Origin of the sequence: Arthrobacter sp. TWP1-1 (assembly GCF_049897845.1) — a bacterium.
Classification (GTDB): Bacteria; Actinomycetota; Actinomycetes; order Actinomycetales; family Micrococcaceae; genus Specibacter.
Genome location: NZ_JAFCXC010000007.1, coordinates 113,644 through 171,314, shown reverse-complemented (window position 1 = coordinate 171,314; position 57,671 = coordinate 113,644). Strand labels below are relative to the sequence as shown.

General features: G+C 57.8%; 48 protein-coding genes and 2 tRNA genes (2 of these 50 only partly in view). 23 read left to right on the top strand and 27 right to left on the bottom strand.

Translation table 11 applies throughout. The annotated features are described in order from the left end of the window. Together ACP7B9_RS13470 and ACP7B9_RS13465 are read right to left on the bottom strand one after the other, a co-directional pair. A protein-coding gene (locus ACP7B9_RS13470; protein ID WP_425864151.1) for a hypothetical protein crosses the window boundary here: on the bottom strand, positions 1-237 show its 5' portion. 84 nt of this gene lie to the left of the window's left edge; only the first 237 of its 321 coding nucleotides appear in the window; it begins with the start codon at positions 235-237; the stop codon falls past the left edge of the window. A gap of 184 nt (positions 238-421) precedes the next feature. Further along, on the bottom strand, positions 422-3,079 hold the full coding sequence (locus tag ACP7B9_RS13465) for a LuxR C-terminal-related transcriptional regulator (RefSeq protein ID WP_425864150.1): 2,658 nt from the start codon (positions 3,077-3,079) through the stop codon (positions 422-424). Between the two features lie 742 nt (positions 3,080-3,821). On the opposite strand from ACP7B9_RS13465, the gene ACP7B9_RS13460 reads away from it, so the two are divergent. Then, entirely contained in the window at positions 3,822-4,373 is a 552-nt protein-coding gene (locus ACP7B9_RS13460) for a flavin reductase family protein (protein ID WP_425864148.1), read from the top strand. 8 nt (positions 4,374-4,381) lie between these two features. Here the strand turns inward: ACP7B9_RS13460 and ACP7B9_RS13455 are convergent, their stop codons facing one another. Both ACP7B9_RS13455 and ACP7B9_RS13450 read right to left on the bottom strand, forming a co-directional pair. Beyond that, a complete protein-coding gene (locus tag ACP7B9_RS13455) occupies positions 4,382-5,101 on the bottom strand; it encodes a rhomboid family intramembrane serine protease (protein WP_425864147.1) in 720 nt (239 codons plus the stop codon). A gap of 258 nt (positions 5,102-5,359) precedes the next feature. Further along, the gene (locus tag ACP7B9_RS13450; RefSeq protein WP_425864146.1) at positions 5,360-5,902 is read right to left on the bottom strand and encodes a peptidylprolyl isomerase; all 543 of its coding nucleotides are present in this window, start codon (positions 5,900-5,902) and stop codon (positions 5,360-5,362) included. A 110-nt stretch (positions 5,903-6,012) separates the two neighbouring features. Here ACP7B9_RS13450 and ACP7B9_RS13445 point away from each other — a divergent pair, with 110 nt between their 5' ends. Next, positions 6,013-7,020, top strand: coding sequence for a hypothetical protein (locus ACP7B9_RS13445; RefSeq protein ID WP_425864144.1), 1,008 nt, complete (start codon positions 6,013-6,015; stop codon positions 7,018-7,020). A 76-nt stretch (positions 7,021-7,096) separates the two neighbouring features. Here the strand turns inward: ACP7B9_RS13445 and ACP7B9_RS13440 are convergent, their stop codons facing one another. The 12 genes from ACP7B9_RS13440 to dnaA form a co-directional block, all read right to left on the bottom strand. Continuing rightward, the gene (locus tag ACP7B9_RS13440) at positions 7,097-7,981 is read right to left on the bottom strand and encodes a DMT family transporter (RefSeq protein WP_425864141.1); all 885 of its coding nucleotides are present in this window, start codon (positions 7,979-7,981) and stop codon (positions 7,097-7,099) included. A gap of 97 nt (positions 7,982-8,078) precedes the next feature. Continuing rightward, positions 8,079-8,154: transfer RNA gene (locus ACP7B9_RS13435), tRNA-Ala, on the bottom strand. Positions 8,155-8,193: 39 nt separating this feature from the next. After that, positions 8,194-8,313 (bottom strand): DLW-39 family protein, encoded by a 120-nt coding sequence (locus ACP7B9_RS13430; protein WP_425864139.1) that lies wholly within the window; start codon positions 8,311-8,313, stop codon positions 8,194-8,196. A 36-nt stretch (positions 8,314-8,349) separates the two neighbouring features. Continuing rightward, positions 8,350-8,423: transfer RNA gene (locus ACP7B9_RS13425), tRNA-Ile, on the bottom strand. Positions 8,424-8,578: 155 nt separating this feature from the next. Beyond that, positions 8,579-9,127 (bottom strand): DUF3566 domain-containing protein, encoded by a 549-nt coding sequence (locus ACP7B9_RS13420; protein WP_425864137.1) that lies wholly within the window; start codon positions 9,125-9,127, stop codon positions 8,579-8,581. After that, positions 9,124-11,769 carry a DNA gyrase subunit A gene (gene gyrA, locus ACP7B9_RS13415; RefSeq protein ID WP_425864136.1) on the bottom strand — a complete coding sequence of 882 codons (2,646 nt, stop codon included), beginning with the start codon at positions 11,767-11,769 and terminating at the stop codon, positions 9,124-9,126. The genes ACP7B9_RS13420 and gyrA overlap by 4 nt, the downstream gene beginning before the upstream one ends. A 70-nt stretch (positions 11,770-11,839) precedes the next feature. Then, a complete protein-coding gene (gyrB, locus tag ACP7B9_RS13410) occupies positions 11,840-13,936 on the bottom strand; it encodes a DNA topoisomerase (ATP-hydrolyzing) subunit B (protein ID WP_425864135.1) in 2,097 nt (698 codons plus the stop codon). A 329-nt stretch (positions 13,937-14,265) separates the two neighbouring features. Further along, positions 14,266-14,856 (bottom strand): DUF721 domain-containing protein, encoded by a 591-nt coding sequence (locus ACP7B9_RS13405; RefSeq protein WP_425864134.1) that lies wholly within the window; start codon positions 14,854-14,856, stop codon positions 14,266-14,268. Then, positions 14,849-16,096: a DNA replication/repair protein RecF gene (gene recF, locus ACP7B9_RS13400; protein ID WP_425864132.1), complete on the bottom strand. Its 1,248-nt coding sequence runs from the start codon at positions 16,094-16,096 to the stop codon at positions 14,849-14,851. The genes ACP7B9_RS13405 and recF overlap by 8 nt, the downstream gene beginning before the upstream one ends. A 21-nt stretch (positions 16,097-16,117) precedes the next feature. Then, positions 16,118-17,005, bottom strand: coding sequence for a phosphogluconate dehydrogenase (NAD(+)-dependent, decarboxylating) (gnd, locus tag ACP7B9_RS13395; RefSeq protein ID WP_425864130.1), 888 nt, complete (start codon positions 17,003-17,005; stop codon positions 16,118-16,120). A gap of 68 nt (positions 17,006-17,073) precedes the next feature. After that, the gene (dnaN, locus tag ACP7B9_RS13390; RefSeq protein WP_425864128.1) at positions 17,074-18,198 is read right to left on the bottom strand and encodes a DNA polymerase III subunit beta; all 1,125 of its coding nucleotides are present in this window, start codon (positions 18,196-18,198) and stop codon (positions 17,074-17,076) included. 460 nt (positions 18,199-18,658) lie between these two features. After that, complete coding sequence (gene dnaA, locus ACP7B9_RS13385) at positions 18,659-20,113, bottom strand: chromosomal replication initiator protein DnaA (RefSeq protein ID WP_425864127.1); 1,455 nt, start codon at positions 20,111-20,113, stop codon at positions 18,659-18,661. A gap of 562 nt (positions 20,114-20,675) precedes the next feature. Between dnaA and rpmH the strand changes: the two genes are divergently transcribed. The 10 genes from rpmH to ACP7B9_RS13335 all read left to right on the top strand — a co-directional run bounded on the left by rpmH (position 20,676) and on the right by ACP7B9_RS13335 (position 31,522). Further along, a complete protein-coding gene (rpmH, locus tag ACP7B9_RS13380; protein ID WP_283456901.1) occupies positions 20,676-20,813 on the top strand; it encodes a 50S ribosomal protein L34 in 138 nt (45 codons plus the stop codon). 55 nt (positions 20,814-20,868) lie between these two features. Then, complete coding sequence (rnpA, locus tag ACP7B9_RS13375) at positions 20,869-21,261, top strand: ribonuclease P protein component (RefSeq protein WP_425864125.1); 393 nt, start codon at positions 20,869-20,871, stop codon at positions 21,259-21,261. 30 nt (positions 21,262-21,291) lie between these two features. Beyond that, entirely contained in the window at positions 21,292-21,687 is a 396-nt protein-coding gene (gene yidD, locus ACP7B9_RS13370; protein WP_425864123.1) for a membrane protein insertion efficiency factor YidD, read from the top strand. An 18-nt stretch (positions 21,688-21,705) separates the two neighbouring features. After that, positions 21,706-22,668: a membrane protein insertase YidC gene (yidC, locus tag ACP7B9_RS13365; RefSeq protein ID WP_425864122.1), complete on the top strand. Its 963-nt coding sequence runs from the start codon at positions 21,706-21,708 to the stop codon at positions 22,666-22,668. Next, positions 22,668-23,195: a protein jag gene (locus tag ACP7B9_RS13360; RefSeq protein WP_425864120.1), complete on the top strand. Its 528-nt coding sequence runs from the start codon at positions 22,668-22,670 to the stop codon at positions 23,193-23,195. Before yidC ends, ACP7B9_RS13360 begins: the two co-directional genes overlap by 1 nt. A gap of 84 nt (positions 23,196-23,279) precedes the next feature. Then, on the top strand, positions 23,280-23,918 hold the full coding sequence (gene rsmG / locus ACP7B9_RS13355; RefSeq protein WP_425864119.1) for a 16S rRNA (guanine(527)-N(7))-methyltransferase RsmG: 639 nt from the start codon (positions 23,280-23,282) through the stop codon (positions 23,916-23,918). Between the two features lie 233 nt (positions 23,919-24,151). After that, a complete protein-coding gene (locus tag ACP7B9_RS13350; RefSeq protein ID WP_425864117.1) occupies positions 24,152-25,048 on the top strand; it encodes a ParA family protein in 897 nt (298 codons plus the stop codon). An 85-nt stretch (positions 25,049-25,133) separates the two neighbouring features. Beyond that, the gene (locus ACP7B9_RS13345) at positions 25,134-26,147 is read left to right on the top strand and encodes a ParB/RepB/Spo0J family partition protein (protein ID WP_425864115.1); all 1,014 of its coding nucleotides are present in this window, start codon (positions 25,134-25,136) and stop codon (positions 26,145-26,147) included. 4,312 nt (positions 26,148-30,459) lie between these two features. Continuing rightward, positions 30,460-31,014: an IS3 family transposase gene (locus tag ACP7B9_RS13340; RefSeq protein WP_425864114.1), complete on the top strand. Its 555-nt coding sequence runs from the start codon at positions 30,460-30,462 to the stop codon at positions 31,012-31,014. A 292-nt stretch (positions 31,015-31,306) separates the two neighbouring features. After that, positions 31,307-31,522 (top strand): IS3 family transposase, encoded by a 216-nt coding sequence (locus tag ACP7B9_RS13335; RefSeq protein ID WP_425864112.1) that lies wholly within the window; start codon positions 31,307-31,309, stop codon positions 31,520-31,522. Between the two features lie 1,938 nt (positions 31,523-33,460). On the opposite strand, the gene trxA is transcribed toward ACP7B9_RS13335, so the two are convergent. From trxA to ACP7B9_RS13310, 5 genes are all read right to left on the bottom strand, one after another. Further along, positions 33,461-33,787, bottom strand: coding sequence for a thioredoxin (gene trxA / locus ACP7B9_RS13330; protein ID WP_425864110.1), 327 nt, complete (start codon positions 33,785-33,787; stop codon positions 33,461-33,463). A gap of 16 nt (positions 33,788-33,803) precedes the next feature. Beyond that, positions 33,804-34,760, bottom strand: a complete 957-nt coding sequence (trxB, locus tag ACP7B9_RS13325) for a thioredoxin-disulfide reductase (protein WP_425864109.1) — start codon at positions 34,758-34,760, stop codon at positions 33,804-33,806. Positions 34,761-34,884: 124 nt separating this feature from the next. Further along, positions 34,885-36,324 (bottom strand): hypothetical protein, encoded by a 1,440-nt coding sequence (locus ACP7B9_RS13320; RefSeq protein WP_425864107.1) that lies wholly within the window; start codon positions 36,322-36,324, stop codon positions 34,885-34,887. A 134-nt stretch (positions 36,325-36,458) separates the two neighbouring features. Beyond that, positions 36,459-38,378, bottom strand: coding sequence for a murein biosynthesis integral membrane protein MurJ (gene murJ, locus ACP7B9_RS13315; protein ID WP_425864105.1), 1,920 nt, complete (start codon positions 38,376-38,378; stop codon positions 36,459-36,461). A 106-nt stretch (positions 38,379-38,484) separates the two neighbouring features. After that, the gene (locus ACP7B9_RS13310) at positions 38,485-39,024 is read right to left on the bottom strand and encodes an NUDIX hydrolase (protein WP_425864104.1); all 540 of its coding nucleotides are present in this window, start codon (positions 39,022-39,024) and stop codon (positions 38,485-38,487) included. Between the two features lie 128 nt (positions 39,025-39,152). Between ACP7B9_RS13310 and ACP7B9_RS13305 the strand changes: the two genes are divergently transcribed. The 4 genes from ACP7B9_RS13305 to ACP7B9_RS13290 all read left to right on the top strand — a co-directional run bounded on the left by ACP7B9_RS13305 (position 39,153) and on the right by ACP7B9_RS13290 (position 44,379). Further along, positions 39,153-40,655, top strand: a complete 1,503-nt coding sequence (locus ACP7B9_RS13305) for a CCA tRNA nucleotidyltransferase (RefSeq protein WP_425864102.1) — start codon at positions 39,153-39,155, stop codon at positions 40,653-40,655. A gap of 63 nt (positions 40,656-40,718) precedes the next feature. Continuing rightward, complete coding sequence (locus ACP7B9_RS13300; RefSeq protein WP_425864101.1) at positions 40,719-41,348, top strand: histidine phosphatase family protein; 630 nt, start codon at positions 40,719-40,721, stop codon at positions 41,346-41,348. Positions 41,349-41,504: 156 nt separating this feature from the next. After that, on the top strand, positions 41,505-42,929 hold the full coding sequence (locus ACP7B9_RS13295) for a glycosyltransferase family 87 protein (RefSeq protein ID WP_425864099.1): 1,425 nt from the start codon (positions 41,505-41,507) through the stop codon (positions 42,927-42,929). Position 42,930: 1 nt separating this feature from the next. Further along, complete coding sequence (locus tag ACP7B9_RS13290) at positions 42,931-44,379, top strand: phytoene desaturase family protein (protein ID WP_425864097.1); 1,449 nt, start codon at positions 42,931-42,933, stop codon at positions 44,377-44,379. Between the two features lie 86 nt (positions 44,380-44,465). On the opposite strand, the gene ACP7B9_RS13285 is transcribed toward ACP7B9_RS13290, so the two are convergent. The 3 genes from ACP7B9_RS13285 to ACP7B9_RS13275 form a co-directional block, all read right to left on the bottom strand. Further along, positions 44,466-44,855 (bottom strand): META domain-containing protein, encoded by a 390-nt coding sequence (locus ACP7B9_RS13285; RefSeq protein ID WP_425864096.1) that lies wholly within the window; start codon positions 44,853-44,855, stop codon positions 44,466-44,468. 91 nt (positions 44,856-44,946) lie between these two features. After that, entirely contained in the window at positions 44,947-45,651 is a 705-nt protein-coding gene (locus tag ACP7B9_RS13280) for an ABC transporter ATP-binding protein (protein WP_425864094.1), read from the bottom strand. 26 nt (positions 45,652-45,677) lie between these two features. After that, positions 45,678-46,823 carry an ABC transporter permease gene (locus tag ACP7B9_RS13275; RefSeq protein ID WP_425864092.1) on the bottom strand — a complete coding sequence of 382 codons (1,146 nt, stop codon included), beginning with the start codon at positions 46,821-46,823 and terminating at the stop codon, positions 45,678-45,680. Between the two features lie 196 nt (positions 46,824-47,019). On the opposite strand from ACP7B9_RS13275, the gene ACP7B9_RS13270 reads away from it, so the two are divergent. The 3 genes from ACP7B9_RS13270 (at position 47,020) to ACP7B9_RS13260 (ending at position 50,441) form a co-directional block, all read left to right on the top strand. Beyond that, on the top strand, positions 47,020-48,312 hold the full coding sequence (locus ACP7B9_RS13270) for a sensor histidine kinase (protein ID WP_425864091.1): 1,293 nt from the start codon (positions 47,020-47,022) through the stop codon (positions 48,310-48,312). Beyond that, the gene (locus ACP7B9_RS13265) at positions 48,305-48,955 is read left to right on the top strand and encodes a response regulator (RefSeq protein WP_425864089.1); all 651 of its coding nucleotides are present in this window, start codon (positions 48,305-48,307) and stop codon (positions 48,953-48,955) included. The genes ACP7B9_RS13270 and ACP7B9_RS13265 overlap by 8 nt, the downstream gene beginning before the upstream one ends. 238 nt (positions 48,956-49,193) lie before the next feature. Further along, positions 49,194-50,441 (top strand): NlpC/P60 family protein, encoded by a 1,248-nt coding sequence (locus ACP7B9_RS13260; protein WP_425864088.1) that lies wholly within the window; start codon positions 49,194-49,196, stop codon positions 50,439-50,441. 56 nt (positions 50,442-50,497) lie between these two features. On the opposite strand, the gene ACP7B9_RS13255 is transcribed toward ACP7B9_RS13260, so the two are convergent. Together ACP7B9_RS13255 and ACP7B9_RS13250 are read right to left on the bottom strand one after the other, a co-directional pair. Further along, positions 50,498-51,154 (bottom strand): response regulator, encoded by a 657-nt coding sequence (locus ACP7B9_RS13255; protein ID WP_425864087.1) that lies wholly within the window; start codon positions 51,152-51,154, stop codon positions 50,498-50,500. A gap of 50 nt (positions 51,155-51,204) precedes the next feature. After that, the gene (locus tag ACP7B9_RS13250) at positions 51,205-52,515 is read right to left on the bottom strand and encodes a sensor histidine kinase (RefSeq protein ID WP_425864085.1); all 1,311 of its coding nucleotides are present in this window, start codon (positions 52,513-52,515) and stop codon (positions 51,205-51,207) included. A gap of 133 nt (positions 52,516-52,648) precedes the next feature. On the opposite strand from ACP7B9_RS13250, the gene ACP7B9_RS13245 reads away from it, so the two are divergent. Next, a complete protein-coding gene (locus tag ACP7B9_RS13245; protein WP_425864083.1) occupies positions 52,649-54,331 on the top strand; it encodes an ABC-F family ATP-binding cassette domain-containing protein in 1,683 nt (560 codons plus the stop codon). 134 nt (positions 54,332-54,465) lie between these two features. Further along, on the top strand, positions 54,466-55,662 hold the full coding sequence (locus ACP7B9_RS13240) for an MFS transporter (RefSeq protein WP_425864081.1): 1,197 nt from the start codon (positions 54,466-54,468) through the stop codon (positions 55,660-55,662). On the opposite strand, the gene ACP7B9_RS13235 is transcribed toward ACP7B9_RS13240, so the two are convergent. Then, complete coding sequence (locus ACP7B9_RS13235; protein ID WP_425864080.1) at positions 55,659-56,333, bottom strand: phosphatase PAP2 family protein; 675 nt, start codon at positions 56,331-56,333, stop codon at positions 55,659-55,661. The two genes, ACP7B9_RS13240 and ACP7B9_RS13235, sit on opposite strands and share 4 nt — an antisense overlap. 184 nt (positions 56,334-56,517) lie before the next feature. Here ACP7B9_RS13235 and ACP7B9_RS13230 point away from each other — a divergent pair, with 184 nt between their 5' ends. Both ACP7B9_RS13230 and ACP7B9_RS13225 read left to right on the top strand, forming a co-directional pair. After that, the gene (locus ACP7B9_RS13230; RefSeq protein WP_425864078.1) at positions 56,518-57,465 is read left to right on the top strand and encodes an ABC transporter ATP-binding protein; all 948 of its coding nucleotides are present in this window, start codon (positions 56,518-56,520) and stop codon (positions 57,463-57,465) included. A 2-nt stretch (positions 57,466-57,467) separates the two neighbouring features. Then, positions 57,468-57,671, top strand: the 5' end (the start) of a protein-coding gene (locus tag ACP7B9_RS13225; RefSeq protein ID WP_425864077.1) for an ABC transporter permease. 687 nt of this gene lie beyond the right edge of the window; 204 of the gene's 891 nt are visible here — the first part of the coding sequence; its start codon is at positions 57,468-57,470; its stop codon lies beyond the right edge, outside the window.

Genomic DNA, 57,671 nt, shown 5'->3' with positions numbered 1-57,671 from the left:
CGGCACTTCACCGGCCGTGCCGTAGTCGGCTTCAACAAAAGTGCCGCTCTCGGCTTCCGTGAGGGGATCCTCCGTGCCAGCCAAACCATAGTCACCTTCGATGTAGCGGCCCACCGGATCGCTGGGCTTACGTCCGTCTTGTGTTCCGGCGATCCCGTACTTTCCCTGCACATAACGACCCCGGGCAGCATCATTCTGCCTAGCATCTTCTGGGCTGGATTCATCCTTGCTGGACATTGTGCCGCCCTGCTCTCCATATCACCAATACCCGCCTGCCACTTTGGCCGACGAAGCCCCCGTGTTTTCAGTTTAGCCACCCAACGGTATTGCGGACAGGGGTCGTCGTGCCATTCGACAGGGTAGGCAGCTTGGGGACTGACTGCTTCCTTCCTCTAGCTCCAACTATCCGGCAGTCCACCGCTTATGAGTGCCTAACCCTGACGTCTTCTTTTTCGGCTTCGTAGTTCAAGAGTCCGGAGAGCTGCTCACGTGACTGAATGTCCAACTTGATAAAGGTCCTGTAGAGGTGGCCTTCAATCGTTCGCAGTGAGACATTGAGCCTTGCCGCAATGGCATTATTTGACTCGCCTTGGGCAACCAGCAGGGCTATTTGGTGTTCCCGCCGGGTCATCTTTGGCTGGTCCATGGTTTGGAAGACCGGGGATACCAACCCGGGCATCTGTTCACGCATGGCTACTACCTTGCTGGCAGTCTTACGGCTCTTGTGAACTTTTCCGCTGTCATGGAATTTCTTTAGTGCCTGAGTTGCCAGTTCTACGGCAATCAGTTCAAAGCCGAATTCCATTGCTGTGGCGCTGGCCCGGTCAAGGCTTGCGGGATCCTGGGACCGCATGGCCATCGACCAATTGACAAAAAATTCTTTACTGCCAGATTCCAGCTTTTTCGCCACCTCAACCAGTCGGACAATCGCAGCTGTATCCCCAACCCGCACCATGAGAGAAAGGACTGTCAGTTCGATTCCAAGATATCCATGGGTCTGGCAGTCACGCTGCAAGCTCCGCAGCCGGGACATACCCAGATCAGTCTGGCCGGTCATGAACTGTGAAGCAGCGGCGTAGGCTGCACTCTCCAAGGCATAGAATTTTCCGCTGCGACGACCAAGAGTCGCCAATTGCGCCAGGCACTCTTGGGAGCCATTCAAGTCCCCTCGCATCACCCGGCAGTAGGCCATCAATCCCAGCCCCGTGGACAGTACGGACCAGGGATCGTAATCGTTGAGAGATCCCACTGCCGTTTCTAGGGAGACCAGAGCCTCTTCGATATGTCCGCGACGGCATTGCATCATGGCCAAGGCCAGATCGCGCATGCCACCTGCATAGAGCATCATGTCTGGATTGATGAAAGTCACCGGGTCGAGAGCTACACGCACGTGTTCCCATGCGCCGTCGTAAACAAACGCTGCGACTGCGCGGGTATAAGCCAGAATGGCAATGTCCGGGCGGGGAAACCCATCTGGGCTCTCCAGCTCACCAATGACCTCGATGGCCAAAGACACAGCTGAGCTCATTTGACCAACAGAGCTAAGAACCTCACAGTGAAGAGATTTCAGCAGCACCCTGTCACAGACATTGTCAGTCACTGGGTGCCGCAATAGTGCTTCGATTCGCTCAACGGCATGACCGATATCGCCCAAGGAGACTTCCTTGATGACTCGGAGAATAAGCACGTCAACTTCGGCACGTGTGGAAGCAGGATTTAGGACCACTTTTCCAAAGCGTCCTTCATAACTGGCGTACGCGTCGCTGAACCAGACCGCGTAGTCCTGTTCGGAGATGTGGCTCAGGTTGACGGCGCGCAGGGCATTAGCCGCCACCTGTGGTGACGTAGCCAGTTCAAGGGCCTGCAGTGCAAGCATTCGTGCTTCATCCGGAAATTTCTGATTCAGGTGTGCGATGGCCCGTTCGGCCAGGAGTGCCGCCGCATTTCCTTCGCCAACTCGCGTACTGCTAAATTGCAAGGCCTCCGTAGGGCGCATGAGCTGATTGGCCCAGACTGTGGCTTTCAGAATGCGATCTTCATCGACGGGCAGCCCACAATCGAGGGACCACCGCGTGAAATTGATCAGCACCTCAGGGGTTGAATTATCATCCACCGGCATGAGTTTGGAAACGTCACCAAAATACCCCCGGCTGCGGCCAACGGGGATCATTCCCCTAATGGCCGACGCCGTGACTTGGCGGGCTAGGCGCATGGTTAGCAGTGCACCTGGAACTATTTCCACGAGTTCCCGTTGCTGAATGTCATCAATAGTTTCGGGCCCGGTCAGTTGAAGCAAAACATCCAACGGCAACGGACCCGCCAGCGCCAGAATCTCAAGAACGCGCCGTGTCTCAGGGGGAAGGCGATCGAGATCCATCTGCAGGAACTCTGACGATTCAGCACCCAACCGGTCTTTTGGATGGTCCAGGATCCACACATTGTTAACTTTCCGCAGGGACCCCTCCTCCTGAGCTCCGGCGACCAAGCCATGAAGCACGAGGGGGTTCCCCGAAGAGCGGCTGGTCAGATAGTCAGCTGTAGCTCCTGCCACTTTTCCGCCGAGGAGACCTTCAAGGAAGATTTGCACGTCTCCGGGCTGTAAAGGGGCCAGCTCAAAACGCGTCAGATGTCCATCGCGCCAGAGTTCGCGAAGATAACTGTGCTGGCTGCCCGGTTGGTCCACCAAGATCAGTTTTGCCTCCGAGGACATAACTACCTGAAGTATGATGGCGGCGCTTTGACTGTCCAAATGCTCGGCATTGTCCACCATCAGTACAACACGGTGAGAGTTCTGGACTGCCGTAGTTATCTGATCCAGGAGGCCGTTGAGAACCTCGTAATAGTCACTGCTACGGACCACCTTTGAGCCAACCCTGGCATTAACGGCACCAAAGGGGATGGCGGCTAGAGCCTTACTCGCAGAGAGCCTGATGGTTACGGTGTCAGATCCCAACTCAGCCATAACCTGACCAAGCATCCACGTTTTTCCTGCACCCCGGGAGCCCACAATGAGCACGCCTCGAGTTGCGCTGGATGTCAGCTGGTTAACGATGTCCCCAACATCGGCACGACGAGCCACACATCCTCATTTCACGTCATGAAAACCCAAACTGTCGGGCCATCAATATCAACGGCCCCACCCTGTTGTGGACGGCGCACGTGCATGGATTCATTAAAGCTATCTTCAGTGTAGGGACACTGCACCACTTCTGCCCGCGAATAGATCACAATCCGGAAACTATCGTCCCGAAATCGTCCAGAATCTGATCTTTATTTACCACACTGATTGAAATCTCTTGTCCCAATTTCCTGCAGACTCGGGGAACACTCACGGCCTACCGTGGTTTTGGCCGAGGCGCCGTACGAGGGCACGGTGTCCGGGGACAATGCGGCGGCTGGTGACCCGAAGAACCGGATCTTACAAGTACCCGTTGAAGAGGCAAGATTAATCACTATCCCCAAGTTGTCCACAGTGTGGATAACTTTTTCCCACAAGCCACAGTCTTATCCACTGCGGTTGACAACTTGTTCGAACTATCCACAACCCGTCTTCGAAGCTGTGGTTATCCCTAGTTGTTCACAAAGTTATCCACAGAAGTGGATAACTTTGTCTCGTCATAGCCCCGAACTCGGCAAAACTAGCGCTAGAAAGTAATCCACAGCTGTGGAATTACATGTGTGTAAGTTATACCCAGTGTGTATAACCATGGGGATAAGTATGCGTACGACGAATCTAGAACTACTAGAACTACAGGCTTGTAAGTTATGCCCACATGTGGATAGTGCTGTGGATAAGTGTGGAAACGTGCAAATATGTACTCATGGAACTTGTCGGCGCCTTAGATATCCACAGAGTTTTCCCACAGCAGATCACTCAGGACCAAATTGACGAATACCGCCGACTGAGTGCGGAGCAAGCGAGCGGCGTTGCCATTGTGAGCACTCGTCTACGTGAACGCGACTATGCAGCCACGGTGAGCTCGTATTTGTCAGTGTCCTATGACCCACCGACATTGTTGGTCAGTCTTTATGCAGAGTCTCGGATAGCCCAAGCCGTGGCGGAGTCGGGTTCTTGGGCGTTGTCACTTCTGACGGCACAGCAAAAAGGCCAGGCTAATTGGTTGGCCAGTCCGGGGAATCCCATCGAGGGACTGCTCAACCAGATCGATTTTCGGCGCGGCCCAGCCACAGGCAACGCAATAATTGCTGGTGCCCTGGCCTATTTTGAAGTGGAGACCACGGCCGTGCATGAGGCCGCAACGCACTTATTGGTGGTTGGCAACGTGGTGTCCATGGGGGAAGATGCGCCTTGGGAGAAGGATCAATCTCCGTTGGTTCACTACGCCGCTGACTACCGGCGCCTGAAGCCCTAACGAAGACGTTAGAGGAGCACGAAGTTAGGGAAGGTTGAAACCTTATAGATAGCCAAGATAGCCAGTATCACTACGACGGCGGCCATTGCGCCCCACTGAATCACATTGCGGTTCTTAGCCGGTGCATAAGCGATCGCCGCCGTGCAAAGAGCCCCGGCGATCAGGCCACCAAGATGGGCCTGCCAGGCAATGTTGGGGATGATGAATCCAATGGCAACGTTGATGGCCAGTAGAACCAGGATCTGCCGCAGGTCTCCACCCCGCTTCTTCTGCACAACAAAGAGGGCGCCGAACAGGCCAAACACCGCACCCGAGGCTCCAACAACGGGAGTATCAATGGAGTCCATGGTGGAGAGTAGCAGGACGCCGACAGACCCGGCGAGGGCACTGACGAGATAAACAGCAAGGAAGCGAGCACGCCCAAATGCTGGTTCCAGCGCGTTGCCCAGGATCCAGAGAGCGTACATATTGAAGGCAATGTGCATAAAACTGGATGAATGCAGGAACGCCGAGGTGAGCATGCGCCATGGCTCTGATTCAGTGAGGAATGGGGCGTAAGCAAAGTTCTGAAAGATAAACCCGTTGGGGATGGCCATGTCCAACGCGTACGCGGCAACACAGATGGCCATCATGATGATGGTGACCAGTGGCCGGCCGGCGCGGGCCACACCACCGAAGACGGTCCGCCTTCCGGGGACGGATTTACTTGCTTGTTGGATGCAATCCACACACTGAATTCCCACAGCTGCGCTGCGTTGGCACTCCGGGCACGTTGGCCGGCCACACCGCTGGCAACTCACGTAGGAGACGCGGTCAGGGTGACGAGGGCAAACCGGGGCGCTAGTTGATGGCCCCTGAACCGGATATGCAGAACTCATGAAGTGGGTCCTCAGTAGGAAAAGATCGCTAGGAGAAAACAAGGATGGCTTCAGCCGCCGGATCTACGAGAATCCGGCGGCCAAAGCCATGAACACTAAGAACAGGTATTAGAGCTGTTCGACGGTGACGGAGTTGATGACAACGTCTTCACGCGGCTTGTCGCCGGCGCCTGTTGCGACACCTTCAATGGCGTCAACAACTGCACGGGAAGCTTCGTCAGTGACATCGCCGAAGATGGTGTGCTTGCCCTGGAGCCAGCTCGTGTTCACCGTGGTGATGAAGAACTGTGAACCGTTGGTTCCACGGCCGCCCTGGATGCCAGCGTTAGCCATTGCAAACTTGTAGGGGTCATTGAAGTTCAAGTCGGGGTTGATCTCATCGTCGAACTGGTAGCCGGGGCCACCGATTCCACGGCCCAAGGGATCTCCCGCCTGGATCATGAAGTCCTTGATGATGCGGTGGAAAATGGTTCCGTTATACAACGGGGCGGTGGTCTTTTCACCGGTTGCCGGGTGAGTCCACTCGGTGGTTCCTGTTGCCAGGCCGACAAAGTTGGCCACGGTCTTGGGTGCGTGGTTTCCAAAGAGGTTCACCACGATGTCGCCAAGGCTGGTGTTGATAGTTGCTTTTGCGGTTGGGATAGCAGTCATGGCGATATTCTGCCATGCCTAGATGGAAAATTCCTGTCATAGAACCCCATTCCGCGCCCGGCGAACTGACAAAGGATGGAAACAGTGCGGTTGGGGACGTAGGCTGAAACATGAAACTGCCGACATCTGGAGGAAATGTGAAGAAGGTTGACCGCTTTACCCAAGGTTTGGAAGACTCGCTCAATTCAGGCATGCAAAGTGCCACTGAGTGGGCAACTCCCCATGTGGAAAATGCCAAGGACTGGACCACACCCCGAGTAGAAGCCGCCCTGGGCTGGGCTGTGCCCCGCATTGAAAAGGGCATTGAGCATGCTTCCCCAATGGTTCAAGACGGCCTTCGTAGGGCTGCCCAATACACGGCCGACGGCGTAGCTGCCGTAACGCCGAAACTTCAGGAAGGCCTTGAAAAACTGGCACCGCGAATCTCCGACGCTGTCGATGAGGTCACGCCGCACATTCAGGGAGCATTGGACAAGGCGAGCCCTGCCCTCAGCTCAGCAAGGGACCGGGTGGTTCACGACTTTATCCCGCTGGTTTCGGACAGGCTCGGCGGCGCCGCGCACGCCGTCGAAGGCGCTTTGGAGAAAACCAGGAATTCACACCAAGTGGAGATAGCTGCAGCGAAGCTGGCGGGCAACAAGAAGGCTCTGGCTCGGGCCGAGAAGTCAGCTGCAGAGGCTGCCAAGAAAGTTTCGGCAGAACTCAAGAAGGCCGCAAAACAGGACAAGAAGTCCGGCAAGGGCTGGATCGTGGTTGGCATCCTGGTTGCCGCGACGGCCGCAGGTGTAGCCGCGTGGAAGGCTTCCAAGCCGGTTGCCGACCCATGGAAGACACCAGCCCCTGTTGCTCCCGCAGCTGCTCCCACAGTCGTACCTGCTCCGGTACCTGCGGACGACGGCGCGCACACGAACCTCTCCAACGTTGCGGATACCGCAGAGACCAAGGTTCAAGAGGCCGCCGAGTCCGTCAGTGAGAAGGTCGCGGACGGAGTCGATGACATCGAGGAAGACGCTACCGCGGTGGCCTCAGACGCCAAGGACGCTGCTAAGCACGCCAAGGACGCGGTGGTTGATGCTTCAAATGACACGACGCCAAAACCGACGGCACCCAAGAGGTAGCAATAACAGCACAACTAAATAAATGCAGGATGGCCGGGATCGCTTCGATCCCGGCCATCCTGCATTTAAAGACGTCCTATTTTGTTCTGGAACGCTTAAGCCCGCTGCGTCCCTGATGAAGAATGACAATTGCCAGACCAGCAAGAATGAGGGCCAACCCGGTATAGGTGCCGGCCGGAAGATCCTGCTTCAAGAAGATCCCTGCCAGTAAGGCAGCGCCCGGAATTTCCAGAAGGATCATCATCGAAACCACCAGGGGTGACATGGTGGCTAGTAGATGGTTGAAGATCGTGTGCCCAAAAATTTGAGCGGCCACGGTGACTCCTACGATTCCCCACCAAGCCTCCGGTGGGATGCTGACGAAGGGCTGCCGAAAGGCCAGACACAGGACCAACAGGATCACCGAGCAGATTCCGTAGCACAAGCTCGCGTAGACGCTCGTAGACATGGTCTTGCGGGCTTTGGACCCGGCCAAGGTATAGACAGCAGCTAGGACACCTCCAACAACGGCCAGGAGGTCACCAAGGAGCGCTTCCCTAGAAACTCCCATATCGAAGCCCGTGATGACCACAACGCCTATCAGGGCCGCGCCTAGGCCAAGCAGCATGGGCTTGGCGGGCTTGGAACCGCGGAACCATTGGAACAATGCGATCCAGGCCGCCTGCAGGCAGACAAGGGCCGTCGCCGCAGCCACGCTGGTCATCTTCACCGACGTGACGAAGCAGGCGAAATGGAGCGCAAGGGCTGTTGCCGCAATAGCGGTGTATTTCAGCTCAAGCCGGCTCAAGGAGCTGAAGCGCCCTGGTTCCTTGATAAGGGTTGGCGTCGCCAAAACTAGCGCCCCAAATACATTTACATTGCGCCAGAGCGCAATGGTTAGGGCCGGTGCTGCGGTAGCCGCCATGATCGGACCGGAGGCTGAGACACCCAAAATACCCACGAGGGCCAAGAAAAATATCACTGTACAACCCGTAGACTATTTGCCCGCCCAGCGGCTGCTGGAACTTTTGATGGAAACAAAAAAATAACCCTGATCCGCAGACCAGGGTTATTCCTTATGGTGGAGGCACGGGGACTCGAACCCCGAACCCCCTGCTTGCAAAGCAGGTGCGCTACCAATTGCGCCATGCCCCCATAAAGCTCATTCAGTATATATGAAACTAATCAAAAGATTCAAATTACAGAATCTGTTGCTTTGCTCCATGTTGTCTTCACAACTTTGGATTCTCGCCATTTCTTATTTAGGAAAAATGCAGCACCTAAAGTCACGATCAAGATCAATAACTTCTTCACTACACATCATCCTTCCACAAGAACTGGTAGGTTCCGTGGGCGTACCTGGACTTGAACCAGGGACCTCTTCGTTATCAGCGAAGCGCTCTAACCGCCTGAGCTATACGCCCTCAGTGACCCTCACCGGGCCGAGACAAAACTTTACCTCACAGAATCCCAAAGTCCAAAATCGGCGGGTCCCAGGGGCTCCCGGGCCCGCCAATTCAAGGATGTTCTGCTGCTGCTTTGGTGCAAATACTGCTGCGAATACGGTTTTTTGGGACTTTTAGTCGTCGGTCAGTGTCACACCAATACCGCCCACAAGGGTGGCAGAGATGTTGTACAGCCAAGCCGAAAGGACCGAAAGTGTTGTCAACAACACAACATTGACAACGGCAACGATGGTTGAGAAGGACGCAACCTGACCTAGGGAGGCGATGCTCAACAGATCAAAGGGCGTGCCGCCCTCCTTGCCTTGAATGTCATTGATGAAGGAGTTGACCGTATCGAACAGGCCGATCGTGTCCAAGACAGTCCACAGGACAATGGCCGCAACAACTGTGACAATGCCCAGTGCCACAGAGAGCAGGAACGCCATCTTCAGCACCGACCAGGGATCCACCTTGCTCACCAGAAGGCGGGCGCGGCGCGCCTTTGCCTTGGGGGCAGGCTTGACCAGCGTAGGCGGCGTTTTAGGCGCCGGCTTCCTAACTACGGGCTTGCCAGCCGGCGCTTGCGCTGTGGCCGGACGCTGCGTTGGACGCTGCGCGGGGCGGGCCGGAGTACCTACCCTCGGTGCGGAACCAGGCCGCGGGATTGGGTTGTTGGTGCTCAATCGGTACCTCCAGTTATTCCGTCATTACCATTCAACGGTACTTCATCAACCTGTTGTTTTCCTTCGAGTGCACCGACTTCGGGTGTCTCAGGAGTTTCGGCTTCCGCTGAATCTTCGTCTTCTTCAAGGCCCCGCTCGGTATTCCGGGCAATGCCGATGATGCGATCGTTCTTGTCTGGTTTGGCGAAGATGACGCCCATGGTGTCGCGGCCCTTAGCTGGAACCTCAGACACGTCAGAGCGTACAACCTTGCCTCCGCTCATGACCACAAGAACCTCATCATCCTCCTGGACGATCAAGGCACCTATCAGGTCACCGCGGTCTTCGACGAGCTTGGCTACCTTGATACCCAAGCCGCCGCGTCCCTGCAAACGGTACTCCTGAACGGCGGTCCGCTTGGCATAGCCACCCTCTGTGACGATAAACACGAAGGAATCGTCCGTGACAACTGCGGCCGAGAGCAACTCGTCGAAATCGCGGAACTTCATGCCGGTAACGCCAGAGGTTGCCCGGCCCATGGGGCGGAGCGCGTCATTGGTGGCCGTGAACCTGATGGACTGCCCCTTGCGGGAAACCAGCAGCAAATCATCTGTGTCGGAGACCAACTGAGCCGAGACGAGTTCGTCGCCGTCGCGCAGGTTGATGGCAATAACACCTGCCGAGCGGTTGGTGTCGTAGTCCTCCAGCGAGGTCTTCTTCACCAGGCCGTTCTTGGTGGCAAGGACCAGATACGGGGATTGCTGGTAGTCCTTGAGTTCCATAACCTGGGCGATTTTCTCGTCCGGTTGGAAGGCCAGCAGGTTGGCCACGTGCTGACCCTTGGCGTCACGGCCCGCCTCTGCAAGCTCGTAGGCCTTGGCCCGGTAGACCCTACCCAAGTTTGTAAAGAACAGCAGCCAATGGTGGGTGGTGGTCACGAAGAAGTGCTCGACGACGTCGTCCCCGCGAAGCTGGGCGCCCTTGACGCCCTTGCCACCGCGGTGTTGCGTACGGTAGTTGTCGCTGCGGGTTCGCTTGACGTAGCCGCCACGGGTGATGGTGACAACCATTTCCTCTTCGGGAATCAGGTCTTCCATGCTCATGTTGGGGTCATAACCCATCATGATCTCCGTGCGGCGGTCATCACCGTAACGAGCGGTGATGTCTGCCAGTTCATCGCTGACAATGCCGCGCTGGATTTCCGGGTCCGCAAGAATTCGGTTGAACTCGGTGATCATAGTTTCCAGCACGTTGTGCCGGTCTGTGATCTTTTGGTGTTCCAGAGCCGCAAGCCGGCGAAGCTGCATATCCAAGATTGCTTTGGCCTGGATCTCATCGATATCCAGCAACTGGATCAAGCCGTCGCGGGCTTCTTCTGTCGTCGAGGAGCGTCGGATCAAAGCAATGACCTCGTCGAGGGCATCCAGGGCCTTCAACAGTCCACGCAAGATGTGAGCCTCTTCTTCGGCCTTGCGCAGGCGGAAGCGGGTGCGTCGAACAATGACATCCATCTGGTGCGTGACCCAGTGCCGGATGAAAGCGTCCAACGGCAGGGTGCGGGGCACGCCGTCGACGATGGCCAACATGTTGGCGCTGAAGTTTTCCTGCAGCTGGGTGTGCTTGAACAGATTGTTCAACACAACCTTTGCCACCGCGTCACGCTTGAGGACAACCACCAAACGCTGGCCGGTACGTCCAGAGGTCTCGTCCCGGAGGTCGGCGATGCCGGTGATCTTGCCGTCCTTGACCAGATCGGCAATCTTGATGGCCAGGTTGTCAGGATTGGCCTGGAACGGCAGCTCGGTCACTACCAGGCAGGTGCGACCCTGAATTTCCTCAACATTGACAACAGCACGCATGGTGATGGATCCACGCCCAGTGCGGTAAGCATCTTCAATGCCCTTACGGCCCAAGATCTGCGCACCAGTGGGGAAATCAGGCCCCTTGATTCGCTCGATCAGTGCCTCAAGCAGTTCCTCGCGACCCACGGTGGGGTTGGCCAGGTACCACTGCACACCATCGGCAACTTCACGCAAATTGTGTGGCGGAATATTGGTGGCCATACCCACGGCAATGCCTGATGATCCGTTGACCAAAAGGTTCGGAAACCTTGCAGGCAGAATTTTGGGCTCTTGGTTCTTGCCGTCATAGTTGTCCTGGAAATCGACGGTTTCTTCGTCGATGTCACGGACCATTTCCATGGCGAGTGGGGCCATTTTGGTTTCGGTATAACGAGGCGCAGCTGCACCGTCATTTCCTGGTGAACCAAAGTTGCCCTGTCCCAGAGCCAAGGGGTAACGCATGGTCCAGTCCTGGATCAAACGCACTAAAGCGTCGTAAATTGAGCTATCGCCGTGGGGGTGGTACTGACCCATGACCTCGCCAACAACGCGCGCACACTTGTTAAACGAACGCTCCGGGCGGTAACCGCCGTCGAACATGGCGTAAAGCACGCGGCGGTGCACAGGCTTCAAGCCATCCCGAACATCGGGAAGCGCACGGCCCACGATGACGGCCATGGCGTAGTCAAGGTATGAGCGCTTCATCTCCTCCTGGAGATCAATTTGCTCAACCTTGTCATGCATTACATTTCCTTCAAGAACGTCGTTTCCCGTGGCGTCCACGGTAGCTTCTGAAGGATCCTGAGGTGTTTCGTCGCTCATAATCTTGTATATTCCATTCGCAATATATGTCTGAATTACTCTATAACTAGTGGGCTATATCTAGCCCTGTCTAGATGTCGAGGAACCTGACATCCTTGGCGTTTTGCTGAATAAAGTTGCGTCGTGATTCAACGTCTTCGCCCATGAGGGTGGAGAATACTTGGTCCACCTCGGCTGCATCGTCCATCGTGACCTGAAGCAAGGTGCGGTGTTCAGGGTCCATGGTTGTGTCCCACAGCTCGGTGTAGTCCATCTCGCCGAGGCCCTTGTAACGCTGAATACCGTTGTCCTTGGGGATACGCCGTCCAGCTGCGGCTCCCGAGGCCAATGCGGCGTCTCGTTCCTTGTCGCTGAAGACGTAATCGTGAGGCGCGTTGGACCACTTGATTCGGTACAACGGCGGCTGTGCCAAGTACACGTATCCGTTCTCGATCAACGGCCGCATGTAGCGGAACAGCAAGGTGAGTAGCAAGGTGGTGATGTGCTGACCATCAACATCGGCATCCGCCATCAAAACGATCTTGTGGTAACGGGCCTTTTCAACATCGAAGTCCTCACCAATACCTGCACCGAAGGCCGTGATCATGGCCTGAACTTCGGCGTTGCCAAGGGCTCGGTCGAGGCGTGCTCGCTCCACATTGAGGATTTTTCCTCGCAGCGGCAGGATAGCCTGTGTTGTTGGGTTCCTTCCGCGGACGGCGGAGCCGCCTGCAGAGTCACCCTCAACGATGTAAATTTCTGACAGTGCCGGGTCCTTGGACTGGCAATCCTTGAGCTTCCCAGGCATTCCGCCGGATTCCAGCAGTCCCTTGCGTCGGGTGCTTTCCCTAGCCTTTCGGGCAGCCAAGCGAGCCATGGAAGCCTGGATCGACTTGCGAATAACATCGCGTGCGGGGCCGGGGTTACGTTCGAGCCAGTCACCCAGGCCGTCGGTGACAACACGCTGGACAAAGCCCTTGACCTCTGAGTTACCCAGTTTGGTCTTGGTCTGTCCCTCAAACTGAGGCTCAGAAAGCTTCACCGAGATAACGGCCGTGAGACCTTCGCGGATGTCATCACCGGTGAGGTTGTCATCCTTTTCCTTGATGATGTTTTTCTCACGGGCGTAACGGTTGATCAACGACGTCATTGCGGCACGGAAGCCTTCTTCGTGTGTGCCACCCTCGTGCGTGTTGATGGTGTTCGCGTAGGTGTGAACACTTTCGGAGAACGAGGTTGTCCACTGCATGGCGATTTCCACGGCCATGCTGCGGCTGGAGTCCTCGGTTTCGAAGGCAATGACGTCTTCGTGGACGGGCTCGTACTTCTTTGAGGTGTTCAGGTGCTTGACATAATCAAGCAGGCCGTCCGTGTACTGGTAAACAACAACACGCTTACCGGTAACTACATCCTTGCCTTCCGGAATGGCGTCCAAATCTGGATCTTCATCCGGTGCTTCCGACACAGTACGCTCATCGGTCAGCGAGATCTTCAGGCCCTTATTCAGGAACGCCATCTGCTGGAATCGTGCCCGCAGGGTCTCAAAATCAAACTCGACGCTCTCGAAAATATCGGGATCTGCGTAGAAAGTCTGGGTGGTGCCAGTCTCGGTGGTTGTCTCGCCCTTAACCAAGGTGCCCTGGGGCTTGCCGCCATCGGCAAAACTCATGCGCCAGACAAAGCCTTGACGGCGAATTTCAGTGTTGACCAGACGCGAAAGCGCGTTAACCACTGAAATACCGACGCCGTGCAGACCGCCAGAGACCGCGTAGCCGCCGCCGCCAAACTTTCCGCCGGCGTGCAGGATGGTCATGACAACCTCGACCGTGGGTTTGCCTTCTGTGGGGTGAATATCCACAGGAATGCCACGGCCGTTATCAATCACTCGCACGCCACCGTCGGCGGTCAAGGTGATGTCGATGTGATCGCAGTAGCCGGCCAGGGCTTCATCTACAGAGTTGTCCACCACTTCGTATACCAAGTGATGCAAACCGCGCGGACCCGTTGAACCGATGTACATACCCGGGCGTTTGCGGACGGCTTCCAAGCCCTCCAAAACGGTGATGTCACTGGCATCATAGTGCCCGTTGTCCGCAGCAGCAGCGGGTGTTACGGTGCTTGGTGCCGCGGTTGGCTGCGTGTCTTCCTGCTCTGGATTTACGGAACTATCCGAATTGTTCGTCGTCACAGGCGCGTTCGACCCCTCTTGTTGTTCAGCTCGATTGCCTGCATGGGAACGGGCACACGACTGTCACTTGCCTGTGCTTCGATTCCTCTGGGAAGGCAGATAAATACCGCTCTCGACGAAACCAAGGAAACCTGACACAGCGCCGCGGAGAGACGGTTATGTTCTGATTCTACCTTGCAACTGGTTCAGATGGGGTCTCAACGTGCCCTGAAACGCCAAAAAAGCGGCATAGAACGCAATTGTGGATCCTTCTTTAAGGAGATGTACGCCCCATGGGGTTTGAATGCCCCTACAGCGCGTTGGCCACTTTCGCGACTAGCGCCTTGATGCTATCCATAAGTGTCCCGAGGGCCCCGTCCCTTGACGTTTCGAAACCCCTTCCGCCAACTCGGTGCTGCCGGACCCAGAACAAGAATCTTTGTGACAACTCCCAGGCCCAAATCCTCATCAAACTTTGCCAACAGGGACGATGCCAACAACCGTAATTGTGTTGCCCAGCTGGTTGAATCACACCGAACATGAAGCGTCGTGGCCTCAAAACTCTCCGGCCGGCAATGCGCTGCAATATCCGGACCAACCAGTGTGTCCCACTGCGCCATGACCGAACCAACTGCCAGTGGAGAACTCCATCCACGATCGGAAACAAGCCGGCTGACAACGTTTCCTAGTCCTTGCGGATCCCTACCGCCACCATATTTGGCATCAAGGAACGGCTTACGCTTCGCCTTGGGGACTGATTTTTCGCCCAAACGGCTTCTGGGAATTCGTAGCTCCCCGCGGCTCTTGGCAATGCGTCGCATTCTGTTCAGGGCAGCCTGTGCCGCGTCAATCTCGATGGTGTGATCGGCGGCAGCAGCCTGCTTACGCCGTTTTTGACTTGTTGGATCATCATCAGAGGAGCCAACCGGCCGCTCATTCATCGGGAACAACTCCACCAGGGATCACCTGGATTGTCGACCCTGACAGCTCTTCAGGTATGTCTCCGCCGACTGCTGCTGTCACGAGAACTTGTTCCGCCGAGGCGACCATGGCAGCCAGTTTTCGGCGGCGATGAGTATCCAGTTCAGCAAACACATCATCGAGGATGAGGATCGGCTGGTTTCCCTCGACGTGTTTGTCTTCATCAAGTACATGGAACGAAGCTAAGCGAAGCGCCAAAGCTATTGACCAGGATTCACCGTGGGATGCGTACCCGCGGGCAGGCGCAAGCCCCAGAAGCAAGTCCAGTTCATCGCGGTGCGGCCCCACCAATGACATGCCGCGTTCCAATTCCTTGGTTCGGGACCGAATAAGTTCAATCCTGTACTTTTCGGCCAATTCATCGACCGTCAAAAGTGAGAGGTCTTCGCCATCATTCTCAGTGGCAGCTACTCCAGCCTGAGGTTCGCCAAGAGTGTTAGGGGATGCGCCGTCGTACGCACCAGGCTGCTCAGCATTATTTGGCAGGTCAAGACTGCTGCGGTAAATGGCCCGCAATACCTTGGACCCGTCGGTCAATTGAGAGTAGGCCTCTGCCATATGCGGGCGCAGTCGGTTGAGCAGATCCAACCTTGCTGCTAAGAGGTTCGCCGCTGCAATCGCAAGGTGCTGATCCCAAACGTCCAGTGTTGAGAGATGCGATTCGGAGACCCCCGCACGGGAAAAGTGTTGTGATCGCGCGGATTTCAGCAAGGCATTGCGCTGTTTCAGGACGCGGTCATAGTCGCTGCGGGTTCCCGCGTGCATAGGTGACAAGACCACCAATAGGTCATCCAAAAAACGACGGCGATTCCCCGGATCGCCCTTAACCAGGGCCAAATCTTCCGGGGCAAAGAGCACTGTCCGGCACAACCCCAGGATTTCACGCGAACGAACCGGATTGGCTCGGTTAATTCGTGCTCGATTCGCCCGCGTGGCATTGATTTCCAGCTCGACCATGACTTTTTGCTCGGCCCGAACCAGCTGGGCACGAATGAGCGCTCGCTCGGAACCAAACCGCAAGAGCGGTCCATCCTGGCTAACTCGATGAGATGAAAGAGTCGACAAGTAGCCGATCGCTTCCACCAGATTGGTTTTACCCAACCCATTTGAGCCAACAAGAACCGTGACCCCCGGTGCGAGCGTCAAATCAACTTGGGCATAACTGCGGAAATCAGTGAGGGAAAGGTGTTCAAGGTACATGGAGCTGAGTTTTATCCACTACTAGGAACCTGCTGGTTTTGTGGCATGCCCACCAAATTGGTGGCGCAGTGCCGAAACCATCTTCATCGCCGGTGAGCTATCTTCACGGGATGAAAAACGGGCGAAGAGTGCTGCTGTAATGGCCGGAGCCGGCACGGCATTGGCGATTGCTTCCTCAACGGTCCAGCGGCCTTCGCCCGAATCTTCGACGTAATCGTCAATGGATTCCAGTCCGGGATCTTCATCCAATGCCTTGACCATCAGGTCCAAAAGCCAGGAACGGACAACCGTCCCCTTTTGCCAGGCGCGGAACGTGCCAGGCAAGTCCTGGATAATGTCCTTCTTCGCCAGAAGTTCGTAACCTTCTGCGTAGGCCTGCATCAGACCATACTCGATGCCATTGTGCACCATCTTGGCGTAATGGCCGGCGCCAATGTCCCCAACGTGAACCAGGCTGTCGGCCCTTTCGCCTTCAGGACGCAATACGTCCAAAACGGGCACTACTCGCTCAAAGTTTTCGACAGAACCGCCGGCCATGAGGCCATAACCGTTCTCGAGTCCCCAGACACCACCGGAAACGCCAACATCCATGAATCCGATATTTTTGGTTGCCAGCATCGCGCCGTGCTTTTGGTCTTCGGTGAACCTGGAATTCCCACCATCTACGAGCAAGTCGCCCGGTTCCAGCAAATCTGAGAGCTCAGTGATGACTGATGTGGTGATGTCCCCGGAAGGCACCATGACCCAAATAAGCCTGGGAGCCGGAACAGCTTCGATCAATTCGGCAAGTGATGCGGCATCGCTAACCTCAGGATTGCGGTCAAAACCGGTGACCTCGATTTGTCCTGCACGTAAGCGAGCCCGCATGTTGAAGCCCATTTTTCCAAGTCCGACGAGTCCAATATGCACGTTAGTATCTCTTTTCCGTGGGTTGGTAATGATGCTGGGAAAACTGCCGACAGTCAACAAAGCGACAGTTACTGGTTGGGCAACCTTACGGGCATGACCAGGTAGCGGTACTCATCACGACGTTCGCCATCAAGGGTATCTTGGGCGCTCAGCATTGCCGGCTTGGGTGCTGAGGTGAATGAGAATCTGACGTACTTGCTGTCAAAAGCGCTCAAACCTTCGCTGAGGTAGTGCGGGTTGAACGCGACTGTGATTTCCTCGCCAAAGAGGGAAGCTTCGAGGTTTTCCGAGGCCTGTGCGTCTTCGCCAGTTCCTGCGTCCAAGGTCAGTTGGCCGTCGGTAAAGATCAAGCGAACTGGAGTATTGCGTTCGGCAACCAGAGAAACTCGACGAACAGCTTCTGCTAGGGCATGAGTTTCAACCGTTGCATGGATCGGCGTTGTATCTGGGAACAGCGAACGGATCTTTGGGTAGTCGCCGTCAACGAGCAAAGATGTCGTCCGGCGGCCACCGCTTTCGAAGCCGATGAGTTCGTTGTTTTGCGAAAGTGCGATGTTGATGTTTCCGGAACTGCCCAACGTTTTAGCAACTTCGCTAAGCGTCTTGGCCTTGACTAGGGCGCCGGCGGAAATGTTGGGAGAGGTGGGGTTCCATCGGATTTCACGTAGCGAAAGGCGGTACCTGTCGGTTGCCAGCAACGTGATGAGATCCCCTTCGATTTCCATCTTCACACCTGTGAGAACGGGAAGGGTGTCGTCCTTGCTTGAGGCAATGATGACCTGGGAAACGGCCTGTGCAAATGCTTCACCGTCAACGGTTCCGCTGATTTCAGGAAGGGCAGGCAGTTCTGGGTAGTCACTTACCGGCATGGTTGCCAAATGAAAGCGGCTACTTCGGCAGGTCAATGTGACTTTATTGCCGTCGGTTTCAACTTCCACAGGTGCTGCTGGAAGGCTGCGACAGATATCTGCCAGCAACCGTCCGGAAACCAGGATGGTTCCTTCTTCGGAGATGTCAGCAGGAATTTGGAGGCGTGCTGAGATCTCGTAGTCGAAGCTGGCCAGGCTCAAGGTTCCGGCTTCGGCTTTGAGAAGTAGTCCAGAAAGGACTGGAACTGGAGGGCGGGGTGACAAGGATCGTGCGGCCCAGCTGACTGCTTCGGTCAGAACATCCCGTTCGACTCGGAACTTCACGGAAGGGTGCCGCCTTTCATGGTGCGAAAAATTTCAATGTGCGTTTTGGTAGGCCCTCACGAAGGGATCCTGACCAAGTTTGAATTACATGCTTGGTGACAGCTTAGCCCCTAGACGTGACCACTTAGTCATTGGTCAAGGCATCTGGGGACAGGCTCAATGGGGGATGGGTAAATGTTCTTTGAAACGAATAATTCTTGTAGTTAGTAGTGTTAATAAGTCCTGTGGATACTGTGGATAACTGCCTCTGGCCGCGCAATTTGGCTGATGTTGCCTGTGCACAGCCTGTGAGGCTCTGCCGCTTGGCGTTGTGAGGAGCAGTGGAGAACTTTTTTGGGAGTTTTAATGATCCACAGCTTGCCCCAGAGTTATCCGCAGGGTGTGGGTACTTGTGCCCCTGTTATCCACAGGACTGTCCACAGCTGTTAATTTCTCAGATTTTTTTAATCCGCCAAGCGGATTAGCCCTCGCGCTGCTGCTGCTTGATCTTGTTTGTTAGTTCAGTGACCTGGTTGTAGATCGCCCGTCGTTCGGCCATAAGCTCGCGGATTTTCCGATCCGCGTGAATGACGGTGGTGTGATCCCGACCGCCAAATTCCTGGCCAATCTTCGGCAAAGACATGTCAGTCAGCTCTCGGCAGAGGTACATGGCAATCTGACGCGCCGTCACAAGAGTCCGCGTCCTGGACTTGCTACACAGTTCTTCGAGGGAGATGTTGAAGTATGCAGCTGTCTGTCCGAGGATGGCCGTCGAAGTGATTTCCTGGGCGCCATCATCGGTAATGAGGTCCTTGAGAACCAATTCGGCTAGACCAACATCCACCGGCTGGCGATTCAAGCTTGCAAAGGCAGTGACTCGAATCAAGGCACCTTCAAGCTCACGGATGTTGGTGGAGATTTTCGAGGCAATGTATTCCAGGGCGTCATCTGGGGCGGACAGGCCTTCACCAATGGCCTTCTTACGCAAAATTGCGATGCGAGTTTCCAGCTCCGGAGGCTGGACATCTGTCAACAGGCCCCACTCAAAGCGTGAACGCATGCGTTCCTCAAACCCCTGCAGGCGCTTTGGCGGAAGGTCAGAGGTAATGACGACCTGTTTGTTGTGGTTATGCAAGGCGTTAAAGGTGTGGAAGAACTCTTCTTGAGTGGCATCTTTGTTGGCGAGGAACTGGATGTCATCGATCAAGAGGATATCCACGTTGCGGTACAGCTGCTTGAAGCTGGCACCTTCATCATCCCGAATCGAGTTAATGAAATCGTTGGTGAATTCCTCAGAATTTACGTACCGAACCCGAATACCCGTGTAAAGGCGCCGAGCATAGTGGCCAATTGCATGGAGAAGGTGGGTCTTACCCAAGCCGGAATCACCGTAGATGAACAACGGGTTGTACGCCTTGGCAGGCGCCTCGGCGACCGCGACGGCTGCGGCGTGGGCGAATCGGTTTGATGAGCCAATCACAAAGGAGTCAAAAACATACTTCGGATTTAGCCGGCCGAATTCCTGTGAGGTACTGGGGAGCGTTGGTGCGGGCTTCGAAACGTGTTCGGCGGGCTCAGTGAGTTCTGACCGGCTTGAGAGTTCCGAACGTTCTGTCCGAGTGGTCGCGGGAACTTGAGCAGGCTCTTCTTCCTTAACAGGGGGAACCAGATCTGAATTGACGCTAAAGGCACAACTGATCTCTTCGGAAAATACCTGCGACAAGGCGTCTTTGAGCGCCGTGTTGAGCTGATTCTGGAGAACTTCTCTTGTGAGTTCGTTGGGAACGGCTACCAACAAGGTATTGCCGATAAGGCCCTGGGGCTGAGTCAGTACTACAAAGCCACGCTGCCGGGGAGAGACTCGCTCATCCTGTTCAAGGATTCGGATGACCCGCCGCCAAGAACTTCCAACGTCATTGATGTCCTCAGTGCTCATCGAGAGTTCCGTCCTTACTGCCGGTTGGTTGACCGGAATGCTTGTATTTGCGCGCTTACTGCACGTGACTTCGGTTACACATCGCGGACCTGTGGGTTGGATGTGCAGACAACTGTCGAATCGCAGTAATCCACAGAGTTATGCACATAGGTGGATAACTTGCTACGGGCCAAGCCTAGAGGATGAAAACGCCAGAAGATAGCGGGCGAAAGGGGTTGTGGATAAATATCACAGGAGTGTACGGATTTGGGCACCATCCACAGGTGTTGTCCACTGCGTTGTACACAGCTGTGGATTACGTTGGCCCACCTCTGAATGTGTCTGTAGACCAAGAAGATCCCCAAAAACACGCTCTAAGTTCGTTGATTCGCAATGTGCAGTTTGACCGCAAGCCCTTGCGTGACCTAATGTTGTGAAGTCCCATGTGTCTGCTTTGCGCTTTATGCGTGCGCTTCTTTCTAACGAGAAGTGAGAAGCGGGCATCCATATACTTAGCGTCGACCCCTTTCTTTCCTGTTAGCTACGGGCAAGGCGCATCTTTGATTGTCTTGGAGTAACTACCGTGAGCAAGCGGACTTTTCAGCCGAACAACCGCCGTCGTGCCAAGAAGCACGGCTTCCGCCTTCGTATGCGCACCCGCGCAGGCCGCGCCATTTTGGCAGCCCGCCGCACCAAGGGTCGCATAGAGCTGTCGGCCTAAACAATAACTGCTTGACGATTCGTCGAGCCTTACTGAAGTAACGGTAGATCGCAAGGTGCTAGCCACCAAGAATAGAATGCGGACTTCCGCCAACTTCTCACATACTGTACGTTCCGGCGTCCGCAATGGACGCCGGAACGTAGTGTTATATATGGTGTCCACTTCTCCCGATGAACCCAGCCAGGTTGGGTTCATCGTGGCGAAAACTGTGGGGAACGCTGTGACCCGCAATCTCGTTAAGAGGAGACTGCGGGAAATAGTTGTCGAAACAGTCAGACAGCATCCCTACGGAGTCAATGTAGTTGTGCGGGCGTTGCCCGTTTCTGCTGAAGCCTCTTTCGGTGATCTTGTCGCGGACTATCGCAAGGCTTTTTCCAGTGCTTCTTCCCGTCTGCACGGGAAAAGCGGAAATGCTTTGCCGCAGGCACCAACACATACAGTAGATTAAGGTTGACGTGTCAAAAGGAGACGAGGCTTTGTGATTTCCTCACAAACGCAAGGCAGGGTGCCCAAGTGGATACCCGCCGTCGCGCTCTTCTTGTGGCATGTTCCTCGCAACATACTTATTATCGTTTTGAAACTTTACCGGCGCGTCGTCTCACCCATGTATGGGCAGGTGTGCCGGTTTTTTCCGTCATGTTCGGCTTACGCCTTGGAGGCAGTGACCGTTCACGGTGCCATTAAGGGCAGTTGGTTCGCCGCGCGGCGGATTGTTCGTTGCCACCCCTGGAGTGCAGGCGGGCTGGATCCGGTACCTTCGCCGGCAAATGTTGATTGGGATGACCCTTCCACGGTGCCCATGATTGTCCAGCTGAACCACCCGCATGTTTTTCTGGCCAAGCAACAGGAAACACAAAGCCGCACAGCGGCTTGAGGAGATTAGAAAAGAAATATGGACTTCTTCGGTACGATTCTGTTCCCCTTCAAATGGCTTGTGTCATGGATCATGGTGCAGTTCCATGACGGGCTGACTTTCCTTGGACTGGATGCAGCCTCCGGTGTTACTTGGACGTTGTCCATCATCGGGCTGGTGCTGGTTATTCGTGCCGCCTTGATTCCGGTCTTTGTGAAGCAGATCAAGGCACAGCGCGGCATGCAGGCGCTGCAGCCGGACATGAAGAAGCTCCAGGCTAAATACAAGGGCAAAACAGACCAGCTGTCCCGCCAGGCCATGGGCCAAGAACAGATGGCTTTGTACAAGGAACACGGCACTAACCCGTTCTCCGCGTGCTTGCCTATGTTGATCCAGATGCCGTTCTTCTTCTCTCTGTTCCAGGTACTTTCCGGTGTGGCCAAGGCCAATGCCGATAGCGCCGGCATCGGCGCCATGACCCACGATCAGGTGGCTCAGTTTGACCAGGCGACTATTTTTGGCGCCCCGCTGTCCGCGGCCTTCCTGCCGCAGCTTCAGGGTGGCGATCTCAACGTTTCCGTTGTTTGGCTCTCTATCGTCATGATTTTGGCCATGATTGCCTCGCAGTTCATCACGCAGAAGCAGATCATGTCCAAGAACATGTCTGAAGAAGCCATGGCCGGCCCGTTCATGAAGCAGCAGCAGATGATGCTTTATGTACTGCCGCTCGTCTTCGGTATTGGTGGCGTGAACTTCCCCATCGGTGTTTTGATCTACTGGACCACCACGAACATCTGGACCATGGGACAGCAGTTCTTTGTTATTCGCCGTATGCCCACTCCCGGCTCACCTGCCTACAAGGAGTACCAGAAGCGTCGCGAGGCCAAGGGCCTGCCCCTTCTTGGTGCATCCAAGAAAAAGGTTGAAGAGGAAATCGAAGAGATTCCTGAGGTCAAGGGCCAGCGGTCCCAGCCACAACGCAAGAACAGGAAGAAGAAATAATGCCTGAAGAAACGCAGATTGTCCCTGAGGAAGAAACCGCGACGCCTGGCACTGGTGCCAGCCGAGTGGAAGAGGAAGGCGAGATTGCCGCCGACTACCTCGAGGAACTTCTGGATATTGCCGATATCGATGGTGATATTGACATTGAGGTTCGCAACGGCCGCACCTACATCTCCATCGTCGCCGAAGAGGGATCCGATTCGCTGGCAAAGCTGGTTGGTGAAGGTGGAGAAGTCTTGGATGCCCTGCAGGAACTGACACGGCTCAGCGTGCTTTCCTCAACCGAAAGTCGCTCACGCTTGGTTCTGGATATTTCCGGATACCGTGATCGCCGCAGTGCTGAGTTGGCCAAGATCGCCAATGATGCTGCTGAAGCGATCAAGGCAGGCCAAGAATCTGTTGCCCTTGATCCCATGGGCGCATACGAACGCAAAATCGTACACGACACCATCGCTGACCTAGGACTCGAATCCGAGTCCGAGGGTGAGGGTGTAAACCGCCACATTGTGGTGTCAGCCGCGCTATAACGCGCGCTCAAGAAAAGTTTCCAATTGGTCCCGGCCACTGCCTAAGGGGAGTGGCCGGGACTTGAAGTTAAGAGGACATAAATAGTGGTTGAACTTACTGCTCCAGAAGCCGTTGCTGCGCAACGTATCTTTGGTGATCAGCTCGATTTGGCCAAGCGCTACGTTGAGCATCTAGCAACGTCAGGCATTGAACGGGGGTTGATTGGCCCGCGCGAGGTTCCGCGTCTGTGGAGCCGACACGTGCTGAACTGTGCCGTGGTTGCAGAGCTAATTGACGACGGCGCAAAGGTTGCTGACGTGGGTAGCGGTGCTGGCCTGCCTGGGCTTTGCCTAGCCATTGCGCGCCCAGACCTCTACCTAACCCTGATCGAGCCGTTAGAGCGGCGTGTGACGTGGCTTGAGGAAGTAGTCATGGACTTGGGTCTGTCCAATGTTGAGATCATCCGTTCGCGTGCTGAAGCTGCGATCGGGAAAGTTGAGTGCACGGTTGTAACCGCCCGCGCTGTCTCCGCTCTGAAGACCTTGGCACCCCTGACGATTCCGCTTTTGGGCGGCGAGGGTGAGCTGCTAGCAATTAAGGGACGTAGCGCGGAAGAGGAAATCGCCACGGCAGGCAAGACCATCAGGAATTTGGGTGGCTACGAAACGTCAATCGTGATCGCCGGCCAGGATGTCCTTGAAGAGCCAACGACTGTGGTCCGTGTGAAGGTGAAGCGGCGCTGATCCCCACGACTGTGGGCAGGAACCGATAGGCTAGAGGTTGGCAACCGTAGCCACAGGAAAGTGAGAGTGTCAGCGTGACCAGTAGCGAAGCAGCTTCGCAACGGATCCCTCCGTTCATGACATTGGGGTCGGCACGTTCTAATGCCTCATATCAACCAAAAATGGTTGAACATGCCCAAAGTAAGTCCGCAGTGGTTGTTTCACGTGAAACAAGTTCCGGTGTAATAAGTTCAATGGACAACGATTCTGATGCCGGCAGCCCCATTGCGAGCCAGCTTGTCAGCGAGACGAAACGGCGTGAGCGCCTATTGGGGCGCAGGCTTCCTCGACCGGATCGGACTCGAATCCTCACGGTCGCCAACCAAAAGGGCGGTGTGGGTAAAACCACAACAACCGTAAATGTGGCCGCAGCTCTGGCTTCGGCCGGTCTTCAGGTCATGGTTATTGACATTGACCCTCAGGGAAATGCATCCACTGCCCTGGGTGTTCCTCACCACGCGGAGATCGACAGTATCTACGACGTACTCATTAACGACTTCGCCATGGCGGACGTTGTGGCGGAGTGCCCGGATATTGCAAATTTGTATTGCGCCCCAGCTACGATTCACTTGGCCGGCGCGGAAATTGAGCTGGTCTCTCTGGTTGCCAGGGAGCAGAGACTACGCCGCGCAATTGATGAGTATGTAAAGTTTCGTGAGGTAAATGGCCAGGAACGTCTGGACTTCATCTTTATTGACTGCCCTCCCAGCCTTGGGTTGTTGACGGTCAACGCTTTTTGCGCTGCCAATGAAGTTTTCATTCCCATTCAGTGTGAGTACTATGCGCTGGAAGGATTGAGTCAACTACTGAAGAACATCGGGATGATTCAGAAGCACCTGAACTCAGACCTTGTGGTGTCCACCATCTTGTTGACCATGTACGACGGCCGAACGAATCTGGCCGCTCATGTTGCTGCTGATGTACGCGAACACTTTCCGGAGCAAGTTCTACGAGCCATGATTCCGCGATCTGTCAGGATCTCAGAAGCCCCCAGTTACCAGCAGACAGTCATGACGTACGATCCTTCGTCTACAGGCGCCCTTTCCTACCTTGAGGCCGCCGCTGAGCTGGCTGAACGGTCTGTGTCCTAGGTGTTTGCGCGGTCCTGCAGTTTGCAACTTACAATGAAGTTCATCAGACCCCTAGGCTGGGGTTCATTCAATGGAGGAAGTCTCAATGACTGACAAGCGCAGGGGTCTTGGTCGTGGATTGGGTGCTCTGATCCCCAGTTCATCTGGCGATGAGACGGGCAACTCCCTTCCAACGCGGCCCGTTGATCTCTTTTTCCCTGAGCCCAAGGGGCGTAAGCCTGCTGCAGCACCGGCTAGGACCGCCAGAAAGGCTCCCGTGGCTGAGCTGCCGGAACTTGTTGAGGTTCCAGGTGCTACGTTCATGGAACTGCCAGTTGGGGAGATTCATCCGAATCGAAAGCAGCCTCGTACAGTCTTCGATGAAGACGATATGGCAGAACTGGTTCACTCAGTCCGCGAAATTGGTGTTCTGCAGCCCATCGTGGTGCGGAAATCCACCGAAACGGGTGATCAACCCTATGAACTGGTCATGGGTGAGCGCCGTTGGCGGGCCAGTCAAGCTGCAGGGCTCGACACCATTCCCGTTATTGTTCGCGAAACCACCGACGATAACCTTCTTCGTGACGCGTTACTCGAGAACCTGCACCGAAGCCAGCTCAATCCCCTTGAAGAGGCTGCTGCGTACCAGCAACTCCTTGAAGACTTCGGTACCACTCACGAACAGCTTGCTGATCGGATCGGACGTTCGCGTCCCCAGGTGTCCAACACGCTCCGACTATTGAAGCTTCCGGCACTTGTGCAGCGCCGAGTTGCGGCTGGAGTGTTGTCGGCGGGTCACGCGCGAGCGTTGCTGGCGCTTCCTGAGTCTGAGGCTATGGAAATTCTGGCCCAGAGAATTGTGGCCGAGGGAATGTCAGTTAGGGCTACCGAAGAGGCTGTTCAGCTGTATCAAGCACCTCTGAGCGGTCAGAAGCCGGCGACCAAGACTCCAAGCCCGAGACATGAACGCCTCGATTTCCTGGCTAGTTCGCTGTCTGACCGCTTGGACACCAATGTCAAGATTTCACTGGGCGCTCGAAAAGGCAAGGTCAGTATCGAGTTCGCCTCAGTTGAGGATCTTAACCGCATTATGGATGTTTTGAGCCCCGGTAGTAAGTAACTCCTGATTTAGATCGAACGGCAGTGTTTCACGTGAAACACTGCCGTTCTTCATTTAATCGACTTCCCCAGGATTGATCCTAAGTGCGAGAAATGCGTTGTCCATTTAGCCAGAAACGGGTAGTTGGAGACCTCGTGAAGCCTTTATGCGGGTAGGCCCCTTCGAATTAAGCGATGGGCCATTACTGACATGCGATTGGTTTCACGTGAAACAGTCGCGGCTTATGATGACTCTTGAGAAATACTTGGGAGACGAGGTCCAGATCGAGTTGCCGGTAGTTGTGCTATTCGCCCTACGATATTCAGTCAGCGACTGAATGGGCATTCACCGTTGCAAATTGGGATATCCAGAATGCGAATAGGTGCCTGACCGTGAATCACGTGTTTCACGTGAAACAGATTTCTACTGCTTGCAAAGTTTGTTTTGGCGTTGGCGGGCGATGACTCAAAGGCAGGTCGCTGAAGCGTAATGATTCCCCTATCCATTCGGACCTTGTCGCACTAAAGTGCTCGTACCTAGGAAAGCTCCCAACTGAAATCCGGGACAGCGATGTCTCATGTGGGCAGGACTGCCGAGCGTTGAACGGGTGTTTCGGATAATATGACCTAGGCCCAAGTGGCCCATAGGAAACTGTTGGTGGAATAGGGCCGAACTCGAGAGACTCACTGGAGCCATTGCGGATGCCAATTAGCTTGGGCGGGTACACATTTTGGTCGTGTCCTAGGACTTCTCAGGGGCCTGACGATCTAGCTGCACAGGCGCCGGCAGGCAATGCGTAGGGGGCTAGAACTGTCTCGCGATTCGGTCACCGGTTCGCACCAAAAGACACAACAGTAAGTGCCGCTAGCCATCGATAGGAGAGCCGTTAGGTATTGTTTCTCTGACCCACGTCTAGGTAGCTCGAAATGCATTTCCCGCTTAGTTGGCCGGAGTAATTCGCCAAGTCCCAGCGGAAATGCCCCGTGGACAATTCCGAAAGGGCGCCTATATATAGTTTCGCGGCACAGATGCTTGTGAACGACTTGCGGATCGTACCTGCCACGACATGAGCGTAGGTAGCTTGGACGGGAGCCGAAACCTACGTTGCCCCATGGCGGTCATGAGTATCAAAATGGACGTTTCGAGCGGATTGTCTCCTTGAGGGACAGTGAGGTGGGGGGGTGGTCTCACCATGGGCGACACGGTGGCCCCTAAGCGATTCCATGGCCCAAATGGACTCTTGGTCCCGCCAAGGGGGATTGAGTGCCCCATGGCGGCCATAGGGGCCTGCAGGGCGCCTGTGGACTGGCGCCAGACTGCAATGTGTCTACTTCGTGTGCTGGGCACGGTGAGAGCGATTCCGTCATTGAGGTAATGATTCGAGAAGAGCCGGCAAGGAGCATGGCCGTCCACGGTAGTCATTCCACCTGCGAACCAGCATCCATTTGGCATAATCGCCAGCAGTACAAACAGTGCCAACAGTTGCCTCTCACGAAGACGATAGATATTGGAAGGGTGGGCGACCATCTGGCATGCGTCAGTGACGGCATTCTTGAGGATGGCCCGGCAGTTGAGCATGCTCTTGGTTGTCGTCAGCAACGCGCACCCGGACTGCGGTCATGAAACTCGCCAATACCCACTCCGTCTTACCCTTAGAAATTGGCCAGCAAAGGTGCAGGAAACCACAATAAGACAGCGTCAAAGGGGAGTTGGTCTCAAGTGGTTCCGATACCGGCTGTGGAGGAGGGTAGTCCGGTCAAGTCATCATGAGGCATCGACGTCGGTGAACAGCCGGTGCGAGCTGACGTACCCCTACCTAGTACTGAGTCGAGAGTCGACGACAACAAAGACCTTCATGTCTACTTCATAGGTGAATCATCACCGTCAGGGCCTGCACGAAATTGGAGCATCTAATGTACGGATGTTTCTTAGAGGGACTTGGCCCTGGTATCTGGTGTACCAACTGTTTTGCGGCTAGACGCCAAGTAGGGGAATGCCGCTACTAAGCCGAATTACTCATGAGGGCAGCGCTTCAACCGGCCTCCCGATGTATCGGGTACTTGTTCATTCACCTCAGTGACGCGCGATCCCGAGCGCGCTGGCAGATCAATTTTTTCGTATAGATGCAGCCGACTATCCGCCGCAGGTTTGCGACCACGAAATATTGTCGTTGGGAGCCATCGCTGGCGGTGTTGCGGCCAGCGCCTCCCTTTGGGGGATCAACTGGGTTCCACAGGTTGCATCTAGTCGTGGGCCGTTCTGCGTTTCTTCCTCACGTCGTAGAGGCCGGCCTCTATCCAAATCCTGCTGTGGATCGTCGCGTCCCCTGATCGTGTCGGCATGAACGCTGGAGGCCAATTGCTGGTGCTGGCGCATTCGCTGGTCCTGGCATGTGGCCCACACTCGTGGAAGGTGCCCATTTGTGGGCCCTCAACGAGTCGATGAACGTTTCCGTCCGACGCGGCATTCTCTGGTGTCCACAGATAGGACCCGCAAACCACTAGTGCCAGACACCGGGGCGGCAACATCCGGATCACAGGAAGCTTGGGGTAGTGCACGGGTGGCTTCTGTATCAATGACCTCAAATCTGAAACACTCGAAATCCGAGAACGTACTGACGTCGAATCGCTGCATGATTCATCGCAACACCGAAAGTCCGGAGGGTATCACTGCTATTAGTACGCCCCCTGGAGAGTTCGGGATGTGGTCGCCACTGTCAGATAGCCGGGTTCGTGGATAGTCAGTGGCGCGGCCAGATGTCGTTTCACGTGAAACAAACTCGCTGAGTTCCGGCCTTTCTAAGCTGCTTCGCTGTTCCTGTGTAGGTGGCGTGTTGCCGTAGTCGAAGAGGGACGGGTCTAGCGCGTCCTGATCTGCCGTCCTCGCGAATATTCCGGTGAGTGACATCCAGACGGCGCAGATTAGCCTCAGTAGGAGTCCATCAGCGCAGGTGAACAGCCGCGGGGTTCGGACTTCAATTGCCCTGTGGTTACCACCCGTACGGCTTCGAGCGTCCTTGTAAAGGTCGAACTGTGGTGATGCTTGCACGGGGGATCCTAGGTTGTTGAAGAACGTTGGCCCGCTGCTTTCTAAAATGCGGATGTGGTCGATCCCGGAAGTTGGATCCTGATCCATTCATCTGAGGAACTGTCAGTGTTCGTCCCGGATACGCGCCATGATCGACATCGCTTGAGCGATCCTGTGCAGACTGAATATCTATTCCCGTGGGGCCAGCAATATTGCGAGTAGGGACCATCCCGGGAAAATGGAAATATTCTGCAGGGGCCCGCCAGTGGCATTGTTGGCAGGCGCTTGGCCATTGGCGGGTGACCCTTCCCATGCCGTGAGCCGGCGGGGCCAGAGATGGACCATTTGCCCAGGGCAATCCGATGGGCACTGCAAGGCTCTGGACGAACATGGGCGGTTCAATCCTTCTGGTGTGGAGCAGTCACTGCCTACCCGAACCCACCACCGGAAAGATCCTGCGCCCGCGGCCCGGCGGCGTCCATGGCGACGCGGAGCATGGATCGGATCTTCCACCACACCAAGTGGATCGATGCTGGGGGCATGCAACATGCGGGAGAAGATCAGCACCGTTAGATTTGGTGGGATTCTTTGGGGAAGGTGGCTCCCATCCGGGCAGCTGCTGGCCCTAAGCTGCAGTATCGCAGGCACCCAAGCACGATAGTGGGTGGCCCCAAAGCGCCGAATACTCACAGACATCGCGAGGCGGCAAATAGTGCGTTGCTCACCGCGCTCAGCGCCTTCGTTCCTGGCAGGTTCACCTACGAGTCCCGGAAGCAAGGAAGGGGGCTCCAAGAGGACAGGTGTTGTGTGGGATAGGGGTGTACAAAGAACCTCGAGTGATTCTGGGCAGTCGGCAGTGAGTGGGCAGTTGGCAAGTGGCCCGGTGGTCTCGTCGGAATGAGCTTGGGTGTCCTCCAGTTGAATGCCAGTCCGGGAGATCGCGTTAAACGGGATTCTTGAGGGCAGAGTCGTTGTAGTTTGGGTCGTCTAAGATGGGACGCTGCTAGCTCGTGAGTATGGTCGGCCTCTGCAGTGTCGAACCTTCTGATCATCAAGTCAGCTGATTAGAGGAGCCACTCGCGAATGAACTGCTCCCCGGAAGTTGGACTGAAATATTCAGTTCCGATTTCCGGGGAGCAGTCTTATGCATGCATGTAGTTCTTTGTCCGAGGTTCAGCGCGAGGCCGCTGTAGCGTGTTTTGAGAAAGGTGTCGGGTACTCGGCGACGGCCAAGGGCGTGGGTGTGTCTCGTGTGCCGGTCAGGGCACTGTATCGGAGGTGGAGGATCCATGGGCAAGGAGTATTGGTGAGGAGACCGGCAAAATCGTATTCTTTCGAATTCAAGCTCGCCTTGGTCGAACGGTTCCTCGAGGGTGAGATAGGCCTTGATCTGGCTGTGGAGGCCGGTTTGTCCACGCCTGAGTTGCTGCGAAAGTGGGTCCGGGCCTATCGCCAGGAAGGCGCGGACGCGTTACGGCCGAAACCCAAAGGCAGACCACGCAGGCCCGATGCGCCGACGCAGGCTCGAGCCCTCATCGCTCGCAAGGCTGACTTTCCGCTCCCGGTGCTGCTGCAGGTCGCCGGGCTGCCGCGCTCGACGTTCTTCTATCACCAAGCACGCCTCCAAGCTCCGGATCCCCGAGATGCACTAAAGGTCGCGGTTACGGAGATCTTCAAGAGGAACCATGGCCGCTACGGGCACCGGCTCCTCCACACCGAGTTAGTCCGGCAGGGATGGACGCTCGCGAAGAAGACCGTACTGAAGCTGATGCGCCTCTTGGCGCTGGTCTGCAAGGTCAGGCGGAAGAAATGCTACAACTCCTTCAGGGGCGAAAAGGCGCCGTTGCCACCGACGTTCTGAACCGGAAATTCGGCGCCGATGCTCCGAATAAGAAGTGGGTCACTAATGTCACGGAGTTCCACGTCGGTGAGCGGAAGATCTACCTCTCACCGGTCATGGACCTCTTCGACCGACAGATCATCGCGTACACCATCGGATCTTCCCTGAACCTGGAACTGACCAACACCTCACTCCAGCAACACCTCACCTCCCTGAGCCTAGCCAGCAGCCGCTCGTGCACTCGGACCAGGGATTCAAGTATCAACACATTTCCTGACGGCGCCTCCTGCGGGGCGCCGGCGCGATCCAATCAATGTCACGCGAAGACAACTGCTACGACAACGCCGTGATGGAAAACTTCTTGGGACACCTCAAGGAAGAACTCTTCCACCGGGTCCAATTCCTCAGCACAGACGCCCTGACCACGGCCCTGCACGAGTACATCCACTGGTACAACACCGAACGGATCTGCACAAAACTCGAGGGCCTGAGCCCAGTGCAATACCGGGCCCAGATCCTCATGGCCTAGCATCCTATTTAGCCAGTCCAACATCCGGGGACCAGTTCACTACATGCGCGAGCGTTGCGTTTGCGGATCGGGCGGACATCGCTGCTGGTCTATTGGACGGCGGGACGGATCGGCAGTTTGGGCCTGATCTGGGACGTGAACACACGATCATTTAGCGAGGGCGTAATAGGAACTCAACGAGGACTCGTGGGTACCGGTCCGTGAGTGTCGGCTTAGCCGCAGAGTGAAAAGCAGCCGCCCGCAGGCGCGAAAACCAGCAGCTGATTCGGTGTTTGTCGCACGGCTGAAGGCGGATCTGGCCACGCCTAGGACTCCTCGTCAGATAGTCAGATCGTCGGGCGTTTGCGTAGGGAGGCTGTGGACGTCAGCGCAGGGACCATGAAGAAATCAGCAGGTGCAGATCGGCTAAGCCGTTGGGTGGGCGAACGGGGCGGCGGATCATCGGTATCGTCAGCCTCATCGACCGGCCCGAGGAGGCTGCTGATCGTCGTGTACGAGGTGCGTGGGAAGGGGAGCTGATGGTCGGTATGGATGCAAGGGTTACTGTCGCCACTCTCGTTGATTGGCCTAGCCGCCTCCTCATCGTGATGGGTCTGCCGAGGGTCCTAAGGCCGATGGGCTCACCGATGTCTTCATTGACCGTGGACACTCGCCGTCCGGTGTAGTTCGTCCAACCCCAATTAACCTGAGAGCGACCCAGCAACGGAAAGGCGGACGGACCGATCCGTGGGTGCCTGCCCATTGGCGTTGAACTTACCAGCCACAGCCCTACCTAGATGCCATCGCCGATGAGGTCAGCGACCGCTTCGGATCTGTCCTGAGATTCCCCGTACCACGAGAAGTGTTCACCGAACTACTCAACAACAATGTTGCTAAGACGGCCTTGCGCCGCTGCCAGCGCCTGTATCAACGTCAGTCTTAGCGGCTGTGCAGAAGCGGCACAGCCCCGATCCGAAGATGCTGTCTTAGGTCGTGGATTGAATTGGATAGGAAAGAGGGCGGCTGTGATGTCTCCCTTGACTGGAGTCAGGTTACGGGTCTGGCGGGCCCCAGTGTCCGGTGCAGCGTGTCCCGTGAGCGTACCTTGATCCCTGACACCCTCTTACGGCAGTGGAGGGTGCTTAGCGGCTCCGCCAAGACATGCCATCGTGAGATTAGCCAACCTGTTGATTCGGGTTCCGAAGGCGACGAGTGCACAAGGTGATCGTTTCAAGATAGGCAGATCGGAGTGGTTGGCGAAGCCATTCGTGGACACGTGGCAGGGTGGAGCTTCGAGCCTTGTTTATTCGCCACAAACGTCCATTGGCCACCAACTCGAAAACATCGACTGTCCGGGCGACGACGATGGCTGAGTGTGAACGGTTGGATTCCGAGGCGACGTTCACTGCGCGGCCACCGTCAAGGTCACCACGGCGCCTGGCACATCGGGTGACCTACCAACTTGTCTGGTGATTCAGCATTGGCATATTCGGCGGAAAGCTCATCGCGGCGAGGCTGGTGCTGAGGGGTGCAATATGTGGGAGTGCCAGCCCAGCTATGTTGTCACCGACGCTCACCGTGATGGATGAACAAGTTCGGTCAATCGGGAACTTCAATGAATCGGCCACGGGGACATTTGGGCATTTGGTTCTCGAAAGATTTCAAATCTCTGAAAACAACTGATCACATACTCCATTCAACTCACACTCCTAGGAGACAAACGGAGTCAAGATGAATGGCGACCCATTTCGTAAAGATTCACGTGAAACCACCCAAGTCCATCCGTGCAGGACTTTTTGGCCCGAAAGGCGTCACGATTGCGGAAAAACAATACAACTTTCTAACACTTAGGATCAATCTGGGAGAAGCCGAAAGACGGCTTAAATAGCTGTGGACCGGACAATATCCGGTCCACAGCTATTTACAACTTGGGGCAGCCACTTGGGTCTGCTGCGGCGCCTACTTCAGGACGTCTGCAAATTCCTTCTCAAAGTACTGCTTGGGACGTGCGCCAATGACGGTGCTGGTGACCTCGCCGCCCTGGAACAGGTATACGGCGGGAATCGAGGTGATTCCATACTTGGCGGCGATTCCGGGGTTAGCGTCAACATCCACCTTCACAACCTCGACCTTGTCCGAGTAGTCCACGGAGATCTCATCAAGGATGGGACCAAGCTTGCGGCACGGGCCGCACCATTCGGCCCAGAAGTCCACGATGACAGGCTTCTCAGATTTAAGGACTGCTTCGTCAAACGTTGCGTCTGTTGCGCTCTTTGCGTTGCTCATGGCGAACTACTTTCTCTTAGGAATCCTGCTGGGCTAGGAAGTGCTCCACATCAAGTGCGGCTGCACATCCCGAGCCGGCGGCCGTGATGGCCTGACGGTACGTGGGGTCAATGACATCTCCGGCGGCAAAAACACCGGGAAGGCTGGTCTTGGAAGTACGGCCCTCCACGGCGATGGTTCCGGCATCGGTGAGCTCGAGGACTCCCTTTACCAGATCGACCCTGGGGTCATTTCCAATAGCAACGAATACGCCAGTCACGGCCAGTTCGCTCTTCTCGCCGGTAACCAAGTTGTTCAGCTGAAGGCCGGTGACCTTGGCATCGCCGTCAACGGCCACAACCTCAGAGTTCCAGACGAACTTGATCTTGGGGTGGTTCAGGGCTCGCTCGGCCATGATCTTGGACGCCCGCAGGGTATCGCGGCGGTGAACCACGGTAACCGATTCTGCAAACTTGGTCAGGAAGATTGCCTCTTCCATAGCGGAATCTCCGCCACCGATCACGGCAATGTTATGGCCCTTGAAGAAGAAGCCGTCGCACGTTGCGCAGGAGCTAACTCCGTGCCCAACAAGGCGCTTCTCGCCCTCCACACCTAGTTCGCGATACGCGGAGCCGGTGGAAATGATGACCGTGCGGGCCTTGAATTCCTGGCCATCGGCCAGGGTTACGGTCTTAACCGCACCTTCAAGCTCAACGGAGGTGACGTCGTCGTACATGATCTCGGTGCCGAACTTTTCAGCCTGCTGACCCAAGTTTTCCATGAGATCGGGACCCATGATTCCGTCGGGGAAGCCGGGGAAGTTCTCCACCTCGGTGGTGTTCATGAGCTCGCCACCGGCGGTAACGGAGCCAGCGATCATGAGAGGCTTGAGATCCGCGCGAGCCGTGTAGATGGCGGCTGTGTATCCTGCGGGACCAGAGCCTATGATGATGACGTCACGGACATCGCTTGCGGGGGTGACTTGCGTGCTCACGGGTGGGTGTTCCTCTTCCTTCTTGATGGAACCGCACCAGGGCGGCCCATTGGGACCTTCGTTATCCACAACCAGCCCGAGGGCGCGGTTATTCCACCACGACGGCGCGTGGCACGATTGTGGGCTACTTAACGCTGATTTCGGTGATCTTCAGACCGTAGGGGTAAGTGTTGAACGGTTGAAGTTTGGGCAGTTCAGTGAAGCTGATGATGACGTACTTGGCCTTGACGCCCGGTGCGGCTGTCAGCGTGAAATCAGGGGAGCTAAATGAGCCGCCGCCGATCTTTGTTGCGCCAGCAACTTCGGGCTTGCTGTTGGTGAGGATGTTGAACTGTCCGCCGGTACCGGCAAGTTGGTTGATCGTCACTGAGCTGATGGTTGATTCTTCAGCCAGCTCCACCACCAGGTTGATACCATCGGTCAGATTGGCGAAATCGGCGTTGGAGAATTCCACCGTGGGCCAGTACGTGGCCTTATTGCCATCAAAAGCATCCGCCAGACGCGGGTAGTAGGCCTCGCTGTAGTTCTGGACTCCCGCAGCGTAAGCCGTGATGTCCGTGATGTTGCTGGTTACGGGAGCTACCGGAGCAGGTTCGGCCGGGGCTTCAGAAGTCTTTTCCTGCGTGGGATCTGCCGTGGTGGCTGCAGTGGTTGTGTCCCCGGCCTGATTACTTGAACCGTCAAACAAAGTCCCGATGTGCTGGAACGCAAAGACCAGGGCACCGATCAATAGAACAGCCACAATGGCGCCGGTCAGTAGGCGCCCGCCCGTACGGGGCGCGTTCTCCTCGTCATCTTCGTCGTCGAGTAATTCCGGTTCCGCATAGTGGTTGCCAGCACCGCGTAATTCTGCCGGGAACGTGCCGGGGCGACGGGAATCAGTGTAGTTGTCGTCGTGATCTTCGTTGATGAAGCCGTAGTCGTCCTCGTCCCAAAGGGTCACCTTCGCCTCGGCCGGAGCCACTGGAGCGGCAGCGGCCGGAGCAGCGGCTGCAAGAGGAGGAACGACGGCGGCCGCGGGGATGGGCGTGGACCTCACGGCCGCCGTGCGCGGCGGTCGTGATGCTTTCGGCTGGGCGGGCGCTGGCTGCACCCTTTCCTTGCTTACATTGGGCACCGCGGCTGAGGGAGGCACTGGTGAGTTGTCATCATAAACATAAGCACCACCTGCAGGTGCTGTGTCGCGGGCCTTCCCGAAGATCTCGGTGCTTAGCGTGTCAGTGAAGAACGGCTCTTGGTAGACGTCCTCGGGCGGCTCTGTGGGAACAACCAAATCTAAGAGGTCCGCAGGCGTAGTCCTGGCGGCGATGAGGTAGGTGCTGTTGTCCTGAACGCCGAGGTCCAGGATGGAGACGTTGGATGCACGGGTGCCAATGGCCACCTCGCGCGAGCTCTGCGTCAGGTTCGCGGAATTCTCAACGGCCGAGACAAGTATACTGACTGGTCGGTTTAGGACTTGGTCCAAACCGTCAAGGATAACGTCGTCCTCGGCGGAGGCCAAGATACGTCCGGTTACCTTGTAGCGGCCGCCAAGGATGGAGCCCACATCAATAGGTTGTGGCACCAAATCCTCCTCTTAAAGCATGGGGCTGGTGCGAGTTATGCACGCGAAGCCATATTTTGACTGATTCTATAGGAAAACACGGCAATTTCCATGGTTGCGGTCTTGACAGGCCGCTATCAATTTCGGAAATCTGCTCATCTGGCGGGAAGGCGGTTACGTACCTTTGACAGCAAGGGATTGAGCAAGGCATCCACTTCAGCTACGCGCAACTGCTTCAGGATCACAATGTAGACGATCGCCATGACGGTACCGGCAACGGCGAGGACGAGGGCAGCAGCAGGGATGGAGGACCACATGAACCCGCCATTCGAGGAACTGCCAAAGAGACGCAGGGTCAGTTCGCCAACAACGCCTGCGACCAGGGCTGCCACCAGGAACCGCATGTGGGCGCGCATGATGAGCCCGCCGCCGTAGTTCCCGAGCTTGGCGCGAAGGAAGAAGTGGCTGACGATGGGCCCCAGAACATTTGTCAGGGTGTAGCTAGCCGCAAGCCCGTAGATGATGAACTCTTCGGGCAGAAGAGCCGCCGAGAGAGCCGAAGCCATACCGATGCACACCATAATGCACTGAATGATGAACGGTGCCCTAGCGTTTTCCTGAGCATAGAACGCCCTATTGAGGATGAAGTTGATGCTGTAGAACGGTGCGCCGATGGCCAGGATGGACAGTGTGATGGCTATCTGACGGCCCACATTTTCATGATCACCACTGAAGAGCATGCCGAACGGCCCAGAAAGCACCAGAAGGGCGATGGCCGCGAATACGGTAGCCATACCGGTGGTCCGCAGTGCTGCGCTCAGTGAGCTTCGCAATGCCGATAGGTCCTTATTTGCGGCCGCGTGGGCCATGGCCGTGAACATCACCGTGGCGATGGACAGGGCGATGATGGAGTGCGGCATGATGTACAGCTCGGTGGCCCGGTTGAGGGCCCAGATTCCGGGGATGCTGGAACCGGCCGTTGGGGCATCGTCTCCGCCGGCCGGGATGGTTGCAACACGCATAATGATGATGAAGCTCAAGTTGCCAATGATCATGGTGCCCATGGTCCACACGGCAACCTTGGCCGTGGCGCCTAGGCCGGTACCGCGCCAGCCGAACTTGGGGCGCAGATTAAGGCCCAAGCGGTGAACGGGAATAAGCAGCACGGCCGACTGCACAACGATGCCCAGAGTTGCTGTTCCGGCCAGCATCCACGTCTGGCCAATGGTCCAGTTGTCTACTGTGTGGGGAGTGCTTGCGGAACTTCCGGCCACAAAAATAAACACCAACAGGCCGGCAATGGCCACCACATTGTTAACCACCGGCGCCCAGGCATACGCCTTAAAGGAATTGTGAGCGTTGAGAACCTGGCCCAGCAGGGAGAACAGGCCGTAAAAGAAGATCTGAGGCAGGAGGAACAAGCCAAAGATGATGGCCAATTCCAGCTTCTTGCCTGTGAATGAGGTGGATAACCCCATGATGGGTGCCGCGAGTAGCAAGACCACCGCGGTCAGCGCCAACAAGCCCAAAACACCCAAGGTCAAGAGCCTAGAGATGAAATCAGAACCCTTGTCAGGATGCTTGCTGGCCTTGGCGATCTGAGGGATCAACACCGCGTTGAACACGCCGCCAGCAATCATCAAAAAGATCAGGTTGGGCAGGTTATTGGAGCCCTCAAAAATATTCGCAATGGCCGTGTCGGCGATCGCAATACCGAGCACGATGCCCTTGATGAAACCAAGGATGCGCGAAGCCAACGTTCCGATGGCCATTGATGCACCCGAGCGGGCCGCGCTTGAGGGGCCTTTGCCGGTTTGAGCGCTGGCTTCTTGGGCCAAGTCGCCTTGCGCACGCTCGTGCGGCTCATGATCCGAACCACCTGACGACGGCGCTCGGCCAGCATTGATGTGGGTCACGGCAGGCTGCAACTGGGTGTTCGGCACGGCCTGCATGGCTGCCTGCGGAGAAGCCTGCACGGCCGTCAGCATGGACGTATCCAAACTAACTGGTGCGGAAGCTGACCGTGGCGCTGCATTGGGTTTCGGCGGGACGTTGACCCGTTCATGGTTAGACATTGTTTCCATCATCTCACTGGAGGCTCAAAGAGTGCTGGCAGCGGCTGATTTCCGGGTGTGGGGAAGGACACCGCTGACTGCCGGGCACTGCAAAACGGGTCGGAGCCTAGAAGTGTTCGGGCAACAATTCGCGGGCCAGGTCGGTGATGCGACGCTCGTTAGGGAAGGACAACTTCTTGGCCAACTCAGTCAGGGGTACCCACGCAACATCAACCGCCTCGTGGTCCGGATCGTTCTCGATGGTCAGATATCCGCCGGTGGCACGCAGCAGGAAGTGGTGGACGGTCTTGTGGACGCGGTGCCCACTGACAGTGAACCAATAGTCGATGCTGCCAAGTGTGGCCAACACGACTCCGGCGATGCCGGTTTCCTCTTCAATCTCACGCACAGCGGCCTCTGCGTGGTTCTCCGCGCCTTCAGGGTGTCCCTTTGGCAGGCACCACTCAAGCCGACCACCGCGGTTGATGCGGGCAATAATCGCAACCCGGGGCACGCCGTCGTGCATCTCAATCACCACGCCGCCTGCGGAAACTTCTTCAACGGTTGGCAGCTGGCTCGGGGCACTCGCTGCCGCGGGCACAACCTGAGAACCCATTGCCGCTGGCAACGGGTTCCTCTTGGGCGCGCGCGGCACGGGGTGAACCATGCAGTCCACTCTAGCTATCTTTGGCCATGGATGATGACAGGGTGGAAAGGCGGTTTTCGCGGCGTCCCTGCAACGGCGTACGAGGGAGCAAACGTGCACGTGCAAAAGTCTGGCATCCTTAAGGAACCATGGATTTAGTGCCCGATACCTCAAAATTTGACCCGGTGGTTCTCGAGCTCGGCCGGCTTTTCGCCGACGCCGGCTACGAACTCTCCCTTGTGGGAGGACCCGTCCGCGACCTCTTTCTAGGGCGTACGTCCCCGGATTTGGACTTCACCACCAACGCGACGCCCGAGGAAATTCTCCAGGTGGCCAAGAAATGGGCGGATTCACACTGGGAGATGGGCCGTGAATTCGGCACCATCGGCTTCCGCAAGCGCAACGCCAGCAAAGAGGTGTTGCTTATTGAGATCACCACTTACCGGGCCGAAGCCTACGACTCTGAGTCCCGAAAGCCCGTCGTGGCGTTCGGCCGGTCCCTGGTTGACGATCTGCAGCGACGTGACTTCAGCGTAAATTCCATGGCACTGCGCCTGCCTGGGATGGAGCTCATCGATCCATTTGGTGGCGCAAAGGACTTGGCTGCCGGTCTGTTGCGCACGCCCGGGGCTGCCGAGGATTCCTTCTCGGATGACCCGTTGCGCATGATGCGGGCCGCTCGGTTTGCCTCTCAGCTGGGCTTTTCGCTCCACCCGGAGGTTCTGGCGGCCATGAAGGGTATGGCCGAGCGGATCAGTATTATCTCCGCCGAACGCGTCCGTGACGAGCTGGTCAAATTGATCTGTGGGGCCCACCCCCGCGCCGGCATCGACATCCTGGTTGAGACGGGCCTTGCCGAACTGGTGCTCCCTGAAGTTCCGGCGCTGAAGCTGGAAAGCGATGAGCACCACCGCCATAAGGACGTTTACCAGCACTCTTTGCAGGTGCTGGAGCAGGCTGCGGCACAGGAAACCGGTCCGGACGGCCCAGTTCCCGGCCCTGACTTTGTGTTGCGTTTCGCGGCCCTGATGCACGACGTCGGCAAGCCCAAGACCCGCCGTTTTGAAGCCGGCGGCGGGGTCAGCTTCCGCCACCATGACTTGGCCGGAGCCAAGCTCACGGCCAAGCGCATGAAAACGTTGCGCTTCGACAATGACTCGATCAAGGCCGTATCCCGCCTCGTGGAGTTGCACATGCGCTTCTACGGCTACGGGGAGGCTGGCTGGACTGACTCGGCCGTCCGTCGATACGTTACTGATGCCGGTCCCGTGCTGGAGCGGTTGCACCGATTGACCCGATCGGACGTCACTACGCGTAACCAGAAGAAGGCCGACAGGCTTTCCTTTGCCTACGATGATCTTGAACAGCGCATAGCTGTTCTGGCCGAGCAGGAAGAGCTCGATTCCATTCGTCCCGATCTGGACGGCGGGGCCATCATGGCCCTGTTGGACATCAAGCCGGGACGAGTCGTGGGACGGGCCTATAACTTCCTACTTGAACTGCGCATGGAAAAGGGTCCATTGGGCCCCGAAGAGTCGGAAAGTGAACTACGCAGGTGGTGGGCGGAGCAACCCGAATCGCAGACTGAGGCTTCCTCGGGTGAAACGGTCATTGCGACTGCGCCTACAACTGACCGCGCTGAGAACGTCTAAGACTGAATACGCCTAAATACGAGTAGCAGTCATCGAAACATGCACCGATTGGAATATACGACCATGAGTGACAACGGAACCGCACCCGTACCCGCAGCATCCGCACCCGTTCCAGGTGGACCGAAGCTCTGGCTGCTGCGCCATGGTGAAACAGAATGGTCGCGCAGCGGGCAGTACACAGGGCTGACAGACCTGCCGTTGACCGAAGATGGGGAAACCCAGGCGCGCTCCGCACAGGCGGCCCTATCCGGCGTCGACTTTGACCTTGTGCTCACCTCGCCGCTGCAGCGTGCGCGGCGCACGGCAACCCTCGCCGGCTTCCCTGAGGCCCAGGTGGAGCCCAATGCCGTGGAATGGGACTACGGCGATTACGAAGGTATCAACAGTGCCGTGGTTCGTGCCGAGAACCCTGGCTACCTGATCTGGGACAGCGGAGTGCCGAACGGTGAAGCCCTCGAGCATGTCGGTGATCGTGCTGATGAGATCGTCAAGCGAGTCCGCGCTGTCAAACGTGAAGACGGAGCTCCCGCGAACGTTCTGGTGGTGGCCCACGGACACTTCCTGCGCATCCTCGCGGCCCGCTGGCTGGGCCTGCCGGCCGGAGAAGGGCGCCACTTCATTCTGGGCACCGCCAAGGTGTGCACCCTTGGCTGGGACAAGAAGACGCCGGCCATCGAGCAGTGGGGCCTCTAGGTGGCTCGTAGCGCGCGCTCTTAACGCGGCGGTGCCGCGGCCGGGTTGCCTGTCCGAACCGGTAGGCTCGTGGTCATGCAGGATTCACACGCTTCGGGGAGTTCATCCCGGCATTCGATTGTTGTGCCTTCACGCAGCGATTCAATGCTGTGCACCATGACAGAGCCCGTGGGTGGACCACTGGGAAAGCGCACTGCGCCGGGAAAAATCAACCCAGGTTTTTTCACCGTGGAACGGGTCCTTGTCCTCATGACAGCGGCTTCGGCAATCATTGCCGTCATGACAAAGTCCCATTGCCGTACGGCAGGTTGGACGACGCCGGATCAACAGTCAACCGTGTGCTGGTCCGAGTTTCCCAACTCCTTCGTGGATGACCGTCTAGCTTCCCTCTTCCCGTTCTTAAGTACGGGTTCACCCTTCGATCATCCAGTACTAGCGGGGTGGATTGCCGGAATCACCGCGTGGCTGACCCGACCCTCCGGCGATGGAGCCCTGCGCCAGCTGGCCTTCTTTGACGTGAACGCAATCTTGATTGCGGTGCTGTGGATTGCCACCGTCATCATCGTGGCACGCACGGCGGGGCGCCGACCGTGGGACGCGGCCATCGTCGCGGCCAGTCCGGTTCTAGTGCTGGCCGCGTACGTGAGCTGGGATTTCTGGGCGGTGGCCCTGGTGAGCCTCGCACTGTACCTTTTTGCCCGGCGTCGTCCGCTGTGGGCGGGAGCGACCCTAGGTGTTGCCGCCTTGGCAGCCCCGTACCCGATTCTTATTCTGCTTGTCCTGTTGCTTCTGGGTATTCGGGCCGGACGGGTCACCAAGATGCTTGAAATGATCGCGGCCGCCACCATCTCCTTGTTGCTGGTACTGGCACCCATCATGGCCAAGAATCCTCCGGCAATTCCAGACTATTTGAAGGGTTTGATGGCGGCAGAGCCGTCCGAATCATCTATATACGGCGGGTGGAACATCATCGCCGCGCAAATGGGCCTGCCCGTGATGGACATTGGCATGACTAACGCGCTGGCCTCAATTTGGCTCGCAGCACTTGTCTTGGGCGTTTCCTATCTTGCGCTCTACACACCAGCTCGTCCCCGGGTTGCCCAGCTGGTTTTCATTGCGGTGGCTGGTTTCGTTGTGGTCAACAAGACCACGGAACCGTGGCACGCGGTCTGGTTGGTGCCCCTGCTTGCTCTGGCGATGCCGCGATGGCGTCCGATTCTCCTGTGGCAGGCCGCAATCATTGCGCACTTCATCGCGCTCCTGTTGTTCCGCAGTAAGACGTTGGGCAACATCGGCAACCAGCACGCCATTGATTCCCCGTACTTCGTTATGGCGGCGCTACTGGCTGGGGCCGCCACGTGCGTGCTGATCGGGCTGACGATTCGGGATATATACGTCCCTGGGCATGATGTGGTGCGTCGTGGGCGCGTGGCCGACCCGCAGGGTGGTGTGCTCCGCGATGCACCTGCGGATCCCACGGTAGCGCTGCTGGACGAGAACAATGAAAAGGTTCAGCTTTCCCCCGTTGTTACCCCCGTTGAGCTTGTCGATCCGGACCCCGCGGTCCGGGCAGGCTCCTAAGATGGTTGACGTTGCGGTGGTGGGCTCCGGCCCCAATGGGTTGGCTGCGGCCGTAACCATGGCTCGGGCCGGACTCTCGGTGCAAGTGTTTGAAGCTGCCGACTCCGTGGGCGGCGGAACGCGCACCAAGGAATTGACCCTGCCAGGATTCCGGCATGATGTATGCGCTGCCGTACATCCAATGGCGCTGGCTTCACCATTCTTCAGGGCGTTTGAACTGAGCCGCAGAATTGACTTGCTGGTCCCGGAGATTTCCTATGGCCACCCGCTCGACGGCGGCCGGGCTGGAATTGCCTACCGCAGCCTTGATCGCACAGTCGAAGCACTTGGGCCAGATGGCCGCGCCTGGCGAACATTGATGGCCCCGCTGCTGCGGAGGTTGGACGGCGTCATTGATTTCACTCAGGGAAGCCTGCTGCGCGTACCCAAGGATCCGCTGGCCGCGATCCAATATGGAATGCGCACCCTGCTTCAAGGTACGCCGGCGTGGAACCTTGGCTTCAAGGAGGCCGTGGCTCCGGCCATGCTAACGGGCGTCTCCGCACACGCCATTGGCCGCCTTCCGGCGCTTTCCACGGCGGGCGCGGGGATGCTCCTGGGCGTTCTCGCCCACGCAGGAGGTTGGCCGGTTGCGCGGGGCGGTTCGCAGGCAATTGCGCAAGCCATGGCGGATGACCTGCTGGCCCATGGTGGCCGGATTGAGGTGGCGCACCGCGTGGACAGCTTCGCCGACATCAAATCTGCAACGGGCGCCAAAGCTGTCGTCTTTAACACCACGCCACGCGCTCTTGTCGCGATGGCGGGCAAGGAGATGCCATCGCAGTATGTACGCAAGTTGGAATCGTTCAAGTACGGGGCAGGTGTCTGCAAGGTTGATTTCGCGCTCTCCGGACCCGTTCCGTGGACCGCGTTGGAACTACGCAAGGCACCAACGCTTCACCTCGGGGGGACTCGCGAAGCCATTGCCCTTGCTGAAAATGAAGTGTTGGCGGGGCGCCATCCGGAGAATCCGTATGTACTTGCCGTCCAGGCGGGTGTTGTGGATGACAGCCGGGCACCCGCGGGTCAGCACACTTTTTGGGCCTACACGCATGTACCTGCCGGGTCTACGCGCGACTGCACGGAAGACATCATCCGTTCTGTGGAAAAATATGCCCCCGGCTTCAGGGACCTGATCCTTGCCACCAGCACGCAAACCGCGCAGGACGTGGGCCACTACAACGCAAACTACATTGGCGGGGACATCAGCTCCGGGGCAGTCACCATGAAGCAGCTGTTGAAACGGCCCGTCATCGCCGCTGATCCGTGGCGGACGCCAGTTCCCGGGCTCTATCTTGGCTCGGCGTCGACAACACCAGGACCATCGGTCCATGGCATGGGCGGGTGGCTGGCGGCAAAATCAGCACTAAAAAACACCTTCGGACTGCCCGCTCCCGAGCTGGGTCTTTAGCGGCACGACGTGCCCCGTAGCTTTAAGCCACAACTGACCGGCACAAATGTACCGGTCAGTTGTAAAGAAGCTGGGGACTTTTGCCGTCAGTTGCGGCGGTCCAGCGTGCCCAAAGTGGCGCCGTTGGCGTCCTTGATGGTCATGACATCGCCGTCGATGCTGGCACCCGCGGCCTTGGCGAGCCACGTGTCGATATCTTCGCAGGCCATCTGCGTACCGCTGAGTTGCTGGAAGGTGAGCTCATCCTCAACCAGGAACCACTGACCCGTAAGACGGTTACATCCATCGCTGCCAGTGATGAACCCGGCCTGGTCAAAGCTCGGGTCCTTTTCTGCTGCCAATGACATCTCGAAGTACGGCGCCTTGTCGGTGTTGTAGCCTTCACCCCAAGTTCCAACGGGGCCGGTTGCGGCACCGCAGGAGGAGATGGTCAAGGCGAGAAGCAAGCTGCCGGCAAGGGCTGCGAGGCGTTTCATAATGGGTGTAGCTCCGATCGTGCTGGGGTAAACGTCCGTTTCCCTTATGCTATTGCATCCCCGGAGAATCCCAGCCCTCCGTTTCAGTTTCTTAGTGCACCCCAACGCCCGGCAGAGCAGGCACGGGAGCCGTAAGGACGCCGTCGCGCATGCTGGCCACGGCGTCGGTGAGTGGGACGAACTCGGTGTCGTGCGTGACCATGATGGTTGCCACGTTGAATTCATCGCAGACATCCCGCAGCAGCCGGACGATCGATTCGCTGCGATCATGGTCAAGGGCCGCCGTGGGCTCATCAACCAGCAAGACCTTGGGTTGTGCCATGAGAGCGCGGGCAATGTTGACCCGTTGGCGCTGGCCGCCGGAAAGCTGATGGGGCCGTTTTTGGGCGGAGCCACCCAATCCCACGAGTTCCAGGAGTTCCGCGGCCCGTACCCTTGCCGTGCGCAACGAGGTCCCGCGCAGGTGGTCTGTGATGACGAGTTGCTCGGCTGCCGTCAGCGACGCCAGTAGGTTCGGTTGCTGAAAGATAATACCGACCTTGTCACGGCGCAGGGTGGCGAGTTCCTTCTCGGTCAAGGCGGTGGAGTCGACGCCGTCGATCATCACCAGCCCCGAGGTGGGCTTGATCAGGGTGGCCGCCACGGCCAACAGGCTGGACTTTCCGGATCCTGATGGCCCCACAAGTGAGACAAATTGGCCGGGATGGACCGAGAGGTTGACGGCATCAAGGGCCGTCATGGTTCCTTCGCCATCGGGGTAGTTCAGTGTCACGTTGATGAGATTCAAGGCAGTCATGGGATTTTCCTTACTTGGAAGAAGAGTTAGTTGCCACCGAGGGCGATCATGGCGTCGACACGGGTGACCTTGCGGACCGCCATGGCCGCTCCGGCCAAGCCGAGCGCCACGATGCCGGCGACGGGGAGGAGTGTTGTTGCGGGGGTGAGTAGGAAGGGGGCGGCCTGTCCGGCGAGGACTCCGCCGGCCACGCCCACCAGCCCGCCAAGTCCGGCGCCGGCAACCAGTACGAGAGTTGCCTGAGTCAGGGCGTCGCGCAGGAGATAACTGCCGGAGGCGCCCAGGGCCTTCAGGACGGCGATATCGCGGGTGCGCTGCACGGTCCAGACGGTCAGGAACGCGACGATCACGAGGGCCGAGATCCCGTACAGGAACGCCTGCATCATCAGCAGCGAGCCGTTCTCACTCTTGTAGCCGCCCAGGCCCTGGAAGGATCCGCCGCGAGTTGCGCTGACCGTTCCCGCTGCGGCGTTGGTGGCATCGGCGGCAGCGTCGCCGATTACGCCCGGCTCGTACGTCACGGCCAGGACGGTGGCCAGCTGTGCCGGATCGCTGAGATGGGCGATCTTTGTCCACGCGGGAAGCGTGGTCCAGACAACTGAGCTATGCGAATACCACTGGTCCGGCACGATCCCGGCGATGCTGAACTCGGTTCCGGCGATGGTCACGGCATCCCCTGCGGCGAGGGTGAGTTCCTTGGCGATGCTTTCGCCGATCACCACAGTTGTGTCGCTGATGGACGACGGCGCGATCCCGGCGCCGGTGCCTGGCTCACCAGAAGTTGAGCTGCTGGGCGCGGCCTCGCCGACACCAAACACGGCCACGTTGGCGATGCCCTTGCTATCCCCGGCCCCCTGAAAACGACTTTGGCTGATGCCGAGCGGCACGGCGGACTGAACGCCCTCGGTGCCCGCCCAGGAATCGAGCTGTTCCCGAGTTACCTGACTTTCCGTGAAGGACACCTTGGCATCATTGTCCGCGGGCGCCCCGAACACCACCTGACTGACCTTTTCGGCCGTGCCCAGCTGCTCTATGGCAGAGGTGGATTGGTTACCCAGGCCCGCGGTCAAACCGGAGAGCAGCACCAACAGTAGGGCGATCAAGGCCACGACGGCACCCATAAGGACGAACCGTCCTTTGGCAAAGCGGATGTCTCGGATCGCGAGGAACATGGACAGCTTCTTTCGTGGGCCGGAGGATTTCCGGGGAATTTTCTTGGTACTTCAACTCTCTCGTTGAAGTACCCGCGGTCCATCGCGGGGACGGTTGATCCTGCCGCTGCCGAATGGTTGATTCCGCTATCAACCATTTGGTTGATTCGCGCCCGGCGGCTGGGTTCCCGGACGGGCCGGGGCCTAAGCTGGTGGCATGTCTGCTGTGGAAGCTCCGCCCGTCACCAGTGGCGCGATCCTGCGCTTCTTGCGCGTCACCCTCCATGTCGGATTTGCGGTTCTTCTGGGCGTGGGTACCATCCGCCTTCTCCTCGCTCCGGCGGAGCAGCACGGGCGGTATTGGTTTCTAGCCCTTGCAGTCCTCTTGGCCCTGACTTATTTGGTGGGCACGGTCGCCGAGAAACGGTTTTCCACCGGGTCCTTACAGCGAAATCCCCGACGCTTCGCCATCGCGTGGCTGGCACTGATCACCCTCCTGTGGGCCATCCTCATGATCGGCTCTGTGGAGTTCTCGTGGCTCGTATTCCCCTTGTTTTTCCTTCACCTGCACCTCTTACCGCGCTATGCCGGACTGGCCACCACCGTTCTCATGACGGTTGGTGTGATTGCGGCCCAATGGATCTCGGCGGGGTCGAGCCTTCCTCAGCTGCCGGTCATCGTAGGGCCGTTTTTCGGGGCAGCCTTCGCCGTGGCCACGTCCAAGGCGTACCAACTGCTCTACGCAGACGGCGAATACCAGAGACTGGCGGCCGACGAGCTCCGGCGCACCCGTGCCGAGCTGGCTGCAACGCAGCATGAAGCGGGGGTTTTGGCTGAGCGGGCACGGCTGGCTCGAGAAATTCACGACACCCTGGCTCAGGGTTTTTCCTCGATCATTTTGGTCTCCCGGGCGGCCCGGCGCAGCTTGGCGTCGGGGGATCTGGAATCCACCGAGGAGAGTCTGACTATGGTGGAAGCCACGGCGTCGGAGAACCTTGCCGAGGCCCGAAACTTCGTCCGCGGTTTGTCCGCACCGGCGCTTGCCGAGGCCTCACTCGTGGAGAGCCTGTCCAGATTGTGCAGCAAGACGCAGCGTGAAGCCGCCGCGCGGGGTGGGCACTTGAAGTGCAGCTTCCGGCTCGACGGTGAGCCGATCGAGTTGCCGCAGCCTTACCAGGTGACCCTATTACGTGCCGCACAGGCGAGTCTCGCGAATGTCTGGTCGCACGCGAAAGCCGGGTCCGCCGTCGTTAGTCTGGCTTTTCAGGGCAGCGAGGTGACCCTTGACGTGTACGACGACGGACGCGGCTTTGAGCCGGAAAGGCTCACCGACACTGTGGTTCAGCGGGCGGATGGAAGCGGCTTTGGGCTCCGATCGCTGCGCGAACGGGTCATGGCGCAGGGTGGGACGCTGACAGTCGAATCGGCCCCCGGAGATGGAACTGTGGTGGCCGTCAGGTTGCCGCTGGAGACGGACGTGAGCGAGATACAGGGGGATAAGCATGAATGAGATCCGGATTTTATTGGTGGATGACCATCCCGTGGTGCGTGCCGGGCTAAGGGCTATGCTGTCTGAATTTGAGGGGTTCACCGTGGTTGCCGAGGCGGCTGAGGGCGGGGCTGCCATTAAGGAAGTTCAACGCCGGCTGGCTTTGGGCGAGGCAATTGACATGGTTCTGATGGATCTGCAAATGGGTGCTGGTATGGATGGGGTCAGTGCCACGAAGGCGATCAAGGCCTTGGTGGGTGCGCCGCCGGTGCTGATTCTGACCACCTACGACACCGACGCCGACATCCTAGCTGCCGTGGAGGCCGGGGCTAGTGGATACATGCTCAAGGATGCGCCGCCGGAGCAAATTCGCGCCGCCGTGCAACAGGCTGCGGCCGGGCAAACCGCTTTGGCCCCCGAGGTTGCCGCGCGTCTCATGGGGCGGATTCGCAACCCTGCTCCCGTGCTGTCGGCACGCGAGGTGGAATTACTAGAGCTGCTGGCTACAGGGATGAGCAACAAAGCCATCGCCAAGGCACTGTTCATCTCCGAGGCAACAGTGAAAACCCACCTAGTCCACATTTACGACAAATTGGGTGTGGACAACCGGACCGCCGCGATTTCGGTGGCCGTGTCACGCCGAATTATCCGCAGCGCCGGTTGAACGCTGCAAGTGGGCCTTTAGCTCGGAACAAGACTCAAATTCCGGAAATTACTTTGCGTCACCAGGGTGCGAACAAAACCCGGCGCCTGTCGTGGGATATGCATAACATGTGCGTGAATACCTTTGACAAATTGAGTGATCTGGAAATGTTGTGTCATTTTGGCAACAAGCCGGAAAGTCAACTGGATCGGGCGTAGGCTCACTGTTACCGCGTGCGATGGAGCAGGAGGACTACCGAGTGTCGTTTTCGATAGGCAATTCACGGCCGTACCAGCTAAGCATGGCTGCCATCTGTACTCTGCTGGCCTCCGGCGGATTCGTTGCTGCGGGGTATGTCGGCACGTCCACAGCCGATGCCGCGGCCATGCTCAGTGCCCAAGAATCCAGTCACACGACAAGCACTCCTGCTGACATTGACCCCGCGGGTTTTGATGCCATTTTGGCCCAAGGTTTTGGGGTGAAAGTATCTTTCGCCGACACGCTAATTCTGGCCCAGAAGCCGGCGGCGAAGCAGGTCTTCGACCTGACCAATCCCGATGGAAACACCCCGCAGCTTGCCCGTTCAGTTAACGCGATGCGTGGTGATCTTCCGGAAATCTCGGCTGAGCTGATCTCGCAGGTCCGCAAGGACATTTTGACCGCCTCCTATCAAGGGCTTGGCCACAGCTATGTTTGGGGTGGCACTAGCTTTGCAAACGGTTGGGACTGCTCCGGGTTTGTGCAATGGGCATACCGTCAGGCCGGGGTGGGCCTTCCGCGCACGGAGCAATGGCTGCCCATGGTGGAAACGAACAACCCCCAGCCCGGCGATATCGTGGTGCAAAACCCCGATGGACCCAATCACTGGTCGCACATTGGGATTTACATCGGCAACGGCAAGATGATCAGCGCTCTGAACCCATCGGTTGGCACCATCCTCCACGCTCCAGAGGCTACAAGTAGTTCATCTACGTACTTCACCATGCCAGGCTTCGCCACGGCCGACGAGCGAGCCAAGGCTGCGGCAGAACAAGCCACCAACAAGCCGAGCAGCACAACCGAACCGGGCCAGAGCCCGACCACTGTGCCCAGTACGACGGCAACGGTAAAGCCGGCCACCACCGCCCCCGCAACGACGGGTCCGGGGGCTACTGGTCCAGGAACAACGGCGCCAGCCACGGCTACTCCGACCACGCCAACCACCGCCCCAGCAACGACCGCCCCAGCTACGACGGCTCCGGCAACAACGAGCCCGGGGACCACTGTTCCAGGAACAACGGCGCCAGCCACGGCTACTCCGACCACGCCAATCAGCACCACGGAACCAGCCCCCACTACCTCGGAAGCAAGCCCTGCCGAGACAACTGATGGCGGTTCTGCCGCATCGATTACAGCCGATCCGAGCGTCACTGACGAGCCCGTTTCACCGGCCGCCACAAGTGATGCGCACACCCGTTACGCGACCGCGGATCCCGAGCTTTCTGAAAGTGCGGTTTCTTCGCCGTAGCCAACGGGCGCCTCTGTAGGCCCTGCCAGCTGGGCCAATGTCATTTGCGCGCTCGATCAGCTCCGTCGCTGCAGGAAGCTGATGACTGCGAGGACACGGCGATGATCATCGGCACTCTGATGCAGGCCGAGTCTGACGAAAATGGAACTGATGTGCTTCTCAACGGCGCCAGCGCTGATCACGAGCGTCTTGGCGATGCCGCCGTTGGTCAAACCCTGGGCCATGAGTCCCAGTACCTGTGATTCGCGGGGACTCAGGGTATGAAGGGGATCGGTGGCTGCTCTGTTGGAGAGCAGGGCAGAGACCACTTCCGGGTCGATCACGGTTGCACCGGTTGCGACGCGCTGAATGGACTCCTCAAAATCCTCAAAACGGGCAACCCGGTCCTTGAGCAGATAGCCAAGCCCCGCACCGGCGGACGCGCCAGCCAGCAGCTCGCTGGCGTAGCTCAACTCCACATACTGAGAGAGCACCAGAATGGCTACGGTGGGGAATTGCGCCCGGACCTCAAGAGCCGCCTTCAGCCCTTCGTCACGGTGGGATGGTGGCATGCGAACATCGGTGATCAGCAGGTCAGGGACGTGTTCCTTAACTGCGGCGAGGAGTTCGATTCCATCGCCAACCGCCGCGCACACCTCCGCGCCGGTCTCCTCAAGGAGACGCACTAGGCCCTCACGGAGCAGGACGGAATCTTCTGCCAGCACAACACGCATGATTCCAGAGTAATGCCCTTCCTCAAGTATCAAAGCTCAAGTACCAATGCTCAACTACTCAAGGGAATGCTGGCCCTGAGGGTGGTGGGACCGCCAGCCGGACTGACGATTTCCAGGGATCCGTCCACGCCTGCCAGCCTGTCCATGAGGCCAGACAGGCCGTGGCCCTTGCCGACGTGGGCGCCGCCGATTCCGTCGTCAGTGATCTCGAGGAACAATTCAGTGGGGCTTAAGTGAACGGAAAGCGCAGCGTGACTGGCACCTGAATGCTTCGAAACGTTGACAAGTGCCTCGGAGACGACAAAGTACGCCGCATTCTCGGCGCTTTCGGCCAGCCGGGCGCCATGTTCAAGATTGCCGTCAACGGCCACCGGGACGGTTGATTTTGTGGCCAGTGATTCCATGGCTGCACGGAGCCCCCTGTCGGCAAGTAGCGGAGGGGCGATGCCCCGGGACAGCTGACGCAACTCCGCCAACGCCTCGCGGCTCTGTTCCAGGGCGCCGTCCATCAGCTGGCGGGCACCGTCCGGATCGGTGGCAATGCGCCGCTGGGCGGCCTCAACATCCATCTGCAGTCGGATGAGGCGCTGCTGTGGGCCGTCGTGCAGGTCCCGCTCAATCTTGCGCAGGGTGCTGGCCTCTTCCGACACCACCTGCGCCCGGCTGGCCGTCAGTTCCTCACTCCGGGCACGCAGGGCGGCGGTCTCATTGGTGAGCAGGGCGCGGGTCATAGCGGCATCGGCTACGGCCAGCAGATGCGTGATGAAGGGGAGAAGGACGAGAAACAGTGCGCCGTAGGCCAAGCCGAGCCATGACTCCGCCGCCGCCGGGCTGACTCCGAGGAGCTCATCCAAGCCGATGTATTCCGCCAGTGGCGTGTTCCCGGGCGGCAAGAAGCGCAACCATATCCATTGCGTCAAACCACCGAGACTCGCGCCCAAGAAAGTGATCGCAATGCAAAAAGAGGCGGTGCGGTAGGCGAAGGAGACGAATACACCGTGAGTGAAGTCTTTCCACAGCTGTGGATCGGCCAGATTCTTGAACATTCCGCTGATCGTATATTTATGCGGTTCCCGGTAATGAACAGGCGGGATGTCCCCAGCCCAGCGCCGCAACGCAGATCGGTTGACGCTCGCGAACCAACGGGCCGTGGCCAGGCACGCAACAAGAATGGGCAGGCCCACCCAAATGACGATCGTGGACAGGCCAAGGGAGAACAGGGTCACCAGGGCCGTGAAGGAGGCAAGGGAGATGAAGAAGCCGGGAAGGATGTAAGCCAGGTCGGAACCGATCTGACGCCACGTTTGGGGGCGCACGATCAGCCAGGACTTTGTTGCCGTGATTGCATGTGGGTTGCTCATGGTTCAATCCTTGCCGTGGCGGAGTCCTGGGACCATCATGCCAGCGGGTGAAAGCATGGTGGGGAAAACCCCACCATGCCATGGTCTTGGCGGGACGGCTGGTGCGAGTCGTGGGAGATGGGAGAATTAGTGTGTGGGACACATTGACGTTGCAAACATTGACTATTTTCTCTCCGACGGCCGGCAGTTGCTCAACGGGGTGAACTTTCGCGTCTCCGATGGCACCAAAACGGCGCTGATCGGCCCCAACGGCACGGGTAAGACCACGCTGCTGCGCATCATTTGCCAGGACATCAAGGCCGATGAAGGCGCCGTTTCCCGCTCGGGCAGCATGGGCGTCATGCGCCAGTTCGTGGGCCAGGTGCGTGACGAAAGTACTGTCCGGGACCTGCTGCTTTCGGTGGCCTCGGCCAACATCGCCGCTGCCGGCAAGGCCGTTGACGACGCCGAAGTGGCCATGCTGGAGCGCGATGACGAACCCAGTCAGATGGCGTATGCCCAGGCCATCGCCGATTGGGGCGATGCTGGCGGCTACGAAATGGAAACCACTTGGGACGAAGTCACCATGGCTGCCATGGGCATGGATTTCTATTCCGCTCAATACCGTAAGGCCGCAACCCTCAGCGGTGGCGAGCAGAAACGTCTCGTACTTGAGGCCCTGTTCTCCGGCCCGGACGAGGTCCTGTTGCTGGATGAGCCTGATAACTATCTGGACGTGCCGGGCAAGCGCTGGCTCGAAGCCAAAATGGCCGAGTCGAAGAAGTCGGTGCTGTTTGTCAGCCACGACCGCGAACTCCTGGCCAATGCTGCCAATAGAATCGTCACGCTGGAGCCGGGTATCAATGGAGCCTCCAGCTGGACGCACGGCGGTGGCTTTGAGTCCTATGTGAAGGCCCGCGAGGACCGCAATGCCCGTTTTGAGGAATTGCGGAAGCGGTGGGATGAGGAGCATATCAAGCTCAAGGAACTCGTCAACATGTACAAAACTAAGGCAGCCTTCCGCTCTGATATGGCCAACCGCTACCAGGCGGCCCAGTCGCGGCTATCGCAATTTTTGGAACAGGGCCCGCCGGAGGCGCTGCCGATCGAACAAAACGTAAAGATGCGCCTCAAGGGCGGGCGGACCGCCAAGCGCGCCGTCATCGCCGAAAAGTTGGAGCTGACGGGGCTTATGAAGCCCTTCAGCACCGAGGTTTGGTTTGGTGACCGCGTGGGTGTTTTGGGTTCCAACGGATCGGGTAAGTCCCACTTCCTGCGGCTTTTGGCCGCCGGAGGCTCCGACCCGGACAAGGAACACGAGCCGGTGTCCGACGTCGACATCGCCCATGTGCCGCACGAGGGTTCCGTGAAACTCGGCGCGCGCATCCGCCCCGGATTCTTTGCCCAGACCCATGCCCGGCCGGACCTCCTGACCCGCACGCTGTTGGATATTTTGCACCGCGGCGATGAGCACCGTTCGGGAATGGGGCGCGAGGCAGCGGCCGGAGCCCTTGACCGTTACGGACTGGCCTCCAGCTCTGAGCAGAAATACGACTCCCTTTCGGGTGGCCAGCAGGCGCGGTTCCAGATTCTGCTGTTGGAGCTATCCGGAGCCACGTTGCTGTTGCTCGATGAGCCCACCGACAACTTGGACTTGCATTCGGCCGAGGCGTTGGAAAAGGCCATCGATTCCTTTGAGGGAACCGTCCTTGCCGTGACCCACGACCGTTGGTTCGCCCGTTCCTTTGACCGTTTTCTGGTCTTTGGTTCCGATGGCAAGGTCTATGAATCCGACGAGCCTGTCTGGGATGAAAAACGGGTGGAACGGAGCCGGTAGCGAGGAGTCGCAGCCTACCCGCAATCGGCGTAGCAATTGATCACTTTCAGCTTTGTACGTCAAGCGTTGGAAGGTTTCATCTAGAGTTGTTTCAACCCCCATTCGCCCCTCTGCCGTAAAGAGCGTCCTTCACCATGAACAAGCAGGCGGTCCGTGCCGCGACCATTGCCACCTTTACCGTTTTCGCGATCAATGGTTTCGTGTTTGCCAGCTGGGCTGCACGCATCCCGGCCGTCACTCGCATCCTGGAGCTGACATCGGGCGAAATGGGATTGCTCCTGCTGACCATCGCCGCAGGATCTGTCATTGCGCTTCCCATGGCAGGGACCGTTGTGAGCCGGATCGGCACAGCAAGCACCATCCGGACGGGTGGTTTCAGTGCTGCTTTTGGTGGACTGATTGTGTCCATTGCCTTGGCTCAGCACAGCGTCCCGCTGACCGCCGTTGGCCTGTTCTTCTTTGGCATCGGTATTGGCCTGTGGGACGTAGCCCAGAACATCGAGGGGGCCGACGTGGAGCGGCACCTTGGCCGTACGGTCATGCCGCAATTCCATGGCGGTTTCAGCGGCGGTGCGCTCATTGGCGCACTGGTGGGTGCCGGGCTTTCGGCCATGAACGTCAGCATGTCGGCACACCTGTTCGCCATCGTGATCGGCGTCAGCATTGCCATGGTATTTGTGCCCAGGTACTTTTTGCCGGAGACCGCAGCGAGCGGCAGTCAGCAGACACACACCGCCACGGCGCTCAAGGGTCGCAGCGCCTGGACTGAAAAGCGAACGCTTCTTGTGGGTCTAGTGGTCCTTGGTGCTGCCTTGACCGAAGGCTCCGCCAATGATTGGATCGCGAAGGCGACCGTGGACGGACTTGGTGCCACGGAATCCGGCGGTGCCATCATGTTTGCCGTGTTTGTAGCGGCCATGACCCTGTTCAGGTTCTTTGGCGGTGGGTTTGTGGACAAGTTCGGCCGCGTGCCGGTGCTCTATGGCAGCCTCGGCTCGTCCTTGATTGGCCTGGTGCTGTTCGTCATGGCCCCGAACTTGCTTCTTGCCGGCGTGGGGGCCGTGTTCTGGGGCGCTGGATCGGCCATGGGCTTTCCCATGGGCATGTCTGCCGCTGCGGATGATCCGAGCCGTGCGGCCGCCCGAGTCTCCGTTGTCTCCACAGTTGGCTACATCGCTTTCCTTGCGGGGCCACCTTTGCTTGGATTCCTTGGCGACCACGTGACGATCCGTTGGGCGTTGTTGGCCATCGCCGTTGCCATTGTGGCCTCAATCCTGACCGCGCCGGCGGCCAAGCCCCTGCCTGCCAGTGAGCACCAGAACGCCAGCTAGACGGCTCTTATATACGGCTTAAGGCATTTATTCTTTACGGCCACCCAGATCAACAGTGTGAGACCTGCACCTAAAAGTGCCCCGGCAATGGTGTCGCTAAGCCAGTGGACGCCAAGGTACGTGCGGCTGTACATCATGGTGACGCTGAGGATGGCCCCGCTGATCCATATCCACAGTTTTCCAAGAACGACGGCGGTCACCACCGCCGCTGCCACCGTGGCACTTGTATGCCCTGAAGGGTATGAACCGGAATCGACTGGCACCAAACGATTCTCGGGCCGGGGCCTGGCAACCAAAAACTTGATCAGGTGGGTGAGTCCCAAAGCCCCCAGATTGGCCCCGGCAGTGAAGAGCGCCAGCCGTCTGTGCCTCCGCAAGAGCACCAAAAACAACGCTGCACAGTAGATGACCATGCCAGCGTTACCGACAAAGTCCAGCACCCGGTTCGCCTCGGTGAGCCACGGCGTGCGGCTCGCAAGCATGAGGTGGTACCAAGCGTCGTCGAACTTTTGAAATGGTGGGTTGTTTCCGGACGCCAGGACGGTCAGGGCGCCGCCGAAGAGGAGCATCAGGGCGGGCAATGAAATCCACAATAGGCGGCTGTTAGACCACTTCACCGGGCCCACGGTGGTATTTGCAGGGAAACGGTGAAGTTGGGTTTGCGGTGGCATCACGCCAGTCTAGGGCTTGTCCCTGAGGACAAGGTTCCCCTGCGTATCATCCGTTTGGACTACCCTGACTGGACCCTGAATCATCCCTGAGACAGACGAATTCGTCGCTGGCATTGCGTACGGTAGTTATAGATTCGCAAACCGGGCTGATGCAGCCTGGAGATCATCCAAAGGGGATGTCCACATGATTGAGGCAGTAAACCTAGCCAAGCACTATGGCGCCAAGACCGCCGTCGGCGGAGTCACCTTCACGGTCAAGCCGGGAATGGTAACCGGTTTTCTCGGGCCAAATGGTGCCGGAAAGTCCACCACCATGCGCATGATCGTGGGACTCGACAAGCCTTCGGCCGGAACGGTGACGGTCAACGGCAAGCCTTACGGCCAGCATCACGATCCGTTGCATCAAGTGGGTGCTTTGCTCGATGCGAAGGCCGTGCACACCTCGCGCAGCGCCTACAACCACTTGTTGGCGATGGCCGCCACCCACAACATCCCCACCAAGCGCGTCAACGAGGTCATCGACATGACCGGACTTGCCGCTGTGGCCAAGAAGAAGGCCGGCGGATTCTCCCTCGGTATGGGGCAGCGCCTTGGCATTGCCTCGGCACTCCTTGGCGATCCGCAAACCTTGATCCTTGACGAACCAGTCAATGGCCTTGACCCCGAGGGTGTCCTCTGGGTCCGCAACCTGGCCAAGCACCTGGCCGCCCAAGGAAAAACAGTTTTCCTGTCCTCACACCTGATGAGTGAAATGGCGCAGACCGCCGACCACCTGATCGTTATTGGCCGGGGGCAGATCATCGCCGACGCGCCCATCGCCCAAATCATCGCCGGCGCGCAGCAGGCAAAGGTTCGGGTGCGGACCTCCGAGGTCACCCGCCTAAGCCAGCTCCTTGGCAGCAATGGGGTCAAGGTTGAGTGCAACGAGAACGAAACCCTTGAGGTTTCCGGCCTCGATGCCCGCCAGATCGCCGCGGTGGCCATGGACAACCGGGTGTTGGTCTACGAGTTGACCCCACTGACAAGTTCTCTGGAAGACGCGTACTTCAACCTCACCAAGGACGCGGTGGAATACCACTCGCAAGAATTCAATGACAACGTGCCGGTTGCCGCCGCTGCGAAGGGACTCTAAAGATGAGCACGACGACGATTTCCGCACCTCAGCGCTCGGCCCGTGGCTCGCTGACTTTTACCGGAGTACTGCGCAGCGAATGGATTAAGTTCCGGTCCCTGCGTTCCACCCAGCTGCTGCTGGCTTTCACATTCCTAGCCGTTGTTGGCGTTGGCACCATGGCTGCGTGGGTACAGGCCATGTCGCTTGAGCAGACGATGACGAAC

What these genes read in the sequence shown, in the direction of transcription:
- ACP7B9_RS13460 (WP_425864148.1), top strand. Translation starts at nt 3,822, where the DNA reads ATGGAACTTGTCGGCGCCTTAGATATCCACAGAGTTTTCCCACAGCAG.
- ACP7B9_RS13450 (WP_425864146.1), bottom strand. Translation starts at nt 5,902, where the DNA reads ATGACTGCTATCCCAACCGCAAAAGCAACTATCAACACCAGCCTTGGC.
- ACP7B9_RS13445 (WP_425864144.1), top strand. Translation starts at nt 6,013, where the DNA reads ATGAAACTGCCGACATCTGGAGGAAATGTGAAGAAGGTTGACCGCTTT.
- gyrA (WP_425864136.1), bottom strand. Translation starts at nt 11,769, where the DNA reads ATGAGCGACGAAACACCTCAGGATCCTTCAGAAGCTACCGTGGACGCC.
- ACP7B9_RS13405 (WP_425864134.1), bottom strand. Translation starts at nt 14,856, where the DNA reads ATGAATGAGCGGCCGGTTGGCTCCTCTGATGATGATCCAACAAGTCAA.
- recF (WP_425864132.1), bottom strand. Translation starts at nt 16,096, where the DNA reads ATGTACCTTGAACACCTTTCCCTCACTGATTTCCGCAGTTATGCCCAA.
- dnaA (WP_425864127.1), bottom strand. Translation starts at nt 20,113, where the DNA reads ATGAGCACTGAGGACATCAATGACGTTGGAAGTTCTTGGCGGCGGGTC.
- yidC (WP_425864122.1), top strand. Translation starts at nt 21,706, where the DNA reads ATGGACTTCTTCGGTACGATTCTGTTCCCCTTCAAATGGCTTGTGTCA.
- ACP7B9_RS13360 (WP_425864120.1), top strand. Translation starts at nt 22,668, where the DNA reads ATGCCTGAAGAAACGCAGATTGTCCCTGAGGAAGAAACCGCGACGCCT.
- ACP7B9_RS13350 (WP_425864117.1), top strand. Translation starts at nt 24,152, where the DNA reads ATGGACAACGATTCTGATGCCGGCAGCCCCATTGCGAGCCAGCTTGTC.
- ACP7B9_RS13345 (WP_425864115.1), top strand. Translation starts at nt 25,134, where the DNA reads ATGACTGACAAGCGCAGGGGTCTTGGTCGTGGATTGGGTGCTCTGATC.
- ACP7B9_RS13335 (WP_425864112.1), top strand. Translation starts at nt 31,307, where the DNA reads ATGTCACGCGAAGACAACTGCTACGACAACGCCGTGATGGAAAACTTC.
- trxA (WP_425864110.1), bottom strand. Translation starts at nt 33,787, where the DNA reads ATGAGCAACGCAAAGAGCGCAACAGACGCAACGTTTGACGAAGCAGTC.
- murJ (WP_425864105.1), bottom strand. Translation starts at nt 38,378, where the DNA reads ATGTCTAACCATGAACGGGTCAACGTCCCGCCGAAACCCAATGCAGCG.
- ACP7B9_RS13310 (WP_425864104.1), bottom strand. Translation starts at nt 39,024, where the DNA reads ATGGTTCACCCCGTGCCGCGCGCGCCCAAGAGGAACCCGTTGCCAGCG.
- ACP7B9_RS13305 (WP_425864102.1), top strand. Translation starts at nt 39,153, where the DNA reads ATGGATTTAGTGCCCGATACCTCAAAATTTGACCCGGTGGTTCTCGAG.
- ACP7B9_RS13300 (WP_425864101.1), top strand. Translation starts at nt 40,719, where the DNA reads ATGAGTGACAACGGAACCGCACCCGTACCCGCAGCATCCGCACCCGTT.
- ACP7B9_RS13295 (WP_425864099.1), top strand. Translation starts at nt 41,505, where the DNA reads ATGACAGAGCCCGTGGGTGGACCACTGGGAAAGCGCACTGCGCCGGGA.
- ACP7B9_RS13290 (WP_425864097.1), top strand. Translation starts at nt 42,931, where the DNA reads ATGGTTGACGTTGCGGTGGTGGGCTCCGGCCCCAATGGGTTGGCTGCG.
- ACP7B9_RS13285 (WP_425864096.1), bottom strand. Translation starts at nt 44,855, where the DNA reads ATGAAACGCCTCGCAGCCCTTGCCGGCAGCTTGCTTCTCGCCTTGACC.
- ACP7B9_RS13280 (WP_425864094.1), bottom strand. Translation starts at nt 45,651, where the DNA reads ATGACTGCCTTGAATCTCATCAACGTGACACTGAACTACCCCGATGGC.
- ACP7B9_RS13275 (WP_425864092.1), bottom strand. Translation starts at nt 46,823, where the DNA reads ATGTTCCTCGCGATCCGAGACATCCGCTTTGCCAAAGGACGGTTCGTC.
- ACP7B9_RS13270 (WP_425864091.1), top strand. Translation starts at nt 47,020, where the DNA reads ATGTCTGCTGTGGAAGCTCCGCCCGTCACCAGTGGCGCGATCCTGCGC.
- ACP7B9_RS13265 (WP_425864089.1), top strand. Translation starts at nt 48,305, where the DNA reads ATGAATGAGATCCGGATTTTATTGGTGGATGACCATCCCGTGGTGCGT.
- ACP7B9_RS13255 (WP_425864087.1), bottom strand. Translation starts at nt 51,154, where the DNA reads ATGCGTGTTGTGCTGGCAGAAGATTCCGTCCTGCTCCGTGAGGGCCTA.
- ACP7B9_RS13250 (WP_425864085.1), bottom strand. Translation starts at nt 52,515, where the DNA reads ATGAGCAACCCACATGCAATCACGGCAACAAAGTCCTGGCTGATCGTG.
- ACP7B9_RS13240 (WP_425864081.1), top strand. Translation starts at nt 54,466, where the DNA reads ATGAACAAGCAGGCGGTCCGTGCCGCGACCATTGCCACCTTTACCGTT.
- ACP7B9_RS13235 (WP_425864080.1), bottom strand. Translation starts at nt 56,333, where the DNA reads ATGCCACCGCAAACCCAACTTCACCGTTTCCCTGCAAATACCACCGTG.
- ACP7B9_RS13230 (WP_425864078.1), top strand. Translation starts at nt 56,518, where the DNA reads ATGATTGAGGCAGTAAACCTAGCCAAGCACTATGGCGCCAAGACCGCC.